The sequence below is a fragment of the Niallia endozanthoxylica genome (genome assembly GCF_008710145.1).
Taxonomy (GTDB): domain Bacteria; phylum Bacillota; class Bacilli; order Bacillales; family Cytobacillaceae; genus Bacillus_BD; species Bacillus_BD endozanthoxylica.
This window is the reverse complement of sequence record NZ_VYKL01000059.1, coordinates 1-57671: the sequence shown is the minus strand read 5'-3', so window position 1 is coordinate 57671 and position 57671 is coordinate 1. Positions and strand designations below refer to the sequence as shown.

Here is a 57671-nt window from a genome sequence, read left to right as displayed (position 1 = left end):
AAAAACAATAGATTTGCTCCTCATCCTCGTCATCAGGCATTGCTGCAATATTATATTTAATATCCACTAATTTCCTTTCATCCAAGCCTTTTAAAAAACGATTCATCTCGGACTCTAAATTCTTCTCGTACTCCTCATCAAATAATTTAACCTGAATCAATTCTCTCGCTCGCTTTCCTTCTATATAATTATTCATTATTTTTTCCTTTTTTTTAATTTTTTAACCTTTCTGCTATTTAAAATATTGTAACTTTATGTAGAACATCTCAGACTAATTTACTAAATATTCAGTTTGTTCTGATAATTAAATAGACTTATTAAGGCATATCTTGTACAATATCTTCAGAATAATAGAAGTCTCCTATGTTTATCTTCTCATGACCAAGAACAAACCAGTACAAAAGTCAAAACCACTTTTTATGAGGGGGAGAAGTATGAGAAAAAGAAAGTTAAATGCTCTTTTCATGTCACTTATGCTTTCGGCTGGAGTTTTGGCAGCTTGCTCTGGAAATGATGAACAAACTTCTGGTACTGAATCAAATGGCAGCGGAGACAAGATTAGAATCGGTGCCAACCTGGAGTTATCAGGTAATGTGGCTTCTTATGGTCAGGGAATTGCTGAAGGGTTAGATTTAGCAATCGAAGAAATTAATAAGGAAGGCATCGATGGAAAGAAAATTGAACTTGTTAAGGTCGATAACAAATCAGAGGCTGCCGAAGCAACAAGCGGCACTCTCAAACTGATTAACCAGGATAAGGTATCAGCGATTGTCGGCGCTGCAACTAGCACCAATACTCTTGCACAAGTACAAATCGCTCAGGACAATCAGATTCCAATAATCACCCCATCAGGAACAAACCCGGATATTACATTTAAAGATGATAAACTGAATGATTTTATTTTTAGAACATGCTTCATTGATCCATTCCAAGGTGAGATTGCGGCTAACTTTGCTGCAAAAGATTTAGGTGTTAATAGCGCAGCCATTCTAATTGATAGCTCTAATGACTATGCAAAAGGATTAGCAAGCGCTTTTAAAGAAGCCTTTGAAGAAAACGGCGGTAAAGTCATTGGCGAAGAAGCCTATGTGGCAAAGGATACTGATTTCCGTGCTACATTAACAAGACTAAAATCAAAAAATCCTGAATTTGTCTATGTTCCTGGTTATTACGAAGAGGTTGGTTTAATTCTAAAGCAAGCGAAGGAATTAGGCTTTGACGTACCGTTCATGGGCGGTGATGGCTGGGATTCACCGACACTTGTTGAAATTGCCGGTGCAGAAGCCTTAACAAATACCTATATTACCAATCATTATTCATCAGGAGACACAGATGAGAAAATCCAAAACTTCGTAAAAGCTTATGAAGCAAAATATAAAGAAACCCCGGACGCCTTTAATGCTCTAGGCTATGATACTGCTTATTTACTAGCGGACGCTATTAAACGTGCAGGCAGTGCAGATCCTGTAAAGATTAAAGAAGCATTGGAGGAAACAAAGGATTTACTACTTATCACTGGTAACTTTACCTATGATGAAAAGCATAATCCTGTAAAATCCGCAACTATTCTCACCTTTAAAAATGGAGAGCAGGTTTTTGAAACAAAGGTGAATCCTTAATCCTGCAGCTCCTTCGTTATCGTTGATGAACAACTAAATCCATTCTGAAATAGGGGGCTATGCCCCCTATTTCTTAATCCAAATTTGTTTTTCAAGGAGTGTGAGCTTAGATGGAACTTCTCCAACAATTCGTTAACGGAATATCGCTTGGCAGTATCTATGCACTCATTGCGCTGGGATACACTATGGTGTATGGAATCGTGAAGTTAATTAACTTTGCACATGGCGATGTGTTTATGATTGGGTCATTTATAGGCTTCTATTCCATCACTGTCCTTGGCCTCAGCTTTTTCCCTGCCTTACTGATTTCAATGGCCGCCTGCGCGATATTTGGCGTCCTAATTGAGAGAATCGCCTATAAACCTCTTCGAAACGCAACAAGAATCGCTGCACTCATAACAGCAATCGGTGTGTCTCTCTTAATCGAATATGGCTTCATCTATTTTCGCGGTGCGCAGCCGGTAGCATATCCCGGTGATGTCCTGCCTGCCAAAAACATTGATTTCCTCGGCATCACAATAAGCGGCCAATCCTTATTCATCCTTGCCATTTCAGTGGCTCTTATGATTATCCTCCAGTTTATCGTTCATAAAACAAAAATCGGTAAAGCTATGCGGGCGGTATCCTATGATGCTGATGCAGCCAAATTGATGGGGGTAAATGTAAATAACACGATTTCTGCCACATTTGCTATCGGCTCGGCATTGGCAGGTGCTGCAGGCGTTATTTTTGGAACCTATTATGTAAAAATTGAACCGCTAATGGGCATTATTCCCGGTTTAAAGGCATTTATCGCCGCAGTACTAGGAGGTATAGGAATTATACCTGGAGCGATGGTCGGAGGACTTCTCTTAGGCGTCATTGAATCCTTTGTCAGTGCCTCCGGATTCTCCCTGTGGCGTGATGGAGTTGCCTTTATCGTATTAATCCTTATTTTAATTTTTCGTCCATCCGGTTTATTCGGAAAAAATGTCAAAGAAAAAGTATAAAGGAGGCTGGACACCATGTCTATACTAAAACAATCAAAAGGATTTTGGCTTTCGATTGGATTGGCTTTTATCGTATTTTTCAGCATCCAATTCCTGATTGTCGGTGGTCAGTTAAATCCTTTTTACGTCAATATGATTCTCCTAATCTCAATCAACATCATTCTGACGGTCAGCTTACATCTTATTATTGGCATAACAGGACAATTCTCGATTGGCCATGCCGGATTTCTTGCTGTCGGTGCCTACGCATCCGCGATTATCACTATGAAATTAGGTCTCCCCTTTTGGCTAGCAATCATAACTGGAGGGATAGCGGCCGCTCTTTCAGGTCTCGTAATCGGGACTCCGACCCTGAGGCTCCGAGGGGATTATTTGGCCATTGCCACTTTGGGCTTCGGGGAGATAGTCCGTATCATTCTATTAAATGTTGACTATGTCGGCGGGGCAAGCGGTATGCAGGTCTCTCATATGGCTACCTGGCCTTGGGTATTTTTTTCGATGCTGCTCACGATTTTAGCCATCCGAAATTTTACTCACTCAAGACATGGACGAGCCTGTTTATCGGTAAGAGAAGACGAAATTGCTGCAGATGCTATGGGGATAAACACAACCTATTATAAAGTGGCTGCTTTTATTATCGGTGCTTTTTTTGCAGGTGTTGCCGGCTCTTTATATGCTCATAATTTTTATATTATCCAGCCCTCAAACTTTGGTTTCTTAAAGTCTATTGATATTTTAATCTATGTTGTGCTTGGTGGTCTTGGCAGTTTATCAGGTTCCATCATATCCGCTATTTTTCTTACCATCGTTTCTACGTTCCTCCAGGACTATCCTGAAACAAGAATGATTATTTATAGTCTCGTTTTAATTATCATGATGATTTATCGCCCACAAGGGTTAATGGGAACGAAAGAGCTGACAGCATTTTTTAAAAAGAAACCAGTAATTAAGGAGGAGTCTCAGGATGATAACAAACACACCATTGCTTAAGGTAGACCATGCCGGTATCCAGTTTGGCGGCTTAAAGGCTGTTTCTAACATCCTGATGGAAATCCATAAAGGCGAGCTAGTCGGATTAATCGGACCAAACGGGGCTGGAAAAACAACCTTATTTAACCTCCTTACCGGTGTTTATGTACCGACAGAAGGCAGCATTCTCCTGAATGAAAAAAAACTTAATGGGTTCCCTCCCTATAAAATCACACAAAAGGGGATTAGCAGAACTTTCCAGAATATTCGTTTATTCAACGACTTAACTGTTCTTGATAATGTAATGATTGCCTATCACACCTTGGCTAAGCATTCCATTTTGTCATCTATCTTCCGCCTTCCCTTTCACTTTTCAGGTGAAAAAGAAATGGAAGAAAAGGCTATTGAATGTTTAAAAATTTTTCATTTAGATGTTTATAAGGATGAAAAAGCAAAAAATCTTCCCTACGGTCAGCAGCGCCGGCTGGAAATTGCCCGTGCTCTCGCTGCTTCACCACAGCTGCTGCTCTTAGATGAGCCTGCTGCCGGGATGAACCCTCAAGAAACAAAAGAACTGATGGATTTAATCAGCTTTATTCGCGAGCAATTTGATTTAACCGTCATTCTGATTGAGCATGATATGCAGTTGGTTATGGGGGTTTGTGAACGAATTTATGTACTTGACCACGGAAAATTAATTGCGGAGGGGATTCCTGAAGAAATTAGGAATAATCCAAAGGTAATTGAAGCCTATCTGGGCGAGGAGGTGTCCTAATGCTGCGAATTGACGGATTAAATGTCTATTATGGTCATATTCATGCCCTAAAGGATGTTGCCCTAGAGGTAAAGCAGGGAGAAATTGTTACTTTAATCGGGGCAAACGGAGCCGGAAAAAGCACACTGCTCAAAACCATTTCCGGTTTATTAAAGCCGAAACAAGGCAGTATTATTTTTGAAAGTGAAGACATTACAGGTAGACAGGCACAACTGATTGTTAAAAAGGGTATTTCCCATGTCCCAGAAGGCCGCCGCGTGTTTGCCAATATGAGTGTAGAGGAAAATCTTGAAATGGGTGCTTATCTTCGTCGGGATAAAAAAGAAATAAAAGAAGATTTTCAAAAAGTATATGATTTATTTCCACGTCTCTATGAAAGACGCAAGCAGCAATCTGGTACTCTTTCTGGAGGCGAACAGCAAATGCTGGCCATGGGGAGAGCGTTAATGGCCAGACCACGGCTGCTGTTATTAGATGAACCTTCGATGGGACTTGCACCATTATTAGTCAAAACCATCTTTCGAATGATTACAGAAATCAAGGCTACGGGCACAACCATTATGCTGGTTGAGCAGAATGCCAATATGGCTCTTACTATTGCCAATCAGGCCTATGTCATTGAAACTGGCCGTGTTGTATTACAGGGTTCTGCTGAAGAACTGCGGGCAAGCGATCAAATTAAAATGGCCTATCTTGGTGGCCATTAACCACAAAAAAGCATGAGGAGCGCCCCCATGCTTCTTTGCGTTACTCTGTTTTACCTCTCCACTCTAGCATCCCGCCAGTCATATTGCGGACTTTATAGCCTTGTGCTTGTAAAAACTCACAAACATATGCACTTCTGGAGCCAGAACGGCAAATCATAATATATTCTTTGTCTTTGTCAAAATGGGCTAAGTTTGCCGGGATTTCTCCCATTGGGATATGCTTTGCACCTGGAATCATGCCCATTGCCACTTCATCGTGTTCTCTCACATCTACAAGCTCCAGCTTTTCCCCTGCCTCGAGCTTTTCATTTAATTCATATGTGTTAATGACAGCCATTTGACTCATGTATTACACCCCTAATGTTCGTTTATCTTTTTTAACATAACGGCATTCCTTTCTATAGTAAGAAATGCCGTTCATTTATTTATTCTACTTTACTTCTTAGTTTGCGACAATATTAACGAGTTTTCCAGGAACGGCAATGACTTTTCGAACGGTTTTCCCATCAATTTGTGCCTTCACTTTGTCATCGTCCATTGCAATTTGCTCCAGTGCATCTTTATTTGTATTAGCTGGAACTACAAGTTTCGCTTTAACTTTGCCGTTTATTTGAATGACAATCTCAATTTCATCATCCTTTAACTTTGCTTCGTCATATGCAGGCCATGCCTCATAAGCAATGCTGGCATCTGTATGACCAAGCTTCTCCCATAGCTCTTCGGAAATATGAGGTGCGATTGGGGACAGTAATTTCACAAAGCCCTCCATATAATGAATCGGCAAAACCTCTGCTTTATAAGCTTCATTAATAAACACCATTAACTGTGAAATAGCTGTGTTAAAACGTAAGCCTTCATAATCTTCTGTGACTTTTTTAACCGTTTGATGATAGATTTTCTCAAGATTGCTTTCCTTTTCATTCTCTTTAATCTTAGAATTCAAACTGCCATTGTCTTCAATGAATAAACGCCAAATTCTGTCTAAGAAACGTCTAGATCCATCCACACCGTTTGCAGACCAGGCAATAGATCCATCAAGCGGTCCCATGAACATTTCATATAATCGCAAAGTATCCGCACCATGACTATCTACAATCTCATCAGGATTTACTACATTCCCCTTAGATTTACTCATTTTTTCATTGTTTTCCCCTAAGATCATTCCTTGGTTAAATAACTTTTGGAACGGTTCTTTTGTTGGAACCACGCCGATATCATATAAAAATTTATGCCAGAAACGAGCATATAATAAGTGTAATACCGCATGCTCTGCTCCGCCGATATAGATGTCAACTGGAAGCCACTCTTTTAATTTCTCCGGGTCTGCTAACACTTTATCATTATGCGGGTCGATGAAGCGAAGGAAATACCAGCAGCTTCCGCCCCATTGCGGCATTGTATTTGTTTCACGGCGTCCCTTTTTACCGTTAATAGGATCAACTACATTCACCCAATCCTCGATATTGGCCAATGGGGATTCTCCCGTACCAGATGGTTTAATTTCTGTCGTAACCGGCAGAATAAGCGGCAGCTCCTCTTCCGGTACTGCTGTCATCGTACCGTCTTCCCAATGGATAACTGGAATTGGCTCACCCCAATAACGCTGACGGCTGAACAGCCAATCACGAAGGCGGTATGTTACTTTTTTCGTCCCAATTCCCTTTTCTTCAAGCCAAGCAATCATTTTACTAATCGCTTCTTCTTTGTTTAATCCATTTAGAAAATCAGAATTCACATGCGGTCCATCGCCTGCATACGCTTCTCTTTCAATGTCTCCGCCTGCTACAACCTCTTTAATTTCTAAATTAAACTTCTTAGCAAATTCATAGTCGCGCTCATCATGACCCGGAACAGCCATAATCGCACCAGTACCGTAGCTAGCCAATACATAATCAGCAATCCAAATCGGAATTCTTACATCATTTACTGGATTAATAGCATAAGCCCCCGTGAAAACTCCTGTCTTTTCCTTTGCCAAATCTGTTCTTTCTAAATCACTTTTACTTTTAATTTGCTCTAAATAATCTTCAACTGCCTGACGCTGCTGGTCAGTCGTAATTTTCGCAACTAAATCATGTTCAGGTGCAAGCACCGCATAAGTTGCTCCAAATAGTGTATCAGGACGCGTAGTGAAAACAGTAAAACTGTCATCATGTCCATCAATTTGGAAGTTAACCTCTGCTCCTTCTGATCGGCCGATCCAATTTCTCTGCATATCTTTAATGCTTTCAGGCCAATCTAATTCTTCAAGGTCCTCGAGTAAACGGTCAGCATAAGCCGTAATTCTCAAATTCCACTGCTTCATCGGACGGCGCTCTACCGGGTGTCCTCCGCGCTCACTCTTTCCATCTATAACCTCTTCGTTTGCAAGCACAGTTCCTAAAGCAGGGCACCAGTTAACAGGCACCTCATCAATATAGGCAAGGCCCTTTTCATAAAGCTTTAGAAAGATCCATTGCGTCCATTTATAATAGTTTGGATCCGTCGTATTAATTTCACGGTCCCAATCATAGGAGAAACCTAAAGATTTAATTTGCCGGCGGAAATTATTAATATTCTGCTCTGTAAATTCTGCAGGGTCATTTCCTGTATCTAAAGCATATTGCTCTGCTGGAAGTCCGAAAGCATCCCAGCCCATTGGGTGAAGGACATTATATCCCTGCATTCTTTTCATTCTTGAAAGAATATCAGTTGCTGTATAGCCTTCTGGATGTCCTACATGGAGACCGGCACCAGATGGGTAAGGAAACATATCAAGCGCATAAAATTTACGCTTTCCTTTATCTTCGCTTGTTTTAAAGGTTTTATTTTCTTCCCAATGTTTTTGCCACTTTTTCTCAATTTCATGATGATTGAAACTCATCTTATTCTCCTCCTACCTTAATTAAATAGTCAGGTTTTCCAGCCTTTGTATTCAAATTAGTTCTTAAGCATTTTCTATAACTTAGAAAAGAATATAAAAAACCCCTCATCCCAAAACTGGGACGAGAGGATTATGTATTAAAACTCCCGCGGTACCACCCACATTAGTGAAAAAGTCACTCGCTTCATTTATCCTTAACGCGGAAAACGACAGATATTACTATACTTTCACATCTGCAACTCCAAGGCGAGTTCATGATGATCCCGGCTGACTTCCACCAAACGCCAGCTCTCTATAACGGGTTATCATATCATTACTATTCCTTGTCAATGTTGTTCTAATTTATAGAAAAATTTATAGTGATATTGTATATAATTTTGCTTCAAGATGCAAGTCAACAAAAAAGGTACTAATTAATATATTACAAGATATAAACAATTGTTAACCATCCACGTAAAAAATATACATAATCTTTTAATAAAACGCCTAATAAAATAAGATAAGCCACCACGGGGAAAATGTGATGGCTTTTTACATGGATTATTTAACACCCGTATTCGCTTTTACCATCACTTCAGCATATTTCTTTTCATCATGTCTATTGGCAACGACTGTACCAATATACGCACCAATGAAACCAGCTGGTATGGATACAATGGCCGGATTTGTTAATGGGAAAATAGGGTCTCCGACAAGGATAGCTGCACCTGCAACAGGGTTTAAAACATTTGGACTAATTGCAACTAGTACAAGTGCTGTAATTAACCCAGTCAGCATACCTGTAACAGCCCCGGCAGTATTAAACTTTTTCCAGTAGATTGTAAATAGGATTACCGGTAAGTTAGCACTTGCTGCTACACAGAATGCTAGTGATACAAGGAACGCAACATTCATTTTTTGTGCAAAAAGTGCAAGAATAATAGAAAGGACTGAAACGCTGATAGAAGCATATCTTGCAGCAAGCATCTGCTGTTTTTCTGTGATTTGACCTTTTTTAATAATTTGTCCATAAATATCATGCGCAAAAGCAGATGCACCTGATAATACAAGACCAGCAACTACAGCAAGGATTGTCGCGAACGCTACTGCTGATACAAAGGACATGAGAAAATCTCCGCCAAGCGCTTTTGCCAATAACGGTGCAGCCATATTACCTGCAGCATTGGCCGCAATAATATCTGTAGAGCCTACAAAAGCAGCTGCTCCAAAGCCAAGGAAAATCGTTAAAATATAGAAAATACCAACAACCCATGTAGCCGTAACAACTGAACTACGTGCTGTTTTCGCATCCTTAACGGTAAAGAAACGCATTAAAATATGCGGCAGACCAGCGGTACCAAGAACAAGGGCTGCCATCATAGAAATCGTATCAAGTGGAACTTTATATTTCACACCAGGGTTTAAATAATCTTCACCAAGCGGTGTTAACGTTTTCATTTCACTGAACATAGTAAAAATGTTGAAATTAAATTTTGCTAACACTAAAAATGAGATGACGACAGTTCCAATCATTAATAATACTGCCTTTGTAATTTGAACCCAGCTTGTCGCGGTCATACCGCCGAATAGTACATAAGTAGTCATCATCACACCAACAAGAAGAACTGCCACCCAATAATCAATACCTAATAAAAGCTGAATAAGAGCGCCTGCACCCACTAACTGGGCAATCATATAAAAGATAACAATGGTAATCGTACTTAACGCCGCAACAGCTCGTACCTTCTTTTGATTAAAACGTGCTGTAATCATATCTGCAATCGTGTATTTACCAAGATTTCTTAACGGCTCAGCCACAATATACAAAACAACAAGATAGGCAACTAGGTATCCAATTGAATAAAAAAATCCATCAAAGCCATTAAGGGCAATGGCTCCAGCTATTCCTAAAAAAGATGCTGCCGATAAATAATCTCCAGCGATAGCCAGTCCATTTTGCCAGCCAGTTAATCCTCCGCCGGCTGTGTAAAATTCACTTGCTGTTTTCGTACGTTTTGCTGCCCAATACGTAATCACAAGTGTTAGTCCAACAATTAGGACAAATAATAATAATCCTACTCCGCTCATAGGCTTTTATCTCCTTGGTTATATTTTTCAATGAGTGCTTCAGCCATTTTGTCATAACGTGCTGCTCTTTTTACGTATACCATACATAGAACCCATGTCATAATAAATAAACAAAATGAATATACCCATGTCCATGAGATTGCACCAATCGCAGGGGTATTTAAGATTGTTGAATAAGAGGTAAGAATCGGTAATAAAAAGTACAAAACCAAAAAGACAGCAGATACAGGAACAAGGAATTTTTTCTTGGCTTTCATTAACTGTTTAAATTCTGGGGTACTTGCAATTTTTTCAAAATCATACTTACTTTGCTGTGATACGCCTTCTTTCGCTAAATTATCCACCATTATTCCTCCCTTTTTAAAATATTCAGAAATATATGTATATTCTAAAAATTTATAAGGGAAATATCAATCATTTTTTGTAAAAATAGGAAGCTTTTACTAAAAAAATTATTCGACAAAAAGAGCTGATTTCTGGAAATCAGCTCTTTTATACACTTTATATTATTCAGGATGAAATTTTGATTTTACAGGCTGACCGCCGCTTTGTTCATATTTCTTCTTGGCTTGCTTGACTAAATCATAATCTTGGCCAAGCTCGAGGTCATTATTGTTTGCACCATTGCGGGTTTTCTGCTCTGGATTTTGTTGTTTTGAACGTTTTTTCACTTCAGTTCCCCCTAGTGATCATGTAACATCATTTGATTTTGTGCTTGCTGCAGCTGCAGCCGCATACGATGGAGCTGCTCACGCTGCTGCCCATTTGCACTTTGAGCCATTTTTGCCAGTTCATTATAGGCACTTTCTAATTGCTGTAAGGCCTGTGTATAATTTTCACCATTGTAATGTTCCTGGAGGCTGCTTTCCTGATATTGATCTGAGGCAAACCTCAGTGCGTCTTCACAATTTGCTAGCAGTGTTTCAATCGATGCTCGAGTCGCCATAAAACCCCTCCTTTTAAATCACTGCAAAGCTCAAATTTGTTTATGCATACGTGAATGATTTCTAGAGCTTTACGTACTTATCTTGCTCAAATCTCTTTTTTCTACACACTCACAGGCTGCCATTTCTAGACAGAAACAGACAACCAATTGGAAAGCTGCATTCTTCGTGGTAAAATAAACAAATTCGCCCCGATAAATTTCCTAAAAAAATCGCAAGGCTCGCCGGAGGCTGACTCTATTCGCAGAATAAAGTTATATTTGAGTTTTGAGGAGGTTTTTTTCGCTATGCAACCAAATAATCCTTTTCCTTATGCAAGTGATTATAAGCGTTATCATACATGGAATTACCATTTACGTAATAAATTTGGCCATAAAGTGTTTAAAGTAGCATTAGATGGCGGTTTTGACTGTCCAAACCGTGACGGAACAGTTGCACACGGTGGCTGTACGTTTTGCAGTGCCTCAGGTTCTGGGGATTATGCAGGGAACCGCAGCGATGATCTTATTAAACAATTTAATGATATTAAAGGAAAAATGCATACAAAATGGAAAGACGGCAAGTACATGGCCTACTTTCAGGCATTTACCAATACACATGCTCCCCTTCCCGAACTAAAAGAAAAATATGAAACGGTATTAAAGCTAGATGGTGTTGTCGGTCTGTCCATTGCAACAAGACCGGATTGTCTTCCCGATGATGTTGTGGAATATCTAGCAGAGCTGCATGAACGAACCTATTTATGGGTAGAACTTGGACTGCAAACCGTTCATGAACAAACTGCCAACCTCATTAACAGGGCACATGATTTTTCCACTTATGTTGAAGGGGTTGAAAAACTCCGTAAGCATGGTATTCGTGTTTGTTCTCATATTATTAACGGTTTACCAATGGAAACGACAGACATGATGGTGGAAACCGCACATGAAGTGGCAAAGCTTGACGTACAGGGGATTAAAATCCATCTTCTTCATTTATTGAAGGGTACACCTATGGTTAAGCAATATGAAAAAGGGATGCTTGAATTTTTATCACTAGATGACTATGTACAATTAGTATGCGATCAATTAGAAATATTACCACCAGAAATGATTGTTCACCGCATCACAGGAGACGGACCAATTGATTTAATGATTGGACCGATGTGGAGTGTTAATAAGTGGGAAGTTCTAAACAGTATTGATGAAGAGCTCGTCCGTCGAAACAGCTGGCAGGGAAAGAAATGGAGTGTAGTAAAAGCATGAAGTTAATACAAATTTTACCCTTTGCAAGAACATTGCTTGAAACAGCTATACTCCCTGGAGATGTTGCCGTCGATGCCACACTTGGAAACGGTCATGATACTCTCTATCTCGCCAAATTAGTTGGGGAACATGGTCATGTCTACGGCTTTGATATTCAAGACGAAGCAGTCCTTAACAGCAGAAAGCGTTTAGTGGAACAAGATTTGCTGAACAGGACGACCCTATTTACAAAAGGACACGAGCATATTAGTGAGTGTATACCGAAGGAACACCATGGAAAGGTTTCGGCTGCTATCTTTAATCTTGGTTATTTACCAGGAGGAGATAAATCAATCGTGACAAAACCAAACACAACGATTTTAGCTATTGAACAACTGCTTACTATTATGAAAACGGAAGCCATCATCGTGTTAGTCATTTATCATGGCCATCCGGAGGGAGCTGTTGAACGTGACAGACTCCTTGAATTTGTAAGGTCAATTGATCAGAAAAAAGCACATGTATTGCAATATGGTTATATAAATCAGGCTAACAATCCGCCATTTATTATCGCAATTGAAAAACGATAATAAAAGCGCCTTCTCTAAATTTTATGAGGAGGCGCGCAATTTTTTTCTATACATAGCGTTCATATCTCCGTTTTTCTTGTTTTATTCCTCTGCTGAGTTTTTGCAGATTCCGATAAATCACCGCATTGATAAAAAAGAAAAAACTTACTGAACCACCTGTTTTCATAATCCCTTTTGCCAACCTTCGGACTTCACGCTGTTTTCTAACTTTTTCGTCTGATAAATAAAGGCCTAAGAGACCCCGATTTATTAAACGATGAAATCGTCTGTGCGGAAGGTTGTTTGTATGACGGTCTGCTTCTTTAATAAAATGCTTTAAACGAGCAAACAGTTGTTCTTCACTTTCATAATAAAAACAAAAATTTAAATCCCCTCCCAGTTTATCCTCTTCCTGATCAATTAAATAATCCAACAAAATATGTAAACCTTGAATATAAGGAAAATATCCCTTGCGAATATCATTAGCATAACGTTCCTGAAAATCTGTACTAAAAGCATAGGCTATAAGACAAAATACGCCTAAAGTTGACCCGGAACAAGCAGAGAACTCGTACCATTCCATTTTTGGAATGGACTCTTTATTTTCATGAAACCACCTTTTTAATCGAGGCACCCGTTCATCCGGGATCACATGTTTATGTACTTGTAAATCACAATAGTATCCGCAAAGTTCAAGTAAATAACCTTTTATTTTTTCATAATGAACACATTTTGATAGAACTTGCCTGCATGTTGCAACAAGGTCGGACAGGTAGTTTCCATCATCCTGTTCCGAACGAAAACGATAATAACCTGCTTCAGTCTTGTCTAATGACAGCGCATCCCTCATCGCTTCATGCAATGCCCTAAAATCAGCTGGGTCCATTGAAGTACTTCGATCACAAAGATTATCCAAGTAATCGCTTATCGTTTGATAGGCAACAATAAAACGGATTACTTCAGCATAATGTTCCTTTGCCATGAGCGCCATAATCGCACCGCCCTCGCAATGAAACATTTTATGATCAATGCTCGCCAATGCTTGTTTTCGAAGTTCCAAATCCGGAATATTCCGAGCCCGCTCCTTCCAATAAGAAAGCTCCTTATTGACACATGGAAATATCTTTCTGTATGTTTTAGACATTAAACTTAACGGCATACTTGGAACTGACATCGTTTATTCCCTCACTTATACAATATAGCCTAATGATTTTAACTGACTGTTAAAGAAATCCTTTGCATATTCAAACACTTGCTCACGTTCCGGTTCATTAAAAATTTCGTGATAACAACTTGGCCATTCCTTATACCTTTTTTCTGATAAAGGCACTAGATTAAACCAATTTCTTACCGTATGTTTATTTACGATTTTGTCATCTCCACCTTGCATAAGAAATAAGGGAACATCCTGTATTTGATTTATCTTTTCAAATGCCTCTTTTATCCCATAAATTAATTCACGGTACCACCTTACAGACACCTTAGTGATATAGAGAGTATCATTCATGTCTGCTTCCCTTACATCCTCGTTTCGAGTAGCCATATCAATGGTTAAGCCGGAATTCAACCTTAATTGCGGAGCTACAATATTTAGAACGTATGACAGTAAATTCAACAACTTTGATGGGGGTTTGACTAATCCTAAACATGGCGAGGATAGAACAACACCCGCTATATTCAATCGTTCCTCCTGCAGCAAACGAACAGAGATGAGTCCACCTAAACTATGCCCAATGAGAAAAACCGGTAAATTAAATTGATAGGCTGCCTGTATCCAATCCTTCACTTCAAAAATATAGTCATCAAAGGAATCAATATGGCCTCTGTCGGTTCTAGTCGTCATTCCTTGACCCGGCAAATCTCCCATAACTACATGAAAACCTGATAATCGCCACATTTCAATTAACCAGCCATAACGGCGATGATGCTCCATGGCCCCATGGACAATCACCACTACCGCTTTTGCTTCCCCTTCCGCTTCCCATTTCCACATGATACCTTCCTCCTGAAAATCAAAAGTGACCGACTCATTATAATATTTATAATGATTACGCAAAATCCTATATATATGTATATACCTTATCTGTTCCGCGAAAACCATCTGTTCATACTACTATTATGACTTATATACAAATCCTTTGACAAATCTATTCACTTATCAGATAGAATTAGTAGAATAGATATGACTTGGTTAAAATATTATCACCATGATTTCATACATATATAAATAACAGCTATCCCTAAGTCAAACAATAAAAAAGTTTCTAAAGGAGTGTATAAAATGATCTATCCTTACAAAGGTAAAAACCCAAAAATTTCTGATTCTGCTTTTATCGCTGATTATGTTACGATTACCGGCGATGTTGAAATTGGTGATGAATCAAACATTTGGTTTAACACTTCCATACGCGGAGATGTAGCACCAACGATAATTGGAAAAAGGGTCAGCGTCCAAGATAATTCTGTCTTACACCAAAGTCCTAATAACCCGCTTATTATTGAGGACGGTGTAACAGTTGGACACCAAGTGATTCTTCACAGCTGCACACTAAGAAAGAATGCTTTAATCGGCATGGGTTCAATCGTACTTGATCAAGCCGAAGTGGGGGAAGGTGCTTTTATTGGTGCCGGAAGTCTCGTACCTCAAGGAAAGAAAATCCCGCCGGGCACACTTGCCTTTGGCCGGCCTGCCAAAGTAATTCGCGAATTAACAGCAGAAGATATAGCCGATATGGATCGCATCCGAAGAGAATATGTTGAAAAAGGCATATACTATAAATCATTACAAAAGAAATCAAATTGATAGTAGTAGTATTTTCTACATTGCCAATATTAACCGTATAAGTAGTTACTAAAATTAATTTATACTAGTATTATCAACTAAAACATCAGGGTGGGGCTCATGATTTTATTATACTTAGTTATTGTCGTTTTATCTTTATTACTCATTTTCCTAATAGCTAAATTAGTTGACCGAAAACGTTTATTTACTTCTTTCATTATGGTCTCCGTAATTATTCTTGTAATAGCAGCTAGTTTTGTTCTTGATTCAATAAAAACGAGAAATGTAGCAAATGCTGTTGAGCAAATGAAATACTGGTTTCAATCGCCCATTGTCAAAACCAATACATTATTACAGGATACGTTTGACTTATCAGTAATCAAAATGAAAGACAGCGTCCTTATCGATGCTCCTGTCATTAATCAGCTTCCCGAGCTTCCGCGCGGCTGTGAGGTAACCAGTCTTGCTATGCTGCTTCAATATGCAGGAGTAGAAGTAGACAAAATGACGCTCGCTGAAAGAGTTAAAAAGGAGCCTTCGACCTATCGTAAGGAAAACAATGTCATCTATTTCGGGCATCCAAACGACGGCTTTGTCGGTGATATGTACTCCTATCATAATCCCGGTCTTGGCGTCTATCATAAACCGATAAAAGAACTTGCAGATCAGTATTTACCGGGCAGGATGGTTGATTTAACCGGGTCAGATTTTCAAGAATTAAAAATTCATTTATCTGATAACCGCCCTGTTTGGGTGATAATAAATACAACCTACAGCAGGCTTCCTGACAGCAGGTTTCAAACATGGCAGACACCAAGCGGACCTGTCAATATTACCTATAAGGAGCACTCCGTCCTGGTAACTGGCTATGATGCTCAGTATATTTACTTTAATGATCCTTTAACTGGTAAAAAAAATAGAAAAGCACCCATAATGGAATTCGAAGATTCCTGGGTGCAAATGGGAAGTCAAGCTATTACGTACCTTCATTAACCTCTGACCGCTTGGCTCAATGGCTCTAAAGTCTCTTGTTCAAAGGAGTATTTCTTTTCCACATAGATTTGATGCCAAACCATAAACATAAGTACTGTCCAGACTTTACGGCTATGGTCCGCTTTTCCTTGGCAATGTTCTTCTAAGAGATTCAAAATATACGTTTTATTGAGTAAATGATCCGTGTCACTTTCACGGATTATTTTTTTTGCCCAATCATTCATTTCATCCTTCAACCAGTGGCGAATTGGAACAGGAAAACCTAATTTTTTACGATTCAACACGTGATCTGGAACAATGCCTTCAGCCGCCTTACGAAGGACGTACTTTGTTGTACCGTCTGCTGTTTTTAAGCTTGTTGGAATATTCGAAGCAACACGGAATACTTCTTTGTCCAAAAATGGAACTCGCAGCTCCAATGAATGGGCCATCGTTACACGGTCTGCTTTTAGTAAAATATCACCGCGCATCCACGTATGGATATCAATATACTGCATTTGATCAACCGGGTCATAGCCGCGGCTTTCCATGTAAAGAGGCTTAGTAATATCTGTATAGTGAAGATTTGGATTAAATACATTCAACAGCTGTTTCTTCTCTATCTCCGTGAACATTTTTGCATTTCCTATATAGCGTTCTTCCATCGGTGTGACACCGCGCTCAATGAAGCTTTTTCCCTTCATTCCTTCAGGCATTAGTCTCGCAATCCACTTTAAAAATACTTTACCGAACTGTGGCATTTTATTAAACATCTTTAGAGATTCCGGTTCCCGATAAATATTGTAGCCTCCAAATAGTTCATCGGCTCCCTCACCAGATAAAACAACCGTAACATGCTTTCTTGCTTCACGGGCCACAAAATAAAGAGGCACACATGCAGGGTCTGCAAGAGGGTCGTCCATATGCCACATAATTTTCGGTACTTCGTTCATATATTCTTCAGGTGAAATGACATAGCTGATATTTTCCACACCCAGCTTGTCTGCTGTTTCCTTTGCTACATCAATTTCACTAAACCCATTATGTTCAAATCCAACAGAGAAGGTTTTAATTGCCGGATGAAACTCCTTCGCGATTGATGCAATAATTGAAGAGTCAATCCCGCCTGATAAGAATGACCCGACAGGCACATCACTTCGCATATGAATGTTAACAGAATCAAATAATACATCTTTAATTTCTTTAATATAATCACTTTCTGATTTTTGCACCGGCTGGAAATGTGCTTTCCAATATCGTTTAATTTCCATTGCTGAACCAATTTTCTTAGTAAAATAGTGTCCTGGTTCAAGCTTATGAATACCCTGTGATAATGTTTCTGGCTCAGGAACAAATTGATACGTTAAATAATGCTGCAAAGATTCATAATTTAATACATCATTTTTCATAGCCAACAAAATACTTTTTTTCTCAGAAGCAAAAAACGTCCGATCATCATTTTCGGAATAAAAGAATGGCTTGATGCCGAAAGGATCTCTAGCTCCATACAGAGTTTGTTCTTGCTTATCCCAGATGACAAAAGCAAACATACCGCGTAAACGCTCAACTGCTTTCTCTTTTATATGACTATAAAGCGCAATGATGACCTCTGTATCAGAACTTGTTTCAAATGACAAACCTTCTTTGATAAGTTCTTCACGTAACTCAACATAGTTATAGACTTCGCCATTAAAAATAATCCAATAGCGTTCATTTTCATATGTCAAGGGCTGATGGCCGCTCTCAATATCAATAATACTTAATCGACGAAATCCAAATTGAATATGGTTATCCATATAATATCCATCATCATCAGGTCCACGATGAGTAATAAGATTATTCATCTGTTTGAATAAGTGCTTATCGCTTTCGTTATAATTTTGTGCCTTTTCATGTACACAACCAATAAAACCACACATTATGTACGTCACTCCAATCTTTATTTAAAAAGCAAGTAATCTTCCTTGTCTAAAAATACGTTAAAAAACATACTCTCTTATACTACCACTAATTTTTTTATAATGGCATGAAGTTATAAAAAAAACAATGGGAAAATCATGCTATTATATGCAGTTTATACTTTTTCATATAGTCTAAAACGTTTGGTTGTTTTAGCTGGACTATGTTAACAAATCATATTAATAAGTCGGATTTTTGACTCATCCGTGAGAAATGTCCATTTCTCCCGCCTTTCAGCTGTGCTGAAAGGTTGCTGTATGGTTAGGAAGTGACAGGAGAAAATTCATTTTCTCCTGTCACTTCCTAACCATACAGCTTTAGATGAGTCAAAAATCAACCATGTTAATAAACAAGGCTTTTAGATAAGAAATTATGTGAAATCATATGTATATAAGGTACCAGAGCCATTTAAAACAAAAGGAAGCGGGAGCTGCATCATCCTTGCAGCTCCCGCTAATCATTACGATCAGTATGTTTACATATGACTCTTTAATGCTTGTTCTCGTAAGACATCTGCCTTATCAGTACGTTCCCATGGAAGGTCAACATCCAAACGGCCGAAATGACCATATGCAGCCGTTTGTTTATAGATAGGACGACGAAGATCGAGCATTTTAATAATACCTGCCGGACGAAGATCAAAGTTATTATTTACTACATCTACTAACACATCTTCATCCACTTTACCTGTTCCAAAAGTATCAACTGAAATGGATACCGGACGGGCTACGCCAATGGCATAGGCAAATTGAACTTCCACTTTATCGGCCAATCCAGCAGCAACAATATTTTTCGCAACATAACGAGCAGCATAAGCTGCTGAGCGGTCTACTTTTGTCGGATCCTTACCAGAGAAAGCGCCGCCTCCATGACGTGCATAACCACCATATGTATCAACGATAATTTTTCTTCCTGTTAGACCGGCATCCCCTTGCGGCCCTCCGATCACAAAACGGCCAGTTGGATTAATAAAATATTTTGTTTGATCGTCAATCAATTCTTTTGGCACAACAGGAGAAATGACAAATTCCTTTATGTCACGCTGTATCTGTTCAAGACCGATTTCAGGATCATGCTGTGTTGAAATAACGATGGTATCAACTCGAACAGGCTTATCATGTTCATCATATTCTACTGTTACCTGTGTTTTTCCATCCGGACGGAGATAAGCAATGGTATTACTTTTGCGTACCTCTGTTAAACGGCGAGAAAGCTTATGGGCTAATGAAATCGGTAATGGCATCAGCTCACTTGTTTCATTGCAGGCAAAACCGAACATGAGACCTTGGTCTCCTGCACCAATTGCCTCAATTTGTTCATCAGTCATTGTTCCTTCACGGGCCTCTAATGCTTGATCAACCCCCATTGCAATATCTGGAGACTGCTCATCAATTGACGTTAATACGGCACATGTTTCAGAGTCAAATCCATATTTAGCTCTTGTATAGCCAATTTCCTTTACGGTACTACGAACAATTTTTGGAATATCAACATATGTTGATGTAGTTATTTCACCTGCCACTAATACTAATCCGGTATTAACCGATGTTTCAGCAGCTACACGTGCATTAGGATCCTTTTCAAGGATTGCATCTAATATAGCATCAGAAATTTGATCACAAATCTTATCTGGATGGCCCTCAGTAACTGACTCCGAAGTAAACAAGCGACGTTTTGACAATCTGATTTCCTCCTTATATATAATGAGATTGCTAAAAGCGACGTTCGAGCAACCTCTCATGATACGGAACTCATTCCCTATTAGTTTGGAAAAAACAAGGAGTATTTATCCTTTGTATTTAATAAAAAACCAAGTAAATAATTCCTTATTTATTCAAGACGCATAAAAAAAGCCTTTTCATTATGTGAAAAGGTTGAAAACAAAAAGATTCGCGCCTTTCACTCTTATCGTTCAAGGAAAAAAATCCTTGCCACAGATTAGCACCTTTGCTAATGATTTTGCATACGTATAATCATTTCTAGTATACGCTTCTTTCATTAACAGGTTGCTGGGTTTCATAGGGTCTGTCCCTCCACCAGCTCGGGATAAGAGAGTATCCGTTCAAGGTAAAATCATATCGTACCTCTAGAATGACTGTCAATGAATTTACTAAAAATAATTTCCTATTAATATATATACTACTATTCTAACCATTTTTTTCAATCTGTATATTTAACCATTCAAATTTTTGGGAAAAGACTAAAAACTTTCATTATTAGTATAGACTATTCATATAATTGTGTTATACTAATCATGAAATAAATTACTCTGAAATATACGATAACTAAATTGATTAAAGGAAGGTATTCGTCGGATGAATTTTGTAAGTTTGAAACAAGAAATAAATGAATTTCTTAATGGCACTAATATTCTTACTCAATTATCTGTTCCACAACTTGTTGAAAAAGTATTATCTCGAAAGGAAGCGCTACTAACATCAACCGGCGCTGTAGCAGCTACAACAGGAAAATACACTGGAAGATCTCCTAAGGATAAATATATTGTCGAAGAAGAGTCTGTAAAAGACAAAATTGATTGGGGTTCCGTTAACCAGCCAATCTCCAAAGAAGTATTCTCAAGTCTTTACAACAAAGTGTTGGAATATTTAAAAGAAAAAGACGAGGTTTTTGTATTTAAAGGCTTTGCAGGAGCTGATGAAAAACATCGACTTCCTATCCAGGTTATTAATGAATATGCATGGCATAACTTGTTTGCCCATCAATTATTTATTCGTCCAACTGAGGAAGAATTAGCAGCACATGATGCTGGTTTTACTGTTATAGCAGCACCTAATTTTAAAGCTGACCCTGCCATTGATGGAACAAAGTCAGAAACATTTATTATCATTTCCTTTGAACAGCGGACTGTACTTATCGGCGGAACAGAATATGCCGGTGAAATTAAGAAATCTGTCTTCTCGATTATGAATTATCTATTACCTGAAAACGGTATCATGCCAATGCATTGTTCTTCTAACGTTGGCAATGAAGGCGATGTAGCCCTTTTCTTTGGTCTTTCAGGAACAGGAAAAACAACTCTTTCTGCAGACCCAAACCGTCGTTTGATCGGTGATGATGAACATGGTTGGTCAAGTAATGGAGTCTTTAATATTGAAGGCGGCTGCTATGCAAAATGTATCAATCTATCTAGAGAAAAAGAACCGCAAATTTTTGATGCAATTCGATTTGGATCTGTACTAGAAAACGTTATCATTGACCAAAATTCACGTATTGCAGACTACGATGACGGCACACTGACTGAAAATACACGTGCTGCCTATCAGTTGCAGGCAATTGACAATATTGTAGACCCTAGCGTTGCTGGTCACCCAAATACAATTATTTTCTTAACTGCTGATGCTTTTGGTGTATTACCTCCAATTGCAAAGCTTTCAAAAGAACAAGCCATGTACCACTTTTTAAGCGGATACACTTCCAAACTTGCTGGAACTGAACGAGGTGTTACTTCACCTGAAGCAACTTTCTCTACATGCTTTGGATCACCATTCCTGCCGCTTCCAGCTACACGCTATGCTGAAATGCTTGGAGAAAAAATCAGCCAGCACAATTCAAATGTATTCCTTGTCAATACAGGCTGGACTGGCGGCGAATATGGCGTTGGATCCCGTATGAAGTTAAGCTATACTCGTGCAATGGTGCAGGCAGCACTTGAAGGTGAGCTTACAAATGTAGAAACGAAAAAAGATGATATTTTCGGTTTAGAAATTCCTTTACATGTACCAGGTGTTCCGGATGAGGTCTTGCAACCTAATCGTACTTGGTCTAATCAAGCTGAATATGAAGCAAAAGCGAAAGAATTAGCGGAAAAATTCCGTGAGAACTTCAAAAAGTTCCAAAATGTTTCTTCTGACATTATTGAAAAAGGCGGCCCAACCGCTTAAAATGCCAACAAAAAACAGCAACGTTTAAGTTGCTGTTTTTTTATTAGTTCGTACTATTAAGTGAAATAAGCTGATATGTAATCGTCGTTTGGTTATTTTCCCATTCTAGTCTTTTTATTACAGCGTATCCACCTGGATCACTTTCTTTCGTTTTTCTTACTTCGACTGGGATTTCAATCGGATACAGGCGATAATCATCCTTTACTAAAGTAAAATTATTCTCATCTATTCTTTTTTCCTTACCCTTTGTCACAATCATCGTATTTAATTCTAAAGGCATTCCCATCTATTTCCTCTCCTTATAAAAAAGAATTTTGATATCAGACGAAAACCTATTCTTCTATATGCTATATTACCATTAGTCAGCTTGTTTTTTCATCCACAAGGTTAAATCAGAAACAATTTGTCTGTTCACAGCAGGGGGAAAATAATGAGTATAAGGCTCAAAATACCAACATTCTACACTTTTATTAAGCTCTTTTAATCTGTTTTCCAACCGATGAGCGTGTTCAACAGAAACATTTGTATCCTTTCGGCCATGAATAATTAAGACCGGCGGTTTGAGCTCTTCAAGAAGATAAAGTGGTGTACGGTATTGATACTGTTCTGGAACCTTTGTTGGAGTTCCACCAATCACCCGTTTCATCATTCTGCGTAAATCCTTTCTTTCCATATATGTTAGTAACATATCACTAACCCCTCCCCATGTAACAACAGATGCCGCCTCTGGGAACTTGATTCCGGTTAAAAGGGACATTACACCACCGCGTGAAAAACCGAAAATATGGATTTTCCTTACTCTATTATGATTTGATAAAAGCTGGAAGGCTGAAAAAGCATCTTCTCTGTCATCACCAGCGAAATCTTCATTCCCTTCCCCACCTTGATTTCCGCGGTAAAAAGGAGCAAATACGATAAACCCTTCCGAGGCAAATTGGATAATTCGTGCTGGCCTTACCTTCCCGACATTTTTGATTCCCCCTCTTAAATAAAGAAATCCATCATATATTTCATCATTTTTGGGTTCAGCTAGCAGTCCCTTTACCTTCAAACCATCTACTAGATAGGTTATCAGCGATAATTCAATTTCCGGATGAGGGGAAGGAAATTTTAGTTTATCGATAATAGTAGTCGTCATCCTCTTCTCCTTTAACTGTTTAATATGATTATTATTCTCATGATTAATTCGAAAAAATTCCTGACAGAGTAACCATCAGGAATTCTAACGTCAGATATTTGATTAGTTCGTAATAATCACTGGACCTTCTTTTGTAACAATAACTGTATGCTCAATTTGAGCCACAAAGCTTTTCTCCTCAGTCACATAAGTCCAGCCATCATCTAATTGATATACTTCTTCAGCACCAGTAGAGACGAATGGTTCAAAAGCGATAACCATTCCATCACGGAGAATTTCTTTATCCCATGCATCATAATAATTCAAGATATGATCCGGAGCTTCGTGCAAGGATAAACCAACCCCATGTCCGGTAAGGTTTTTTATCACAGTAAAACCATTTTGTCTTGCTGTTTGATAGACTACTTTACCGATAGCATTTTTTCTAGCTCCAACCTTAAATTTCGTTAACCCAGCTTCAAATGCTTTTTTCGCTGCATCACAAAGCTTATATAACTCTGGTTTTCCATTACCAACAACAAAGGATAAACCGGTATCAGCATAATAACCATTTTTCGAACCGGAAACATCAATATTCACTAAATCTCCGTCTTGGATAACCCGGCTTCCTGGTATTCCATGTGCTACTTCTTCTTGAACACTAATACATGTATACCCTGGAAAATCATACTCACCTTTTGGTGCTGAAAGTGCACCATATTTTTCAAACAACTCACCGGCAAAATCATCGAGTTCCTTTGTTGTAATACCCGGCTTTGTTTTCTTTATCATTTCATCACGAATGGTTCCAACAATTTTTCCAATCTCTTTGAGACCTTTTAAATCTTCGTCTGACCTAATAATCACTTTTATTCCTTCTTTCTAAAAAAGCAAATACACTTTATATTCAATTTGTCTTTTGTATCAACCAATTTTACCATAGTCTTCAAGAAATTCTCAAACGACTTTTTATTTGATAAAGGCCTATAGATTCGTTTTTGTAGTAATATATACTATATGATTATCTATTTAAAAATAATTACTTTATCAAAAAAAATTTAATGTAAATTATAAAATGAAAAAATATTTTTCCTCTTTCAATTGTGTTATACTATTTCAAAGGAACCATTTAAGAGAGGAACATTCGTGATGTCACAGAATTGCATTGGAAAAATACGTTCAAATTATGCCCGTCTTAGCGAAAAAGAAAAGAAAATAGCCGACTATATTTTAAATGATCCAGACCAAATTATTCACGGTACAATCAATGAAGTTGCCGAGGATTTAAATGTTGCTGATGCAACGGTGTTTCGTTTTTGCAAACGGATTGGATTTAAAGGATACCAGGCAATGAAAATTGCTCTTGCCTCTGAAATTGTCACTTCTAACCAACAAGTCGATGAAGATGTTGGAATCCTAAAAGATGATGATGAAAAGACCATTGCAGATAAAATCTTCCGATCAAATATCAGAACATTAGAAAACACACTTGAGATTTTAGACAAAGCAGCCATTCAAAAGGCAGTAGATATCCTGCTGCATGCAAACAGAGTGGAATTATATGGAACGGGCGGATCTGCAGTTATAGCTATGGATGGATTTCATAAATTTGTGCGGACAGGAGTTAAAGCGTTTGCATTTATTGATTCCCACTTTCAATTAATGGCTGCCTCTCAGCTGACAGAAAAAGATGCAGCTGTTGTCATTTCTCATTCAGGAACCAACAAGGATACCTTAGCGATTTTAAAAACAGCTAAGAACAATGGAGCTAAAACGATTGCCATTACTGGCTATCCTAAATCACCTATTGCCCAGCATGCTGATGTATCACTCTATACAAGTTCAGAAGATACTGAATACCGCTCTGAATCCTTATCATCAAGGATTGGACAGCTTAGTCTAATAGATGCATTATATGTTAATTTGAGGGTATTAAATAAAGAAAACGCCAAGGTTTCCCTCCAAAAAATTAGAAATACCATTTCTGAAACAAGAATGTAGTATCAACTTCATACAAAAATCAAACTCCTTTAATACATCACTTAAGGGAGTTTTTTATTTCATCAATATAACTCCCAAAATAGACGGTTATTCCCATCAATACTTTTTCACGAGAGCAAGCAAAATAAGAGAGTAGTCCATCTATTCAAAGGAGGAAGTTCAATTGAGAAAACGAAAATTCAGTATTTTTGTGACCCCTATGCTTATTTTAGGCTTAGCAGCTTGTAATAATGACACAAATGGAGCGATGGATACACAAAATGGCAATCAGCTAAATACATCGAATCGAACAGGCACGAATGTATATCAAGTCAATAACAGAAATCGTGAGATTGATGACCGCACTGCCTATGGATTTGATCACCGCGGTCCGCTTACTGAAGATTACTTAGATAACGATAATAATGCAAATAGAACAGCAAACAACAATCGACCGACGTATTGGACTGTTCAAAATAACAATGACGATAATCGTAATAATGGTCGTAATGCCGCTAGGGTAAACAATAATAATAATCGAAATGCAACAAATGTGAACTGGAACAGAAATAACCATGGAGACTGGGGAACTGGATATTTGGGAGCAGGAACCGCCAATCCTTGGACACTTCGAAATGTCAATGATGCGAACGACGCTAATTGGACAGGACAGAATAACAGAAACAATTCCAAAGCAACTAATAACCAAACAAACAAAACAGCTCGAAATCAAAATTATGATAACACCGGCGATAATCCAAATCTATCTAGCCTTAATACGTCTCAATCTAGCAACAAATACCCGCATACAAGGGCCGTTCTAGTTCAAGAGGCTAGATATCAATTTATTCCTGTCAACCCAAATCAAGATAACCGTTTACAGGCAATGCTTAGAAAACAACGGGAATTGGCACAAGCACCAGAGACACAAACACAGCAGCAGCAGGCACCAGCACAACAGCAACAACAAGCTCCTGCAGGGCAGCAGGCACCAACACAGCAGCAACAACAAGCTCCTGCAAGGCAGCAGGCACCAACACAGCAGCAACAGCAAGCTCCTGCAGGGCAGCAGACTCCTGCTAATGTTAGTCAAGCTGTTCAGCAGGTAATTGATTTGACAAATGAACAACGCCGAAAAAATGGGCTTCCTGCTTTACAAGCAGATACTAAATTAAACAGTGTTGCCCAAATGAAGTCTGTTGACATGCAGCAGAAAGGATACTTTTCACACACAAGCCCTACCTATGGCTCTCCATTCGACATGATGAGAGACCAAGGTGTATCCTATCGAACAGCAGGTGAAAACATTGCGCAAGGACAAAGAACACCGCAGGAAGTTGTTAATGCTTGGATGAACAGTGAAGGACACCGAAAAAACATTCTAAGCCGTAACTTTACACATATCGGTGTAGGTTACGAAACAAATGGAAATCACTGGACACAAATGTTTATTGGAAAATAAATAAAAAATCGTGAACTTTTTACTCTGAAATCAAATCTGATTTCAGAGTTTTTTTGTGGCAAGAAAATGGGCACTCACACATTTTTCCGAATTTCATACGATATTTTAGGCATCGAAAATTTATATATATTAGAGGGAGGTCCCTATCATGAAAAAATGGTGGAAGGCTGGTTTTTTACTTCTTGTTATTACTATATTAATGACCAGCCTTGTTGCTTGTAATTTTGGAAAATCAAATGATAACGAGAAAAAGCTGGAAAAGGTTCGAATAGCAGAAGTCACACGTTCTATTTTCTACGCCCCCCAATATGTCGCAATTGAAAAAGGCTTTTTTGAGGAAGAAGGTCTTGATATTGAATTAATGACCACGTTTGGCGGAGATAAAACGATGACAACCCTCGTTTCAGGAGGTGCTGATATCGCACTAGTCGGATCAGAGACCTCCATTTATGTATCAGCACAAGGCTCAACAGACCCGGTTATTAATTTCGCCCAGCTTACCCAGACAGATGGTACCTTTCTCGTTTCCCGAGAAAAAATTGAAGACTTTGACTGGTCAATGCTAAAAGACAGCACTTTCCTTGGTCAACGAAAAGGCGGAATGCCACAGATGGTTGGTGAATTTGTACTGAAAAATCACGGAATTGATCCGCATAATGACTTGAACTTAATCCAAAATATTGATTTTGCAAATATTGCTAATGCCTTTATCTCGGGCACGGGAGAATTTGTCCAATTGTTTGAACCACAGGCAAGTATGTTTGAAAAAGAAGGCAGAGGATATATTGTTGCGTCATTCGGAACGGAGTCAGGACATGTACCATATACTACCTTTATGACAAAGGAAAGTTATATTGAAGAGAATCAAGAAATCGTAGAGAAGTTTACTCGCGCAATATATAAAGCCCAGCAGTGGGTATATGAAAACAGTTCAGCAGAAACTGCAAAACTCATCCAAAAATACTTTGAGAATACGGAACTGGAAATTATTGAATCCTCTATTGAGCGTTATAAAAATCAAACCTCCTTTGCAACGGATCCAATTTTAGATGAAGAAGAATGGGATAATTTACAAAACATTATGGATGAAGCCGGCGAACTGCCAAAACGAATTGAATATGAAACATTAGTCAATACGGAATTTGCTGAGAAAGTCATGAAATAACGAAAAATGGAAGCGCCTGTTCACCTTCGGACATAGCACAAGACGAACCGGTTGTTCTTTAACCTTCCAATCGGATTGGCTTATGACCTCAAGGGGGGAGGTGCTAGAGCCAATAACACTTTCCCGCTTTCACTATATAGAATGACTCGCGGAAAGAGTATTACTTTTTCCGTGAGTACCCATAAAAAACCCCCTTGCCAGTATGGATAGAGAATTTTCGTAAGGAGGGCCATACATGAATTTTTTAAAGGTAAAAAATATTAGTCATACTTATTTTACAAAAACATCTGCTACTACCGCCCTCTCTGACATTTCCCTTGATATTGCAGAAGGAGAATTCGTATCGTTGCTTGGACCGAGCGGATGCGGAAAAACCACCCTCCTTTCGATTATTGCAGGCTTAATCAAGCCAACTGAAGGGTTAGTCACGTTAGAGGGAAAAAGAATTGGCAATAAATCAAACGATATTGGATATATGCTTCAGCAAGATTATTTATTTCCATGGAAAACCATTGAACAAAATATTCAAATTGGTCTAAAACTAAACAAACTACTTCAGAAAGATAGAATAAAATATACCCTTCAGTTGCTTGAAAAAATGGGCTTAAAAGGAGTCGAAAAACAATTCCCAAAGGAGCTTTCAGGAGGAATGAGGCAGCGTGTTGCACTAGTCAGGACATTAGCCACCGAGCCAAAGGTTCTCATGCTTGATGAACCCTTTTCCGCGCTTGATTTTCAAACAAAACTTCATTTAGAGGATCACATCTTCGAAACACTTAAGTCTTTTAATAAAACAGCTATTCTTGTTACACACGATATCGGTGAAGCTATTGCCATGAGCGACCGAATCTTTCTATTATCCTCCCGACCTGGCCAAATCTATAAGACCTTTATCATTCCTGATGAACTGCGAAATCTAGTCCCCTTTCATGCAAGAAATCATGAATTATTTCAAAGCTTATTCCAAACCATTTGGAAGGAGTTGGAATCCCTTGAAGTCATCAGATGAGATTCAACAACTTCACCAAAAATTTCTGGCTTCCTTAAAAAGGGAAAAGAGATGGGTTCGGTTTTATCAGTTAATTATTTTCCTGGTTTTTTTCGGCAGCTGGGAGCTAGCTAGTCAATTAAGATGGATTGACCCGCTAATTTTTAGTTCTCCTTCAAAAGTATGGAAGTTACTGATTGAAAATGTTCAAAACGGTTCATTGTTCATGCATATAGGTGTGACACTCGGTGAAACCATTCTTGGCTTCCTTCTCGGCACCCTGCTTGGAACTTTGTTAGCTGCTCTACTATGGTGGTCACCTATCCTTTCAAAAATCTTTGATCCCTATTTGGTTATTTTAAATGCCATGCCAAAAATCGCATTAGGGCCCATACTAATCGTTGCACTCGGTCCAAACTTTACATCTATTATGGCCATGGGAGCCTTAATCTCCGTCATTATTACGACCATTGTAGTTTATACAGCTTTTCGTGGAGTTGACCCGAACTATTTAAAGGTTTTATATATATTTGGCGCGACTAGAGCACAATCATTCAAGGAAGCTGTCCTGCCAGCTTCATTTCCGACTATCATTTCTACCTTAAAGGTCAATGTCGGCCTTTCTTGGGTTGGCGTTATTGTAGGCGAATTTCTCGTGTCCTCCAAAGGACTTGGCTATATGATCATCTACGGCTTCCAAGTATTTAATTTTACACTTGTATTCTTATCTCTATTCGTTATTGCCATATTCGCCACTATCATGTACCAGCTTGTCGAACTACTTGAGAAAAAGTTAATAAAAAACAATTAAAAAGTGTCAGGCACCACAAAAAGACAAAATAAGATAGACTGTCCATTTGCAATGCCTGACACCTTTATGATTACACCGTTTGTAATAAAGATATTTTTTCTAGAGCCAACTCAACAATCTTGTCTTTCATAATAAAACTGTAGGAGTCCTGAAAGCGGAGGGCTAACAAATCCCCACCGACTAGAACGGGGCCGTTTGTTTCGAAGTAGTCCTCCTTTGGCTCCAAGTATGCTGCTTCAGCATAGAAAATGGCTTTAACAAAAGAATCCTCGCCGGTATTCACTTCATATTCTCCTATATACTGCAGCGATGTTAGGAGGGCACCGGTTTCCTCCTCAACCTCTCTTCTCGCTGCTTCTTCCAACGTTTCATTTTCTTCCTTTTTGCCGCCGGGAAATTCCCAGCCCCTTTCTTTATGTTTGGTTAACAGCCATTGATCATAAAAACGGCATATAACCAGCACATGACTTGCTTTTTTAACAAAAAAATCTTTTTGAAAGGAAACCGTGACTCTTCCGCCGTTATCATCGATAAAAGTATCCATATGTTAATGCACCTCTGTTATTTTCCACTAACCTATTTTAATGGAAAATGACTCGTTCAGCACTAAATATGGTCTAAAAACCCCATACTTTCAATATGCTGTTTTGCCTCATCGTCACCCAGCTCGTGAATTAACTGGTAAACCGCTTTAAGTTTCTCATCTTGAAGATCATTTTCAGGATCGTTATGATATTCACGGAACGGAATATGTGCTCGAATAAAGTTTCCTATTGATGCTGATGCATTTTCATCAAAGTGTTCCCTTAACTGGCGAATCTCTTCCTCAGTTGCTTCAATTTTGAAGTTCCATGGTGAATCAGTTGCGCTCTGAGAAATAGATCCTGAAGCAATTTCAATATAATAGGTTTTTTTTTCGTTCATAATCATTCATTCCTTTTTACCTTTATCATCCCCATGGTATAATGAATACTATACGAAAAACTTCCTAATCTAACGGGAAGGAATTTTTCACATATTAATGGGTAAAATTAAATATAATGTAAAAATTGCTAAGTCATTATATACTAAAGATGGAGGTGATAATTATGAAACTTGTAGATGAACTTTATGAAATGTATCGAAACAAGTTAACCGGGGATGAAGAAGACATTGATATGTTAGCGTTTGCATTTCTTGAAGAAATGTCAAAGGAAGACATTTTGCATCTAATTCAAGAAATGGATGAGCAAGAGCTGTATACACTTATGGGGCTCTATTTAATTGAAAGTTTAAAAGGAAAATTTGCCAAAGAAGATTATGGTCAACAGCAAAGCCCAATATTAAATCAGCGGAACCTTCATTAAACATACATACATATTTGAAATTTATTTTCAAAAGGCTGCTTCATCATGAGGGAGTCTCTTCTTTTTGCATTACAGCTCAATCAAAATAAAAATAGAATGAATACTCAGCCACTTCGGACTGCATTCATTCTATATTTGTAAGTATCTTTAGGAACCTAGGTAAGACTTAAGCATCCACACATGTTTTTGCAGACTTCCATGAATCGAAAGAAGAACATCACCTGTTCCCTCATCACCCGCTTCATCTGCAAGCTTCATTGCAGCCTGCAGCTCCTGAATTAATTTCTCAAAATCATTGCAGGTATCTTGGACCATCTCTGCTTCGTTTTCGCCTCCGTTCGCTTCCTGAACGGATGTCAGCTCGAGACAAGCTTTCATGGTCGATACAGGTGTTCCGCCTATTGAAAGAAGTCTTTCAGCTAATACATCAATATGTGCATTTGCTTCATTATAGAATTCCTCAAATTTTTCATGTAATGTAAAGAAGTGTTGTCCTTTAACAAACCAATGATAATGGTGCAGCTTTACATATAGAACCGTCCAATTGGCGACCTGCTTATTTACAGCTTGAATTAATTCCTGTGTCATTATTCATCTACCTCCCTTCCTTAACATAACCAATTAATCATGCTTCATACCTAAATAAAAATTGGTTTAAAAGGTCATTCAAGGATTCTTTCCCGTTTCATGTTAAAATACTATTGAATAAAGGAGATGATAAAATGGTAACTGTACTAATAATTTCTATTATTATTGTACTTCTAGTATTAATCGTAAGTCTAAAGGTAACCAATAAAGCATACCAATATAAGCATACAATCGACCCTCCTGCCGAGGATTTGAATCACTCCAAGCATGAGCGAAAAACAGATGCATAAATGAAGCTCAGAAAGGCATATAACCTATGGATTTGGATTTATATTCGTTAATATTCAGCTCAATTTTATTTTTAAATATGATTTTAGCAATCATCGTTATCTTTATGGAAAATAAAGATGCCGGTCCTACATGGGCATGGCTGATGGTTCTATTCTTTATCCCAATTTTAGGCTTTATCCTCTATTTACTATTCGGTCAAAATTTGACCCGAAGCAAATTGTTCGAATGGGAAGATCGAAAAAAGATTGGCATTGAGGAAATGATTGCTGAGCAGACATCCAGCTTCCATGCAGGAAAATTTCCCCGTCATAACGGGATAACGGAGAATAATCAAGGTCTGATTTATATGCTGCTCGCTAATAATGATGCCATATTAACAACAGATAATACGGTAAAAGTGTTCACAGATGGAAAAGAAAAGTTTGATGCTTTATTCGAGGATATTAAAAATGCACATGATTTTATTCACCTTCAATACTATATTTTCAAAAATGATCATATAGGATCAAAACTGATTCTATTACTAATCGATAAAGCAAAACAAGGAGTAAAAGTACGTATTCTATATGATGATCTTGGTTCCCGTTCGTTAAGGAGGAAGGCTTTTAAAAAGCTTATTGAAGCAGGCGGTGAGGTTGAAGCCTTTTTTCCATCTAAATTCCCGCTTATTAATTTTCGATTGAATTACCGAAATCATCGAAAGCTTGTGATTATAGATGGAGAGATTGGTTATATTGGTGGATTTAATGTCGGGGACGAATATTTAGGCTTAAATAAAAGATTCGGCTATTGGCGGGACACTCATCTTCGAATTACAGGCAGTTCGGTCCATGCGATTCAAACAAGATTTATTTTAGATTGGAATCAGGCTTCACATCGGAATGACATATCTTATTTACCAAGTCTTTTTCCAGATACTGCACCTCAGGGAAATATTTCTATGCAAATTGTCTCAAGCGGACCTGATTCTGAATGGGAACAAATTAAATACGGTTATATCAAAATGATTTCATCTGCCAGGAAATCCATTTGGATTCAAACACCTTATTTTATTCCAGATGAAAGTCTTCTTGATTCTTTAAAAATCGCCGCTCTAACAGGTAAAGATGTGAGAATTATGATTCCTAATAAACCTGATCATCCTTTTGTTTATTGGGCCACTTATTACCATATCGGAAAAATTCTTAAAGCCGGCGCAAAGGTATATATTTATGATAATGGCTTTATTCATGCGAAGACAATTATTGTAGATCATTCTCTTTCATCAGTTGGTACAGCCAATATTGATGTGAGAAGCTTTCGGCTTAACTTTGAAGTAAATGCCTTTCTATATGATAAAGGTATTGCAGCTGCCTTATCAGAAAGCTTTCACGCGGACTTAAAGGTATCAAAGGAATTAACTCTTCAAGAATATAATCGGAGAAGTTTAATTATCCGTTTTAAAGAATCCATTTCAAGGCTGTTATCGCCAATTCTCTAGAGAAAACTCTCTTAAATAAATTATGCTGCATAATCCATTTATAAAGAAGGATCAAAAATGCTAAAAGCAGTTTTCATTTCAATCATCCGTTTTTATCAATTGGTGATTTCACCGTTAAAGCCCCCAACATGCCGTTTTTATCCGACTTGCTCCCATTATGGACTGGAGTCGGTTAAACAATTTGGTGCCTTAAAGGGAGGTTATTTAACTCTTAAGCGGATATTAAAATGCCACCCTTTTCACCCGGGAGGGATTGACGAGGTACCAGAGGAATGGCCCGGAATGGTGGGCGGAAAAAGAAGCAAAAAATGAAATAATAAAAAAGATGCTGTACCATGAACAAAACAATGATTCAGCATCTTTTTTATTTACTTCTCGTACCCTTTTATAACCAAATCCAATTTTCCTGTTGCAGGATCAATCACTAATCCATGAACAGGCGTATTTTCAGGCAGAAGCGGGTGATTTTTAATAACATCTACACTATGCGCAACATTTTCCTCGACGCTGTTGAATCCTTTTAACCATTTTTGTACATCTATTCCAGAGTATTCTAATGTATCAAGTGTTTTTTGAGACACTCCCCGCTTAAGCATATTGGGAATGATATCATCTGCTTTTAATCCGCCCATGCCGCAATCATGATGGCCGATGACAAGGACTTCATCTGCTTTCAATTGATAAACGGCTACTAAAATACTTCTCATTACGCTTCCAAATGGGTGCTTTAGAACTGCTCCAGCATTTTTAATCATTTTTACATCCCCATTTTTTACATTCAATGCATGTGGAAGTAATTCAAGTAAACGTGTATCCATACATGTCAGAATAACCATTTTTTTATCCGGTATTTTGCTTGTTGCAAACTCTTCATACTTCTTATCTTCTACAAATCTTTCATTGTAGGCAAGTACTTCATCAAGAATTCTCATTATTATAACTCCTTTATAAAAGTTTTCTCTCTTAGCATACAAAAATTCGTCAAAATAAAACAATCTTTTTGCCTTGCTTTTTATGGATAGATTTTGTAAGATTGAAATCGTAATGATTACGTATTATTAAATAGCGTAGATATAGGGGATACTTTTATATTTTGGCTTTTTTATTAACATAGTTGATTTCCTAACCATACAGCAACCTTTCAGCATAGCTGAAAGGCGTGAGAAATGTCCATTTCTCACGGATGAGTCAAAAATTAGGTCTATCAATATTGTTTGCTAACAAAGCTTATATTTTAAATCGTAACTAATACGTTTTATAGGTGATGAGAGGGGAAATAAAATGAAAAAATGGTTATTATTTTTAACAGTATTTCTTACCGTTAGCTTGGTATTAGCCGGCTGTGGTGAGACAGAAAAAGAAAAGGCTGAGACTGATTCAAATCAGCATTTAACGGCATATACAACAGTCTATCCTTTGCAATTTTTCACTGAGGAAATTGGCGGTGATTTGGTAAATGTCGAAACCATTTATCCGCCTGGTGCAGATGAGCATACATTTGAGCCGTCCCAAAAAGATATGATAAAACTAGCTGAATCGGACCTTTTTATTTATGTTGGCCTAGGCCTTGAAGGCTTTGTCGAAAAAGCAAAAGACTCCTTAAAAAATGAAAAGGTGACAATGGTTGCTGCTGGAGAATCCATCCATTTTGATGAAGACAATCATTCTGAAGAAGAAGGGCACGAAGAAGAACATGCGGATGAGCATCATCATGGAGATAGGGACCCGCATGTCTGGCTCGATCCAATTTTTTCAAAGGAATTAGCTGAATCCATTAAAGATGCCTTAATCGAAAAAGACCCGGAAAATGAAGCGACTTATGCGCAGAATTATAATGCATTAATACAAAGACTCGATGAACTAGACACCCAATTCTTAGAAATGGCTGAACAGGCAGAGCATAAAGAATTTATTGTGTCTCATGCCGCTTATGGATATTGGGAGCACCGTTATGGCCTAGAGCAAATCAGTATTTCTGGCTTATCCACTTCCAGTGAGCCGTCTCAAAAAGATCTTGAATCCATTGTAAAAACGGCCAAAGAAATAAATAGCAACTATATCTTTTTTGAACAAAATGTCAGTTCAAAATTAACGGAAATTGTTCAAGAAGAAATTGGAGCCGAAGCACTTACCCTTCACAACCTATCGGTAAGAACGGAAGAAGATATGAAAAAGAATCGTGACTATTTTTCTATTATGAACGATAATCTGCAAGCATTAAAAAAAGCTTTACACTGATACTGAAACATAAGGCAAAAGAGAGTCCCAAGTTTATTAAGGAACTCTCTTTTCTTTTTCATTAATCCTCATCATCATATTCTATTTCAATGATTTTCCCAGTATGTGCATCTATATCCACTTCTGCTTCACCGCGGTCAGTGCGCAATTCCAACTGATACTTGAGAATTCCGTCATCATGTTCCTTTTCAATCTCAACCATTTTTCCATTTACTGCTTTTTCCGCAATGGCAACTGCCTCTGTCTCCGAGATAGCTGTACCAGCTGAGTTTGTACTCTTTCCTTGATCAACAAACTTATCATCGTCAAAACCTTTATCATCCTGCTTTATCGAGTAAGGCTCACCAGTTACAGCATCAATATAGATATCATAGTCCATATGGTCTTTCTCAATTTCCACTTCATAATAGGATTTACCGACCTTTGTTTCCAAATCAATACTTTCAACTGTCCCATTCACTTCTTTAAGTGCGATTGTTTCTGCATCCTGAAGTGTAATAAACTCCTTTTTATTCTGGTCTTCCAAAGTATTATCTTGATTTTTGGCAGCTACTGCTGCAAATGAACCACCTAAAACAACCGCCGTACATACAAATCCAATCAAAATTTTCCCTTTCATCATCATTTCCTCCTTATTCTTATTTCCTGTTCCTTACACTATCAATATAACCTCGTAAAATGAGAACAAGGAGAAAGAAAGATTAAAATTCGATTAGAAATATCTTAGAATAAAACTCTTCTTTAAGCAGTTGAGATTCGGAACTGAATAGCTCCTCTATTAATCATCATCATCATGACCTTCATCATCCCAGGTTAATGATTTAACCTCACCTGTAATCGCATTAATCTCCACTTTCGCTTCCCGGCCGTCTTCGGTTTCAACATCAACCAAATAATAAGCAATGCCATTGACATTCTCCAGGTCAATATCATCGACTATACCTGCTACTTGTTCTAGCGCAAGTGCTGCTGCTTCCTGCTCTGTCAAACTTTTTGACACGTTCCCCTCATCCTGTACAATGGGTTCACTTGATTCCGGTTGCTCAGTCGGTTCAATAGGGTTAGACGGCTCTTCCGTTTTTTTTACTTCCTCCTTTTGCCCAATTCTTTTTAAAGAAGCTACTTCACCTGTTTCTTTATTGATGACAAGCTCATAAATTCCTGAACTTCTTTCTAATTCCATTACAAATTGGTTACTTTTCTGATTAATCCAATTAACCTTTCCTGTATAGCGTTCTTCCGCAATCGCCTGTGCTTCCTGCTCTGTTAACACGTCTGCACTAGTAAAAATAGAGCCCGCTATTTGATTAAATAAGAAGAAGAGGACAATTACAGCAGCGGCTCCGCCCAAAGCCCAAAGGAGTACCTTTCTTTTCATTTTCTCACCTCAAATCATTTACCTCTATTATGCATGTAAAAAATGAGAAAACCATGAGAAACATTACTTTTCTTTACCTACGGGCAGCACAATTTTGACAGTTGTGCCAATTCCCTCAACACTGTCTATTGTTAGCCTGACATTCATGGCATCAGCAATTTCTTTCGCAAGGGAAAGACCTAGACCTGTTCCACCCATTTTTCTGCTACGTGCCTTATCCACACGATAGAAGCGATCAAATACTTTATTCAAATCCTCTTTGGGAATCCCTACGCCTTTATCAGCAATTTGAATAAATGGAACACCCTCTTTTTGTCCAACTTCAACAGTTATCACATCCTCACTGTACTTTTTAGCATTATCTAAAATAATATAGATTAGCTGTTTTAACTTTTGTTGATCAGAAAAAGCGTTAATTCCATCTTGCTGCTGATGAAATTGAATTTCCCGACGATAGGCACTTTCAAACGCCTTAGTCGTTTGCCTGACATGCTCACCAAGGTCAATCCTTTCAAATTGGATAGTCCATTCTTCGTTATGCTTAGCTAATAGCAATAATTGCTCGACCATATCCTTCATACGGACAGCCTCTGAATGGATTGCTTCAATGGATTCATGGAAAATATCAGGTTCCTGAAGCCCCCTTCTTTTCATGAGACTTGCATAGCTTTCAATAACGGTTAAAGGAGTTCTAAGCTCATGTGAAGCATTGGCGACAAATTGGTCCTGTTTTTCAAAATTAGCTTCTAATAAATCCATCATATGGTTAAATGTCTCACCCATTTCATACAACTCATCCCTTGAACGTGATTCAAGCTGTATCCGTTTAAAACGGCCCTTCTTTCGAATCTCTGTCATCGTTTCAATCAGAGAGGTAATTGGGTTTGTAATCACATTACTAAGCAGACGGCTGGAAATGACAAGTGGAATCATCGCAATAATGGTGACAGATAACAAGACAATTCTTAAAATAGCAAGGTTATTAACAGCGTTTTGAATATTTTTCATGATTTGCAGATTAACAATTTGTCCATCTGTCCCAATTGTAGGAATGGATTGAAATAAATAGGTGTTATTTTTATAGGTGATTTTCTGTCGTATTTCTTTTTCAAAAAATTGTACTTCTCTATTGATTAGCTCTTTTTCTGAAGGAGTGATTACAAGCGAAAGAGGTTTATGATCTGAAGATACAATTTGGATCATTCCATCAATGGGAACGTAGGCACGAAGAAGTTCGTCTGTCTTTATCGCACCCAAGGATTCATTTATTCCATCGACAATTTTTTCTGCTTCAGCTTCAGCCTGTTCCTGTTCTCCTTCTAATATTAAATAGCTAAAAACAAAATAAATAGATAAATTAATTAGGACAAATAAACCAATAAAGAGAAACGTAGTTGAAAAATTGATTTTTTGACGAAGCTTCATTTTCCTTTCCTCAACACATACCCAACTCCGCGAACGGTATGAATTAATGGATCCTTATCGGGGAAGTCAACCTTTTTACGAATATAGCGGATATATACATCAACAACATTTGTATCTCCGTAGTAATCGTAGCCCCAAACCGTCTCAATAATTTGTTCTCTACTAAGTACCTGCTGTTTATTTTTTAATAAATAAATCAGAAGATCAAACTCACGGGGTGTCAGCTCAATTTGAGTGTCACCTCTCATGACAATCCTTGTTTTTTCATTTACAGTTAAATCTTCTAATTGAAGAAATTCTTCGTTAGTGACTTGCTCTTGCACCGACGGCTTTAGCCTTAAGGCTGCCCGAATCCTTGCCAGCAACTCTTCAATTTGAAAGGGCTTTGTAATATAGTCATTTGCCCCTAAATCTAGTCCTGATACTTTATCTTCAACAGAACTTTTAGCTGTCAGAAGGATGACTGGCGTATAAGTATCCTGTGTCCGAATCCGGCGCAGCAGCTCAATTCCGCTAATTCCAGGAAGCATCACGTCTAAAAGAATTAAATCCCATTTTCGACTTTGATATAATTCAAACCCTTTCAAACCGTCATTTGCTTTTCCTACTTCATATCCTTCATAGACGAGCTCAAGCTCCAACAAACGCAAAATCTTTTCCTCATCTTCAACAACTAATATAGAATTTTTCGTCACATGTATACCTCCCTGTTTTCCCATATCATTAGTTTATCATATCTAATTTGTATGTCCTTTTCATCCATAAGGGCTTTGATTTTTACAGCACAAAGAGGCCAGCCTCCTGAACCTGCCAGCCTCCTTGAAAATAGAACCTTTACTCATTTATTAGCTTTCGCAGCTCTCTCCGTAAAATTTTCTTCGATGCATTTCGGGGTATCTCATCAATGAAATAGATTTTCTTTGGTATTTTATACTTTGCAAGCTTTTCCTTACAAAAATCCATAATATCAGTTTCAGATACCGGTGCTTTTTTGACTAAAAACGCCACTGGAATTTCTCCCCATTTATCATCCTGTCTGCCGATAACACCGGCATCTTTAATAGCAGAATGTGAAGTAAGCACCCCTTCAATTTCTGCGGGATAAATATTTTCCCCTCCAGAAATAATCAAATCAGATCGCCTATCAAGTACAAATAAAAAGTCATCCTCATCTACATAGCCAATATCACCCGTGTGAAGCCAGCCATCTTGAAAGTCCTTACGATTATCCTTTTCCCTATTAAGATACCCTGGTGTAACATTCGGTCCTTTCACGACAATTTCACCTGGCTCATTTGCCATAGCTTCACGGCCATCCTGCATAATTTTTAACTGGGAAGGAAAAAGTGGTTTTCCCGCTGAACCTAGTTTTCGAAAACTATCCTCCGGAGACAAGGTGACAATTTGTGATGATGTTTCTGTCATCCCATAGGTTTGAAAGACAGGTATATCTTTTTTAACACATCTCTCTAAAAGTGGAAGTGAGGCAGGGCCACCCCCTAGCAGCATACAGCGAAAGCTTTTCGGAAGACGCTCCTCCTGTAAATAATCTAGAATCATCGTAAGTGTTGTACTTACAACAGACATGATCGTCACTTGTTCTTTACGAATGTCATTGAGAGTCTCATTCACATCAAATCTCTCATGAAGAACGATTTTCATACCATAGATAATACTTTTCATAAGAATAGAATATCCGCTGATATGAAAAAGTGGAACCGTACAGAGCCAGCAGTCATTTTCATGCAAGCCCAAATTTAGTGCAGAGCCTGTCGCACTCCACCAGTGATTCCCGTAGGTTTGAATCACACCTTTTGGGTAACCGGTTGTTCCGGATGTATACATAATCGTACAAATATCGTCTAGTTCTATTTCATCTATGATTAACGGCCCTTCAATAGGTGTCTCTGCCAATTCTTCCTTCTTAAAAATAGGTAAATCCGGCAGACTGTCGCTTATATTGCTCAGCTTTTCTAAAAATCTTTCCTCGCTAAGTAAAAAGACAGAATTAGAGTCTCTAATCTGCCAAATAAGCTCATCTGCTGTCAGGCGGTTATTTAATATAACAGCCCGTACTCCAAGCAGCTGAAGTGCCAAGAGAATGACAGCAGAATCTAAGTGATTCTGTAATAGAACGGCGGTAAACTGTTTGTTCTTTACCCCTTTTGAAGTCAGCTTTCCAGCCATTTCATAGGCAGCTTGGTACAGCTGTGTAAAAGTAATTGTTTCCCCTTTATAAATAATGGCTTGTCGATTAGGGGTTAAAAGTGCCCGCTTTTTCAGCCAATTCGGCATTGTTTGCGTCAAGTTCTTCACCTACTTAAGAAAAACAGCCTGACGGAGTTACCATCAAGCTGCAGTGTTTTTGTCAAAATTGAAAAGTATGATTGAGGCTGCCGCCTCCGCATTTTGATTTGTCCAGCTGCGGCGGCTAGACCCTCGAGGTCATAAGCTGTGACGATGAGAAGGTTAAAGAACAACCTTCTCCCCGTCCCAGCTTATGCTTGTCGGGTCTGGACAAGCCGCCTCCGCATTTCTATTAAGGGAATCTAGGGAATTTATCAAAGTCTGGCTGACGTTTTTCTTTGAAAGCGTCACGACCTTCTTTTGCTTCGTCTGTTGTGTAATAAAGAAGTGTCGCATCGCCGGCAAACTGTTGAATACCAGCTAATCCGTCTGTATCTGCATTAAAAGCAGCTTTTAAGAAACGAATGGCAGTTGGGCTCTTTTCAAGAATCTCTTCACACCATTTAATGGTTTCTTCTTCGACTTGCTCAAGCGGTACAACTGTATTGACAAGTCCCATATCCAAAGCTTCCTGTGCATTATACTGACGACATAAGTACCAAATTTCACGGGCTTTTTTATGGCCGACAATTCTAGCTAAATAACCTGAACCATAGCCTGCATCAAAGCTTCCTACCTTTGGACCCGTTTGGCCAAAGATCGCGTTATCTGCTGCAATCGTTAGGTCACAAACAATATGTAATACATGTCCTCCGCCAATTGCATAACCCTTTACCATGGCAATGACCGGTTTCGGAATCACACGAATTAAACGCTGAAGATCAAGCACATTTAAACGTGGAATTTGATCATCGCCTACGTAGCCACCATGGCCGCGTACGGATTGATCTCCGCCAGAACAAAAGGCCTTATCTCCTGCACCTGTTAAAATAATCACACCTACACTTGAATCATCACGTGCATAAGCAAAAGCATCGATTAGCTCCATAACTGTTCTTGGCGTAAATGCGTTATGAACCTGCGGACGGTTAATCGTAATCTTGGCCATTCCATTATACGTTTCATAAAGAATTTCTTCATATTTACGTCCAGCAACCCATTCTACTGTCATACTCAATTCCTCCTTTTTACTTTCTATCGGGACAAAAACCCATTTACTATTGTACCAAATTTTTCAGGTTGTTCCACATGAATAGCATGTCCACAGTCTTCAATGTTTTTCCATTTGACATGCTTCATCTTTTTTACCATTTTTTCAGCAATTAAGCAAAACTTTTGATCGTGTTTACCTGTGAGCAGAAGGGTTTCTGTTTCCAACTCCTGAATCCTATCCCACCAGGAAGGCTGTGCCCCAGTTCCCATTCCTAGTAAACTATTGCTCAGCCCGGTAATTGAGTTCTGCAGACGCTGCTGCTTTATTTCATGCTGTTTATGTATAGGAAGCTTCTTTTGCGTAGAAAAAAGCGGGATATTCTCCCAATAGTCAATAAATCGCTCCAATCCCTGATTCAGGATGAAACAACTGAGCTTTTCATCTTGAATCCGGCGATTTTCTCGCTCTTGATCTGTAGCCAACCCAGGTGATGCACTCTCTAAAATAAGCTTATGTAAGAATTCTGGATAAAGAATTGAGAAGCTTAAGGCAAGTCTTCCGCCCATAGAGTACCCTAACACATTTGTTTTATTAATATTTAAATGCTCAAGAATCTTTTTAATGTCCTTTGAAACGGACACAATATCATATCTCTGTACATCTGTTGGTGAAGCTGACTTTCCATGGCCGACAATATCAAGTGCGATTACCTTATGGTTCTTACTCCATGATGATAAAAAGGGCTTCCAGGTCGTTGAATCACCTGTAAAACCATGCAGTAACAGCAATGGGAACCCTTCACCAATAATGTCAGCATGATAGAGAATGCCATCAATGGTTATTTCCATCAGGCATCCTCCTTTTCCATCCAGGAGTCTATTTCCTGGGAAACAAATTCCCACAATTTTTTGTGTTCTTCTGCATTCTTTTCACGATTTGTTACGATTTCAATCACGCGAATCCCTTCTTTACCTCTATCCTGTAAGAGTGTCTGTGAAAACTGCTCCCAGTTAGAGATAGAAGTGAACTGTCCTCCGAACATCTCTACTGCTTTACTAAAGTCTAAATCAAGCGGTGTCCCGAATAGGAGTTCAAAATGCTTAGGATGGGAAGACTGCGGTAAAAATGAGAAAATACCCCCACCATTATTATTTATTAATATAATTGTGATGTTGACTTCTTGAAGTTTCGCAGCCACAAGGCCATTTAAATCATGGAAAAAGGTTAAATCACCGAGAAATAAATACAATGGCTGATGAATAGTTCCTACACCTAATGCAGTTGAAACCGTACCATCAATTCCATTTGCCCCTCGATTCGCCACTACTTTCATACTTTTTTGATTAAAATGATAGAAGGAATCTAAATCACGAATCGGCATACTATTTCCTACAAAGATAGCCGCCTCCTCAGGAAGCAGTTCTGCTAGCTGATGAAAAAGCTTCCCTTCATTTAACTCTTCTGCTTCATCAATGGTATTGATTAATTCTTTTGTATAGGTATTGATTTTCTGCCACTTCAAAAAGTAACAGGATTCCTGCTTCGTTTCCGCTCTTTTTGCCACTTCTTCGCAGAAAAGAGTTTCCTGACAATACACCATCTCTGTAGACACTAGCGCCGGGTCTCTCCAGCCCATTCCGCCATCAATAACCAATTGCCTTGCTGAGTGATTTTCTTTCAAAAAAATAGTCAAGGCTTTCGAGACAGGCATCGAACCGAAACGAATGATTAAATCCGGCTTCAACATATGTTTTACCCGCTCATTTCGTAAAAATCCATCATACGTGTCAATAATAGCTTTGCCGCTGTGCACCCCACTTCGTAACTGTGAAAGAGGATCAGCTAAAATTGGAAACTGATATTTTTCTGCAAATGCTGTAACTGCTTCTGAAAAGCCATCTTCTTCTATCTGTCCACAAATAATGATGCCCCGTTCTGCGGATTCGATTAATTCAGCATAGATATCCCATTCATCCTTCATTAATGACACAGTTGGCTGCTGAATTTTCACATATCCATTCAACCGCTCTTTTTGAAGGAATAGCTGGTTATTCTCAAGAAGAGGGATAAGTGGTTCACGTAATGGAAAATTTAAATGTACCGGTCCGGATGGTGCCAGAGCGGCCGTTGCCACGGCTCTAGCACAAACCATGCGCGCATAACGAACCATTTCATCTGATGCCTCCGGCGGTGCCATCTCAACAAACCATTTCACATGGCCGCCATATAGATGAATTTGATCAATAGATTGAGGAGCTCCCACATCACGCAACTCATGCGGCCGATCAGCTGTTAAAACAACAAGTGGAACACGGGAAATGTTCGCTTCCACAATAGCCGGAAAATAATTAGCCGCAGCTGTTCCTGATGTACATAAAAGAGCAGTCGGCCTTTTTGTTGCTTTTGCAATTCCTAACGCAAAAAAGCCTGCTGACCTTTCATCCACATGAATATGAAGCTTTAAATTTGGATGTTCAGCCATGACCATGGCAATAGGAGTTGACCGTGAGCCAGGGCTGACAACAACATCCGTAACACCTGATTGTACAAGTTCAGATACAAAAGATGCTATATAGACTGTTAATGCTTCCTGATGATTCATTATTAAATTCCTCCAAGTGCTGATAGCATCGGTTTAAATTTCATATTGGTTTCTTCATACTCTGACTCGGCCCTCGAATCCCCAACCAAACCACAGCCTGCAAAAATGGAAGCTTCATTCCCTTGGATGAGTCCGGAACGGATGGCAACAGCAAACTCTCCATTTCCTTGATAATCCATCCAGCCGATTGGTCCTGCAAAGAAGCCGCGGTCTAAATCTTCTACTTCTCTAATTTTTGCAACAGCAGGCTCTTTTGGCAACCCTCCAAGAGCTGGTGTTGGATGAAGCTTTTCAACTAAGGCAAGAAGAGAAGTATGCTCATCCGCTTTTCCAATAACAGGTGTATATAAGTGTTGAATATGCTTTAATTTAAGCAATTGAGGATGTGAAGGAATGGTTACTTTCGTGCACGTATCCTCTATTGCTTCTTTAATCATATCGACAACATATTGATGCTCTATTAAATTTTTATCATCTTTGAGCAGCGAATTTCCCAACAGCTCATCTTCAGCTTCGCTTTTGCCTCGGGCAATCGATCCAGCCAAGCAGGTTGAAAAAACTTGGTCATGATTTTTTTTCACTAAACGTTCTGGAGATGCACCAATGAAACAATCTCCATGTGATTCAAATGCAAATACATAGCTGTCCTTCTGCTCTTCAAGCAAACGGTTCAAAACAGTTTCACTTTGTATCTCCCCATTAAATATGAGCCTTAACTCTCTTGCCAATACCACTTTTTTTAACGGGCCTTGCTTCAAACCTTCAACAACCTGTGTAACAGACTGTTTCCATGCCTCCGGCTTTACTTCTAATCGATCAACCAGTGAAACCAACTCAAGCTTTACATGCTCCCTAGTTTGAGCCAAAAGCTCCTGCCGCTCATTTTCAATCTCCATATAATAGGAAGAATCACATTCATTTGTACAAACCACATTTGTTGTCAAATAGGTATGACCATCAGTTATACTTAACATAAAACGAGGAATATGAAATAAGGAGGAAGCATAATTAGACCAAAGCATTGTTTTTTCTTTATGTGGATCAAAAGAAAAACCACCAAAAGCAGTCGGGCCTGTTCCCTGTACATGCTCATCATCATAAATGATTGCTTGACTAATAAAACTTCCCCATTCTTTTTCCACATGAAAAAAGCGGTCAGTTGCCTGATCCGATGCGATTTCCTTACATATTCCTAAACCTATCATATATCTTTCTTCTGAAGGGTGTTTCCAAAAAAATCTTTCACCGCCATATTTCTCTTTTCCGGCTGCAAAAAATGAAAGAGGTAAACATGAGTCAATTTTTTGTACCTCACTCACTAATACGGAGGCAGAATTTTTTTTCGCCTTTTCTATTGCTGCTTGGATCCCTTCTTTTAGTTCCGTCCGTTGAATGGTAACCAAAAAAATCCCCTCCAATAACAGTCGATCTATTTTAATTAAGATCAAGAATTACATAGCAAATATACTCAAATATCATAACATAATAACTTACTTATGACTATTATCTCAAGTATTGATAGACATACGTTATTTATAAGATTTGCCTGTATGTTTAAATTAGGTCACACTATCTATATGATAATACTATATAATAATTAATTTTGTATGTGTAAAAATTTACCTCTTATTTTCTCCACAAAAATACGGGTTATAATAAAAGTAAAGTGGTTGACACAAACTGGCTCTTTCCATAAACTAAAATTGTAACTAAATGTTCAAATTCAGAACTATTTAGAAAAAAATCTTTTCTATGCTAAATAGAGAAAGTTACTAATCTATACTATGTCACGATATGTATTCTTAGCAAAAGCTTTGTTTATTAACATCGTTAATTTTTAACTCATTCGTGAGAAATGGACATATCTCACGAATGAGTTAAAAATCTGATTGATTAACATAATTCGCTAACATAGCCTTAGCAAAAAATATTAGGAGGAATTTTGATGGATTCGCAGGTACAATCTGCTACTTCTCCACTTTCCAAACAAAAAAATTGGAAGGTGTGGTGGAGATTAACTAGACCCCATACATTAACAGCTGCATTTGTTCCTGTTACTCTCGGAACCGTACTAGCTATGAATGATTCTAAGATTAATATACCCCTTTTCCTCGCCATGATGCTGGCAAGTATATTAATTCAAATCGCGACAAACTTATTTAATGAATACTATGACTATAAGCGCGGTCTTGATAATGAAGAATCAGTGGGAATTGGCGGAGGAATCGTAAGAGACGGTATAAAACCTAAAACAATTATGAAACTGGCTCTAAGTTTATACGGTGTTTCACTTTTAATTGGGGTTTATATTTGCATGAACTCCAGCTGGTGGCTGGCATTAATCGGTTTAGGCTGCATGCTAGCTGGTTATTTATACACAGGAGGCCCAGTACCGATTGCGTATACACCTTTTGGCGAGCTTGCTTCAGGCTTCTTAATGGGTATGGTAATCGTGTTAATTTCCTTCTTTATTCAAACTGGCACCGTTTCATCTGAAAGCATATTAACTGCTTCTCCTATCATGATTTTAGTTGGTGCAATTAACTTAGCAAACAATATTCGTGATTTGGATGGAGATAAAGAAAACGGACGCAAAACACTAGCTATTCTGCTTGGCAAAAAATACGCCATTGCCTTTTTAGCCTCTATGTTTATTATCTCGTATGTCTGGGTATTTATGTTATCTGGCTTCGGCATCATTTCACCGTGGATCCTGTTAGTTGTGCTGAGTATACCAAAAGCAGTAACTGCCATAAAAGGATTCATTCATAATACGGCTCCCATTCATATGATGCCTGCAATGAAAGCAACTTCACAAACAAATACCATCTTCGGGCTTTTATTATCTATTGGTATTTTTCTTGGAAATTTAATTTAATAAGAATCAGCTTCTGCTTTTATGCAGAAGCTTTTTTGTTAGCTACTAATCTCTCATTCTGCTAATGATAAAGCCTTGTATAATCAGCCTGATCAATTTTCCAAATATCGTCTACATATTCTTTAATGGTACGGTCACTCGAGAAATAACCTGACTGGGCAATATTCATTAAGCTCATTTTTAACCATTTTTCTTTATTAACATAGGTTTGACCGACCTTTTTTTGAATATTGACATATGAATCAAAATCCCGCAGAACAAAATACTGATCATTTTGCATAAGCAGAGAATCATAGATTGCCTCAAATTCATCATCTACATCGGCAAAAAAACCATTTGTCAGCTGCTCGACTACTTTTCGAATCCTTTTATCATAATGAAAAAATTCTACAGAACGGTAGCCTTGATAATTTAAGACTTCATCAGCCTTCAGACCAAAGATAAAAATATTATTTTCTCCCACCCTTTCTTTAATTTCAACATTCGCACCATCTAAAGTACCGACTGTCAAAGCGCCATTCATCATGAACTTCATATTTCCAGTTCCGGATGCTTCTTTACTGGCTGTTGAGATTTGTTCACTGACATCCGCTGCTGGAAAAATTTCTTCCGCCAGTGAGACACGGTAATTTTCTAGGAATATAACCTTTAATCGATCATGAACAGCTGGGTCATTATTGACCTTTTCTGCAACTGTATTGATTAGCTTAATAATTTTTTTCGCATAATAGTAACCCGGTGAGGCTTTTGCACCAAATATAAAGGTTCGTGGATAAAATAAATATTGTGGATCTTCTTTTATACGGTTATAGATATGCATAATATGAAGAACATTTAAAAGCTGCCGTTTATAAGCGTGAAGTCGTTTTACCTGAACATCAAAAATCGTCGAAGAATCAATCGAAATCCCTGTTTGAGCTTGAATTCGGTCTGCCAGCTTTTGTTTATTACGCTTCTTAATATCATCTAATTGGGTAAGAAAAACTGAATCGTTTTGATACTCGAGAAGCCTGCTGAGCTCCTCCGGCTGTCTAATCCAAGACGGACCAATTGCTTCCGTTACTAAGTCTGCCAGCATGGGATTTGACTTTAACAGCCATCTCCTATGCGTAATACCATTCGTTTTATTATTAAATTTCTCCGGGAAAATCTGATAAAAGTCATTCATTTCCCGTTTCTTTAAAATTTCTGTATGAAGAGCTGCTACCCCATTCACACTGTAGCTGCCAACTAAGGCAAGATGGGCCATTTTTACTTGGTCATGGGCAATGATGGCCATTCGTTCTATCCGTTTCCAATCACCCGGGAACAGCTGCCACAGTTTCTGACAGAAGCGCTCGTTTATTTCATTCACTATCATGTATATTCTCGGCAGCAATGGCTGAAAAATTCGAATCGGCCATGTCTCCAATGCCTCTGACAATGTTGTATGATTCGTATAGGAAATGGTTTGCGTCGTAATATCCCATGCCTCATCCCAGCCTAAACCGCCGACATCCATTAGAATCCTCATCAGCTCCGGAATGGCTAATACAGGATGGGTATCATTGATATGAATGCAGACATGGCGGTGAAAATCATGGAGACTATCATGCTTTTTTAGATAGCCCCTGACGATGGAACTGATACTGGCACAGACAAGAAAGTATTGCTGCTTTAAGCGAAGAATTTTTCCTTCATCATGCGTGTCATCAGGATACAAAAATTCTGAAACACTTTCTGTTTCCCGCTTGTATTTTAGAATGTCTTTATGAAAAGGAAATGGCGACGGCTCCGCATTCCAAAGCCTGAGTGTATTGACTGTTTGATTCTTAAAGCCTGCAACAGGAATGTCATAGGGAACTGCAGAAATCTTTTCCGCATTCGTGTGTTGAAAAACAAGCCTGCCATTTTCCTCGAGTACCTTTACATTTCCCCAAAAAGGAACTTCAATAGCCAAATCGGCTTTGCGAACTTCCCAAACTTGTCCATGACGGAGCCAAAGTTCCGGCAACTCTACCTGAAACCCCTCAATAATTTTCTGCTCAAATAGACCATGCTTATAACGAATCCCGCAGCCATGTCCTGGAAAATTCAACGATGCAAGAGAGTCAAGAAAACATGCCGCCAGACGTCCAAGTCCGCCATTTCCTAATCCTGCGTCTGATTCAACATCCTCAATTTGTTTTAGGTCAATTCCTAGGTCATGAAGTCCTTCCTCTACCAGCTCCTCAATCCCGAGATTCATTAAATTATGACGGAGCAGCCGGCCAAGCAAAAACTCGATGGAAAGATAATACACTTGTCTCTCATCTGCTGCTCGATAGCGTTCATTCGTATTAATCCAATCCTTGCTGACATATTCACGTATCATATGACCAAGCGTATCAAACTGGTCATCCTTTGTACTTTCAGCAAAGCTTTTGCCACACATCATTTCCAGTCTCTGCAGGAAATGTCTTTTAAAGGCCTCTTTATTGGAGAACATACATTTCACTCCTTGAGACAAGATTCTCATAAAGCTGAAGGTATTTTATGGCAGATTTTGACCAACTATAATTCATTATAATGGCCGTTTCTGTTAAGTGGCTCCAGACAGCCTTTTCATTATAATAACGAACAGCTCTTCTAACTGTATATAACATGTCATGGGCGTTAAAATTACTAAAACTGAAGCCGTTGCCCTCCCAAGTATACTCATCAAAGGAATGTACCGTATCGTTTAATCCGCCTGTTTCCCTTACAATCGGAAGTGTTCCATACTTTAAAGCGATTAACTGTCCAAGACCGCAGGGCTCAAATTTTGACGGCATAAGAAATAAATCTGCACCTGCATACAGCTGGTGCGCTAAACTTTCATCAAAACCAATATACGCCTTAAATTTATCTCCATACCGGTATTCCATTTCACGGAAAAAATGCTCAAATTCTGAGTCACCTGTCCCTAGAACGATCATTTGAATATTTTCCATCATGATGTCATGGAATACCTCTCTAACTAATTCCAAGCCTTTTTGTTTTGTTAACCTTGTTATCATCGTAATGAGTGGAACATCCTTTACCTCTAGTGCGAATTGCTGCTGAATATGTACCTTATTCGCTTTTTTATATTGAAACAAGGATGACTGATATGGTTGGACAAGATTTGGGTCCTTTACTGGATTATAAACTTCCTCATCAATCCCATTTAATATTCCGCTTAAATCATTCCTTCTTGCCGCTAACAACCCATTCAGTTTTTCTCCATAATACTCCGTCTGAATCTCATTCATATAGGTTGGGCTTACGGTTGTAATCTTGTTTGCTGCAACAAGTGCCCCTTTCATAAAGTTGATATTCCCATAAAACTCAAGCGCATCTATATGAAAATGTCTGTCATCTAAATCAAATAGGTCTTTTAATGCACTCCTCGGCATAATTCCTTGAAATTGCAAATTATGAATGGTAAATACCGTTTTTATCCCTGCATATCTCTCTCTACCCTGATACTTGCTTGTTAAAAGAAATGGAATCATTCCTGTATGCCAATCATGACAATGTATAATATCAGGATAAAAGTCAAGCTGCGAGAGACTTTCTAAAACCGCCTGGTTAAAGTAAGCAAATCTTTCACCATCATCATCATAGCCATAAAGACGGTCACGTTTAAAATATTGCTCATTATCAATAAAATAAAAAGTAATGTTTTCATAGGTGTATTCTTCAATTCCACAATACTGCTTCCGCCATCCTACCGTAACGCAGAACTCGGATTTTTTTTTCATTTTCTGTTTATAAGGATCTGGAATGGTTCCATATTTCGGCATCATGACACGCACATCGGTCCCCATTTTCTTTAGTTCCTTTGGCAAGGAACCTGCTACATCAGCAAGTCCCCCAGATTTAATAAATGGAACACATTCACTTACAGCAAATAATACTTTCACGAGTTCATCAACGCTCCCTGTACTGTACCTTTTCGAATAACCAACGGTTTTTTAGCAGTCCCGTTCATAACGGTTCCTGATTCTACCTTAACATCTTTATCAAGGATAGCCGAATCTATTACGCAATTTTCACCAATTTGGCATTTTTGCATAATAATGCTGTTTCTAATCACAGTTCCCTTGCCAATTTTGACCCCACGAGAAATAATACTGTTTTCAACGGTCCCATTGATAATGCTGCCATTAGCAACCATCGCATTTTTTATAACTGCTCCTTTTTGATAACGAGTTGGAGGCTCATCCTTTACCTTTGTAAAAATAGGCTGGGTTTGAATAAATAATTTATCCAGAATATATGGATGAAGGATTTTCAAAGACGTTTGGTAATAGGCTGGGATGGAATCAATTTTATAGGCTAATCCAAGATATTCATACGTACATATCGTATACGGGGCTAAGCTATTTACGACATCCTTCATACAGGTGTATCCTGTTTGATTTCTCGTCTCAATTAATTCAATCAGAAGACTCGTTTTGATAAGATACATATCGAGCGATTGCCCGTTTTGGCAAACTTCAGTAATATCACAGCCCATATCTAAATGTCTTTGGAGTACAGGCTGGAAATCCATATTAAAAATCGTATAACAATTCGCGATAATAGCATATTCCTGTGTGCTTTTGTATAAATAATCAAGGTTGGCAGCAAAATGTGTAAAAGATCCTATCCCTGCACTTGGAGTATCTAAATTAGGCGATGGGAAAAAGAACAAACCATCCCTTTTCCTATCTAATCCCCAATTCTTCCCGGATCCTAAATGATCCATTAAAGAACGATAATGATACTTTGGAAATATAGCGACACTTTGAATATTAGAATGAACCATCGAGGATAAGACGAAATCGATTAATCGGTATCTTCCTGCAAAAGGAAGAGCAGCTAATGACCGATGCGTAGTTAAATCTTTAAGATTATCATAATAGGTTGTCGCATCAATAACACCTAATAACTTTTTATTCATGCAGTTTCCTCTCCTTTGTGATTGAAAGATGATATCCCCCCATTTCAGACTGCTATTATTTATTTGCTAGCATTTCATCGGTTACCAAAATAATTTTTTCACGATGTATATCTGCTTTAATAACAGTATTATCAGGAATACAAATATGCGAAGGAACAATGGCTTTCTCAATATATACATTTTCTCCAATCACAGCATCAGGCATAATAACAGATTCCTTTACCATCGCTCCTTTTTTTACAGTAACCCCTTGGAACAAGACAGATTTTTTAACGATTCCTTCAATCGTGCAGCCTTCATTCAGCAGTGATTCACTTACTTCCGCTTCAGGTGAAATATATTGCGGCTTTTGATTGGGATTTACCGAGTAAATCCGCCAATCATAATCAAATAAATCTAATTCGCATGTATCATCTAATAAGTCCATATTGGCTTCCCAAAGGCTTTTGACTGTCCCAACATCCTTCCAGTATCCTTTAAATGGATAAGCAAACAGCTTTCGCTTATTTTGAAGAAGCATTGGTATAATATCCTTACCAAAATCGTGTGAAGATTCAGTATTTTCATCATCCAAAAATAGATATTCCTTTAAAACTTCCCATTTAAAAATATAAATGCCCATGGAAGCTAAATTGCTTTGCGGTACCTCTGGCTTTTCAGCAAAATCGGTGACAGCAAGTTCATCATTTGTATTCATAATCCCAAATCGATTCGCTTCATCCATTGGAACCTCGATGACTGATATCGTTCCATCCGCTTGTTTTGAAATATGGTAATCCAGCATTTCCTCATAGTTCATTTTATAGATGTGATCACCGGATAAAATCAGAACATGATCTGGGTTATATTGTTCCATATAATTTAAGTTTTGGTAAACCGCACTGGCTGTACCTGTGTACCATTTTACTTCTGAAGAAGCACTGTACGGAGGCAAGACAGTGACACCACCATCTTTAAGATCCAAGTCCCAAGTACTTCCAATTCCGATATAGGTGTTTAAAACAAGCGGTTGATATTGGGTTAGAACTCCAACTGTATCAATACCGGAATTAGAACAATTACTTAAGGCGAAATCAATAATTCTATATTTCCCCCCGAACGGGATAGCAGGTTTCGCAATATCCTTCGTTAAAGAATTTAATCTACTTCCTTTTCCTCCTGCCAATAGCATAGCTATGCATTTTTTCTTTTTCATCACCCTTACGCTCCTTCCGATGTTTTACCAATCTTAGTACAGAAACCCCAAATGGCGGGATTGACAGCTTAATTGAGTACGGCTTACCATGAAAAGCTTCTTCTTTCGCTTGCAGGACTTTATTATTCACGATGCCAGATCCACCAAAACTTTCTTGATCACTATTTAAAATTTCCCGATAAGAACCTTTATTAGGGACACCTATTCGATAGTCATGATAGACGACAGACGTGAAATTGCATACAAATACGAGCAAGTCATTTTCCTTTTTACTTTTTCTAACAAAAGAAAAAATAGATTGCTCCGCATTATTCACATCAATCCATTCAAATCCATCACGAAGATGGTCCACTTCATATAAAGGTTTTGAACGTTTATACAATTTTAGTAAATCTTTAGCATATACATATATTTTCTTATGCATGTCATATTCAAGCAGATGCCAATCTAACTGTTCTTGATCTCTCCATTCTGAAAAGTGGCCTAACTCAAATCCCATGAATAATAATTTTTTTCCAGGGTGACCCATCATAAACCCGAGTAAAAGTCTTAATTGGGCAAATTTTTGCCAGTAATCTCCTGGCATTTTATCAAGGAGGGATTTTTTCCCATGAACGACTTCATCATGAGAAAAGGGAAGAACAAAATTTTCATTGAAGGCATATAGCAAGGAGAAGGTCATTTTCTCATGTATCTTCCTTCTAGATTCCGATGAAGTTTCCATGTAAGAAAGAACATCATTCATCCAACCCATATTCCACTTATAGTTAAACCCCAATCCATTGTAATGAACGGGTGATGTCACATTAGGCCAATCTGTTGAATCCTCAGCAATCATAAGAATAGTAGGATCATACTGGAAAACTACCGTATTTAATTTTTTTAAAAAAGCAGCTCCATCGTTGTTTTCGACTCTCCCTGTTTGATTTGGCCAATAGATCAAATTAGACACAGCATCTAGCCGAAAGCCATCAACGTGAAAATATCGAATCCAAAAAAGGGCACTAGAGATAAGAAAACTTTGGACTTCATTCTTGCCTAAATTGAAATTGGCTGTTCCCCAAACAGAATTTTCCCGATCGTGTTCATTAGGATAATCGTAGAGAAAGCTTCCATCGAATTGGTATAACCCATGTGCATCCTTACAAAAGTGCCCAGGTACCCAGTCCAATATTACGCCCAAACCATTTTTATGGCATTCATTGATAAAATACATAAAATCATGTGGAGTTCCATACCTGCTTGTTGCTGAAAAATAACCTGTTCCCTGATAGCCCCAAGAAATATCTAGCGGATGTTCGATGATAGGCAGCAATTCAATATGTGTAAATCCTAATTCAAGTACATAGGGAATCAGCTCCGCTGCCAGCTCCCGATAAGAAAAAAAACCGCCATCCTCTTTTTTTTTCCAAGATCCAAGATGAACCTCGTATATGGAAATGGGATCGGCCAAATGATTCCGTTTGCTCTTATAATTCAACCATCTGCTGTCGTCCCACTTGAAACCTTCAAGAGAATATACGATTGAAGCCGTATTAGGCCTTAGCTCTGAATAAAATGCATAAGGATCAGCTTTTAAAAGAACCTCACCATTTTTTGTTATAATCTCATATTTATATAAGCATCCTTCTAGATTTTCATTCAAACTAATCGTCCATATACCCTGTTTATTTACTTTATGTAACGAGTAGCCTTTTCCATTCCAATTATTAAAATCTCCTACCACTCTCACTTCTGATGCATTGGGTGCCCAAACAGAAAACTTCGTCCACTTTTCATTAGCTTCCTCAATCATTTGGGATCCAAGGAGTTTATAGCTTTCATATAAGGTTCCCTCATGAAAAAGATGGACTTGATAATCTGATGGATATAATGTAGTACTAGCCAAATTGTTCGCCACCTATCTAGAGTAATTTACAGCATATACCCATAATAAGTTATATATTCTTTGAAAAAGTAAAAAACCCTTGAAATTGTTTTTTACTAATTTCGACAATAAAATAAAATTTATTTCATAATAACCTGCATTTTACATCCGCAGTCTGTATTTGACATACTTTGTTCTTCTTTTTGAAATACTATGAAGGAATCGAATATGTAATGGAGGATTTTAGATGAGTACTTCAGAGGAAGAATTTTTATTAAAAAACAATAAAACAAAAGTACCATTTTTTGATGCGCCCGATGGGAAAATATTAGCCTTTGATATGTTTCGCGGTCCATCTCCCGGTTTTTTTTCTGATATGGACTTAAATAATCCCGGGGAAAAAATAATAGATAAAGAAGAATTAACAGATTGAATTAAATGTATCAAAAAAGCATAATAATATACTAAAAAAGCTGTTGACATTTAATGTCAACAGCTTTTTTAGTATGACCCCTACGGGATTCGAACCCGTGTTACCGCCGTGAAAGGGCGGTGTCTTAACCGCTTGACCAAGGGGCCAAATGGCGGAGAAGGAGGGATTTGAACCCTCGCGCCGGTTACCCGACCTACACCCTTAGCAGGGGCGCCTCTTCAGCCACTTGAGTACTTCCCCGTAATATAAATGGCTCCGCAGGTAGGATTCGAACCTACGACCGATCGGTTAACAGCCGATAGCTCTACCACTGAGCTACTGCGGAATAATAAAATTCTGTCTAGCTTCGGCTCCTAGCTTTTCGGCCGCTTCAATCCGTTCCAGCAAATCCAAAACCGGGATTTGCAAGACCGGCTCTCCACCGACTCTCAGCTTTAGCAGTCGCCTCCGCATTTCATTTAATGGTGGGCCTAAATGGACTCGAACCATCGACCTCACGCTTATCAGGCGTGCGCTCTAACCAGCTGAGCTATAGGCCCATTATGCATGGAGCGGGTGAAGGGAATCGAACCCTCGACAACAGCTTGGAAGGCTGTGGTTTTACCACTAAACTACACCCGCAAAAGTTTCCAATGGGGCGGCTGATGGGAATCGAACCCACGAATGTCGGAACCACAATCCGATGCGTTAACCACTTCGCCACAGCCGCCATAATGGTGGCTCAGGACGGAATCGAACCGCCGACACATGGATTTTCAGTCCATTGCTCTACCGACTGAGCTACTGAGCCAATAAAAGTATATTGATAAATATGGCGGTCCGGACGGGACTCGAACCCGCGACCTCCTGCGTGACAGGCAGGCATTCTAACCAACTGAACTACCGGACCAGATTGCGGGGACAGGATTTGAACCTGCGACCTTCGGGTTATGAGCCCGACGAGCTACCGGACTGCTCCACCCCGCGATAATAGAATTGTTTCTTATTAGAATTAAATGGAGGAGTAAGAGGGATTCGAACCCCCGCGCGGTTTGACCCGCCTGTCGGTTTTCAAGACCGATCCCTTCAGCCAGACTTGGGTATTACTCCATAGTATACATTTAAAATAACTAAGAAATAAACAAATATGGTGGATCTTGTAGGACTCGAACCTACGACCGGACGGTTATGAGCCGTCTGCTCTAACCAACTGAGCTAAAGATCCAAATTTCTATATGAATAATTAGTGGCGGCAGAGGGGATCGAACCCCCGACCTTTCGGGTATGAACCGAACGCTCTAGCCAGCTGAGCTACGCCGCCTAATTCATCATTTATTTGAGTAAAGTGGAGCCTAGCGGGATCGAACCGCTGACCTCCTGCGTGCAAAGCAGGCGCTCTCCCAGCTGAGCTAAGGCCCCATTTTAATCTTAAGTTAAATGGTCGGGAAGACAGGATTCGAACCTGCGACCCCTTGGTCCCAAACCAAGTGCTCTACCAAGCTGAGCTACTTCCCGTAAATAAACGCGCCCGAAAGGAGTCGAACCCATAACCTTCTGATCCGTAGTCAGACGCTCTATCCAATTGAGCTACGGGCGCTTATTACATTAGATGGTGCCGAGGACCGGAATCGAACCGGTACGGTAGTCACCTACCGCAGGATTTTAAGTCCTGTGCGTCTGCCAGTTCCGCCACCCCGGCAAATATGTTCTGGAGCGGAAGACGGGATTCGAACCCGCGACCCCCACCTTGGCAAGGTGGTGTTCTACCACTGAACTACTTCCGCAAATGAACTATAATATAACAGTGCGGGTGAAGGGAGTCGAACCCCCACGCCTTGCGG

At 38.6% G+C, this 57671-nt stretch carries 55 protein-coding genes, 17 tRNA genes, 1 riboswitch and 1 other annotated feature (1 of these 74 running past the window's edge); of the genes, 22 read left to right on the top strand and 50 right to left on the bottom strand.

Annotated elements, in window-relative coordinates:
• Positions 1–160, bottom strand: partial view of a sporulation protein Cse60 gene (locus F4V44_RS25495; RefSeq protein ID WP_150442795.1) — the 5' portion only. The gene continues 26 nt to the left of window position 1, outside the view; 160 of the gene's 186 nt are visible here — the first part of the coding sequence; its start codon is at positions 158–160; its stop codon lies off the left edge, out of view.
• 274 nt (positions 161–434) lie between these two features.
• Here F4V44_RS25495 and F4V44_RS25490 point away from each other — a divergent pair, with 274 nt between their 5' ends.
• The 5 genes from F4V44_RS25490 (at position 435) to F4V44_RS25470 (ending at position 5059) form a co-directional block, all read left to right on the top strand.
• Positions 435–1619, top strand: coding sequence for an ABC transporter substrate-binding protein (locus F4V44_RS25490; protein WP_150442787.1), 1185 nt, complete (start codon positions 435–437; stop codon positions 1617–1619).
• A gap of 110 nt (positions 1620–1729) precedes the next feature.
• Entirely contained in the window at positions 1730–2608 is an 879-nt protein-coding gene (locus F4V44_RS25485; RefSeq protein ID WP_150442786.1) for a branched-chain amino acid ABC transporter permease, read from the top strand.
• 15 nt (positions 2609–2623) lie between these two features.
• Complete coding sequence (locus F4V44_RS25480; protein ID WP_150442785.1) at positions 2624–3598, top strand: branched-chain amino acid ABC transporter permease; 975 nt, start codon at positions 2624–2626, stop codon at positions 3596–3598.
• On the top strand, positions 3573–4352 hold the full coding sequence (locus F4V44_RS25475) for an ABC transporter ATP-binding protein (protein WP_150442784.1): 780 nt from the start codon (positions 3573–3575) through the stop codon (positions 4350–4352). Before F4V44_RS25480 ends, F4V44_RS25475 begins: the two co-directional genes overlap by 26 nt.
• A complete protein-coding gene (locus tag F4V44_RS25470) occupies positions 4352–5059 on the top strand; it encodes an ABC transporter ATP-binding protein (RefSeq protein WP_150442783.1) in 708 nt (235 codons plus the stop codon). Before F4V44_RS25475 ends, F4V44_RS25470 begins: the two co-directional genes overlap by 1 nt.
• Positions 5060–5099: 40 nt before the next feature.
• Here the strand turns inward: F4V44_RS25470 and F4V44_RS25465 are convergent, their stop codons facing one another.
• From F4V44_RS25465 to F4V44_RS25440, 6 genes are all read right to left on the bottom strand, one after another.
• Entirely contained in the window at positions 5100–5405 is a 306-nt protein-coding gene (locus tag F4V44_RS25465) for a rhodanese-like domain-containing protein (RefSeq protein WP_150442782.1), read from the bottom strand.
• A 96-nt stretch (positions 5406–5501) separates the two neighbouring features.
• Positions 5502–7922 (bottom strand): leucine--tRNA ligase, encoded by a 2421-nt coding sequence (leuS, locus tag F4V44_RS25460; protein ID WP_150442781.1) that lies wholly within the window; start codon positions 7920–7922, stop codon positions 5502–5504.
• A gap of 114 nt (positions 7923–8036) precedes the next feature.
• Positions 8037–8261: a binding site (T-box leader), on the bottom strand.
• A 201-nt stretch (positions 8262–8462) separates the two neighbouring features.
• Positions 8463–9989 (bottom strand): solute symporter family protein, encoded by a 1527-nt coding sequence (locus F4V44_RS25455; RefSeq protein WP_150442780.1) that lies wholly within the window; start codon positions 9987–9989, stop codon positions 8463–8465.
• The gene (locus F4V44_RS25450; protein ID WP_150442779.1) at positions 9986–10336 is read right to left on the bottom strand and encodes a DUF485 domain-containing protein; all 351 of its coding nucleotides are present in this window, start codon (positions 10334–10336) and stop codon (positions 9986–9988) included. The genes F4V44_RS25455 and F4V44_RS25450 overlap by 4 nt, the downstream gene beginning before the upstream one ends.
• 159 nt (positions 10337–10495) lie before the next feature.
• Positions 10496–10660: a glycogen biosynthesis protein GlgD gene (locus tag F4V44_RS25445; RefSeq protein ID WP_150442778.1), complete on the bottom strand. Its 165-nt coding sequence runs from the start codon at positions 10658–10660 to the stop codon at positions 10496–10498.
• An 11-nt stretch (positions 10661–10671) separates the two neighbouring features.
• Entirely contained in the window at positions 10672–10935 is a 264-nt protein-coding gene (locus F4V44_RS25440) for a YtzC family protein (protein ID WP_150442777.1), read from the bottom strand.
• Positions 10936–11220: 285 nt separating this feature from the next.
• On the opposite strand from F4V44_RS25440, the gene F4V44_RS25435 reads away from it, so the two are divergent.
• Positions 11221–12177, top strand: coding sequence for a TIGR01212 family radical SAM protein (locus tag F4V44_RS25435; RefSeq protein WP_150442776.1), 957 nt, complete (start codon positions 11221–11223; stop codon positions 12175–12177).
• Positions 12174–12746: a class I SAM-dependent methyltransferase gene (locus F4V44_RS25430; RefSeq protein ID WP_150442775.1), complete on the top strand. Its 573-nt coding sequence runs from the start codon at positions 12174–12176 to the stop codon at positions 12744–12746. The genes F4V44_RS25435 and F4V44_RS25430 overlap by 4 nt, the downstream gene beginning before the upstream one ends.
• Positions 12747–12792: 46 nt before the next feature.
• Here F4V44_RS25430 and F4V44_RS25425 read toward each other — a convergent pair whose 3' ends face one another.
• Both F4V44_RS25425 and F4V44_RS25420 read right to left on the bottom strand, forming a co-directional pair.
• Entirely contained in the window at positions 12793–13899 is a 1107-nt protein-coding gene (locus F4V44_RS25425; protein WP_150442774.1) for a tetraprenyl-beta-curcumene synthase family protein, read from the bottom strand.
• A 15-nt stretch (positions 13900–13914) separates the two neighbouring features.
• Positions 13915–14718 (bottom strand): alpha/beta hydrolase, encoded by an 804-nt coding sequence (locus tag F4V44_RS25420; protein WP_150442773.1) that lies wholly within the window; start codon positions 14716–14718, stop codon positions 13915–13917.
• A gap of 288 nt (positions 14719–15006) precedes the next feature.
• On the opposite strand from F4V44_RS25420, the gene F4V44_RS25415 reads away from it, so the two are divergent.
• Both F4V44_RS25415 and F4V44_RS25410 read left to right on the top strand, forming a co-directional pair.
• Positions 15007–15528 carry a gamma carbonic anhydrase gene (locus F4V44_RS25415; RefSeq protein WP_150442772.1) on the top strand — a complete coding sequence of 174 codons (522 nt, stop codon included), beginning with the start codon at positions 15007–15009 and terminating at the stop codon, positions 15526–15528.
• A 99-nt stretch (positions 15529–15627) separates the two neighbouring features.
• On the top strand, positions 15628–16500 hold the full coding sequence (locus tag F4V44_RS25410) for a C39 family peptidase (RefSeq protein WP_150442771.1): 873 nt from the start codon (positions 15628–15630) through the stop codon (positions 16498–16500).
• On the opposite strand, the gene asnB is transcribed toward F4V44_RS25410, so the two are convergent.
• Both asnB and metK read right to left on the bottom strand, forming a co-directional pair.
• A complete protein-coding gene (gene asnB, locus F4V44_RS25405; RefSeq protein WP_150442770.1) occupies positions 16497–18398 on the bottom strand; it encodes an asparagine synthase (glutamine-hydrolyzing) in 1902 nt (633 codons plus the stop codon). The genes F4V44_RS25410 and asnB overlap by 4 nt on opposite strands.
• A 515-nt stretch (positions 18399–18913) precedes the next feature.
• Complete coding sequence (gene metK / locus F4V44_RS25400; protein ID WP_191090867.1) at positions 18914–20119, bottom strand: methionine adenosyltransferase; 1206 nt, start codon at positions 20117–20119, stop codon at positions 18914–18916.
• A 221-nt stretch (positions 20120–20340) separates the two neighbouring features.
• Positions 20341–20491: riboswitch (SAM riboswitch) on the bottom strand.
• 262 nt (positions 20492–20753) lie between these two features.
• Between metK and pckA the strand changes: the two genes are divergently transcribed.
• On the top strand, positions 20754–22340 hold the full coding sequence (gene pckA, locus F4V44_RS25395) for a phosphoenolpyruvate carboxykinase (ATP) (protein ID WP_150442768.1): 1587 nt from the start codon (positions 20754–20756) through the stop codon (positions 22338–22340).
• Between the two features lie 43 nt (positions 22341–22383).
• Here pckA and F4V44_RS25390 read toward each other — a convergent pair whose 3' ends face one another.
• The 3 genes from F4V44_RS25390 to map form a co-directional block, all read right to left on the bottom strand.
• Complete coding sequence (locus tag F4V44_RS25390) at positions 22384–22626, bottom strand: DUF2584 domain-containing protein (RefSeq protein WP_150442767.1); 243 nt, start codon at positions 22624–22626, stop codon at positions 22384–22386.
• A gap of 72 nt (positions 22627–22698) precedes the next feature.
• Positions 22699–23478: an alpha/beta hydrolase family protein gene (locus F4V44_RS25385; protein WP_150442766.1), complete on the bottom strand. Its 780-nt coding sequence runs from the start codon at positions 23476–23478 to the stop codon at positions 22699–22701.
• Between the two features lie 102 nt (positions 23479–23580).
• Positions 23581–24324, bottom strand: coding sequence for a type I methionyl aminopeptidase (map, locus tag F4V44_RS25380; protein ID WP_150442765.1), 744 nt, complete (start codon positions 24322–24324; stop codon positions 23581–23583).
• 282 nt (positions 24325–24606) lie between these two features.
• Between map and F4V44_RS25375 the strand changes: the two genes are divergently transcribed.
• The 5 genes from F4V44_RS25375 to F4V44_RS25355 all read left to right on the top strand — a co-directional run bounded on the left by F4V44_RS25375 (position 24607) and on the right by F4V44_RS25355 (position 29863).
• Positions 24607–25458 carry a MurR/RpiR family transcriptional regulator gene (locus tag F4V44_RS25375; RefSeq protein WP_150442794.1) on the top strand — a complete coding sequence of 284 codons (852 nt, stop codon included), beginning with the start codon at positions 24607–24609 and terminating at the stop codon, positions 25456–25458.
• Between the two features lie 163 nt (positions 25459–25621).
• The gene (locus F4V44_RS28330) at positions 25622–26899 is read left to right on the top strand and encodes a CAP domain-containing protein (RefSeq protein WP_317978371.1); all 1278 of its coding nucleotides are present in this window, start codon (positions 25622–25624) and stop codon (positions 26897–26899) included.
• A gap of 148 nt (positions 26900–27047) precedes the next feature.
• Positions 27048–28064, top strand: a complete 1017-nt coding sequence (locus F4V44_RS25365; protein WP_150442764.1) for an ABC transporter substrate-binding protein — start codon at positions 27048–27050, stop codon at positions 28062–28064.
• Between the two features lie 235 nt (positions 28065–28299).
• Complete coding sequence (locus F4V44_RS25360; protein ID WP_150442763.1) at positions 28300–29073, top strand: ABC transporter ATP-binding protein; 774 nt, start codon at positions 28300–28302, stop codon at positions 29071–29073.
• Positions 29057–29863 (top strand): ABC transporter permease, encoded by an 807-nt coding sequence (locus F4V44_RS25355; protein ID WP_150442762.1) that lies wholly within the window; start codon positions 29057–29059, stop codon positions 29861–29863. Before F4V44_RS25360 ends, F4V44_RS25355 begins: the two co-directional genes overlap by 17 nt.
• Positions 29864–29933: 70 nt before the next feature.
• Here the strand turns inward: F4V44_RS25355 and ytkD are convergent, their stop codons facing one another.
• Positions 29934–30407: an RNA deprotection pyrophosphohydrolase gene (gene ytkD, locus F4V44_RS25350; RefSeq protein WP_150442761.1), complete on the bottom strand. Its 474-nt coding sequence runs from the start codon at positions 30405–30407 to the stop codon at positions 29934–29936.
• Positions 30408–30469: 62 nt separating this feature from the next.
• On the bottom strand, positions 30470–30793 hold the full coding sequence (locus tag F4V44_RS25345) for a hydrolase (RefSeq protein WP_150442760.1): 324 nt from the start codon (positions 30791–30793) through the stop codon (positions 30470–30472).
• Positions 30794–30951: 158 nt separating this feature from the next.
• On the opposite strand from F4V44_RS25345, the gene F4V44_RS25340 reads away from it, so the two are divergent.
• The gene (locus F4V44_RS25340; RefSeq protein ID WP_150442759.1) at positions 30952–31209 is read left to right on the top strand and encodes a DUF6154 family protein; all 258 of its coding nucleotides are present in this window, start codon (positions 30952–30954) and stop codon (positions 31207–31209) included.
• Between the two features lie 147 nt (positions 31210–31356).
• On the opposite strand, the gene F4V44_RS25335 is transcribed toward F4V44_RS25340, so the two are convergent.
• Positions 31357–31797 carry a Dps family protein gene (locus tag F4V44_RS25335; protein WP_150442758.1) on the bottom strand — a complete coding sequence of 147 codons (441 nt, stop codon included), beginning with the start codon at positions 31795–31797 and terminating at the stop codon, positions 31357–31359.
• 134 nt (positions 31798–31931) lie between these two features.
• On the opposite strand from F4V44_RS25335, the gene ytzI reads away from it, so the two are divergent.
• From ytzI to yidD, 3 genes are read left to right on the top strand one after another with little or no spacing between them, the layout of a single operon-like run.
• The gene (ytzI, locus tag F4V44_RS25330) at positions 31932–32087 is read left to right on the top strand and encodes a YtzI protein (RefSeq protein ID WP_150442757.1); all 156 of its coding nucleotides are present in this window, start codon (positions 31932–31934) and stop codon (positions 32085–32087) included.
• Positions 32088–32113: 26 nt separating this feature from the next.
• Complete coding sequence (gene cls / locus F4V44_RS25325; protein ID WP_150442756.1) at positions 32114–33568, top strand: cardiolipin synthase; 1455 nt, start codon at positions 32114–32116, stop codon at positions 33566–33568.
• A gap of 57 nt (positions 33569–33625) precedes the next feature.
• On the top strand, positions 33626–33880 hold the full coding sequence (gene yidD, locus F4V44_RS25320; RefSeq protein WP_150442755.1) for a membrane protein insertion efficiency factor YidD: 255 nt from the start codon (positions 33626–33628) through the stop codon (positions 33878–33880).
• Between the two features lie 56 nt (positions 33881–33936).
• Here yidD and F4V44_RS25315 read toward each other — a convergent pair whose 3' ends face one another.
• On the bottom strand, positions 33937–34500 hold the full coding sequence (locus F4V44_RS25315) for a beta-class carbonic anhydrase (RefSeq protein ID WP_150442754.1): 564 nt from the start codon (positions 34498–34500) through the stop codon (positions 33937–33939).
• Between the two features lie 349 nt (positions 34501–34849).
• On the opposite strand from F4V44_RS25315, the gene F4V44_RS25310 reads away from it, so the two are divergent.
• On the top strand, positions 34850–35806 hold the full coding sequence (locus tag F4V44_RS25310) for a metal ABC transporter solute-binding protein, Zn/Mn family (protein WP_150442753.1): 957 nt from the start codon (positions 34850–34852) through the stop codon (positions 35804–35806).
• Positions 35807–35867: 61 nt separating this feature from the next.
• On the opposite strand, the gene F4V44_RS25305 is transcribed toward F4V44_RS25310, so the two are convergent.
• The 9 genes from F4V44_RS25305 to F4V44_RS25265 form a co-directional block, all read right to left on the bottom strand.
• On the bottom strand, positions 35868–36425 hold the full coding sequence (locus tag F4V44_RS25305; protein ID WP_191090865.1) for a PepSY domain-containing protein: 558 nt from the start codon (positions 36423–36425) through the stop codon (positions 35868–35870).
• A 159-nt stretch (positions 36426–36584) separates the two neighbouring features.
• On the bottom strand, positions 36585–37184 hold the full coding sequence (locus tag F4V44_RS25300) for a PepSY domain-containing protein (RefSeq protein WP_150442751.1): 600 nt from the start codon (positions 37182–37184) through the stop codon (positions 36585–36587).
• A gap of 63 nt (positions 37185–37247) precedes the next feature.
• A complete protein-coding gene (locus F4V44_RS25295; protein WP_150442750.1) occupies positions 37248–38609 on the bottom strand; it encodes a sensor histidine kinase in 1362 nt (453 codons plus the stop codon).
• On the bottom strand, positions 38606–39304 hold the full coding sequence (locus tag F4V44_RS25290) for a response regulator transcription factor (RefSeq protein ID WP_191090864.1): 699 nt from the start codon (positions 39302–39304) through the stop codon (positions 38606–38608). Before F4V44_RS25290 ends, F4V44_RS25295 begins: the two co-directional genes overlap by 4 nt.
• Positions 39305–39443: 139 nt before the next feature.
• On the bottom strand, positions 39444–40904 hold the full coding sequence (locus F4V44_RS25285; RefSeq protein ID WP_150442792.1) for an o-succinylbenzoate--CoA ligase: 1461 nt from the start codon (positions 40902–40904) through the stop codon (positions 39444–39446).
• 244 nt (positions 40905–41148) lie between these two features.
• On the bottom strand, positions 41149–41967 hold the full coding sequence (gene menB, locus F4V44_RS25280) for a 1,4-dihydroxy-2-naphthoyl-CoA synthase (protein ID WP_150442748.1): 819 nt from the start codon (positions 41965–41967) through the stop codon (positions 41149–41151).
• A gap of 23 nt (positions 41968–41990) precedes the next feature.
• Positions 41991–42797, bottom strand: a complete 807-nt coding sequence (menH, locus tag F4V44_RS25275) for a 2-succinyl-6-hydroxy-2,4-cyclohexadiene-1-carboxylate synthase (protein ID WP_150442747.1) — start codon at positions 42795–42797, stop codon at positions 41991–41993.
• Complete coding sequence (gene menD, locus F4V44_RS25270; protein ID WP_150442746.1) at positions 42797–44551, bottom strand: 2-succinyl-5-enolpyruvyl-6-hydroxy-3-cyclohexene-1-carboxylic-acid synthase; 1755 nt, start codon at positions 44549–44551, stop codon at positions 42797–42799. The genes menH and menD overlap by 1 nt, the downstream gene beginning before the upstream one ends.
• 2 nt (positions 44552–44553) lie before the next feature.
• Complete coding sequence (locus F4V44_RS25265; RefSeq protein WP_150442745.1) at positions 44554–45954, bottom strand: isochorismate synthase; 1401 nt, start codon at positions 45952–45954, stop codon at positions 44554–44556.
• A gap of 542 nt (positions 45955–46496) precedes the next feature.
• On the opposite strand from F4V44_RS25265, the gene F4V44_RS25260 reads away from it, so the two are divergent.
• Complete coding sequence (locus tag F4V44_RS25260; protein WP_150442744.1) at positions 46497–47429, top strand: 1,4-dihydroxy-2-naphthoate polyprenyltransferase; 933 nt, start codon at positions 46497–46499, stop codon at positions 47427–47429.
• A gap of 61 nt (positions 47430–47490) precedes the next feature.
• Here the strand turns inward: F4V44_RS25260 and F4V44_RS25255 are convergent, their stop codons facing one another.
• From F4V44_RS25255 to glgB, 5 genes are read right to left on the bottom strand one after another with little or no spacing between them, the layout of a single operon-like run.
• On the bottom strand, positions 47491–49896 hold the full coding sequence (locus tag F4V44_RS25255) for a glycogen/starch/alpha-glucan phosphorylase (protein ID WP_150442743.1): 2406 nt from the start codon (positions 49894–49896) through the stop codon (positions 47491–47493).
• Complete coding sequence (glgA, locus tag F4V44_RS25250) at positions 49883–51334, bottom strand: glycogen synthase GlgA (RefSeq protein WP_150442742.1); 1452 nt, start codon at positions 51332–51334, stop codon at positions 49883–49885. The genes F4V44_RS25255 and glgA overlap by 14 nt, the downstream gene beginning before the upstream one ends.
• The gene (locus F4V44_RS25245) at positions 51331–52356 is read right to left on the bottom strand and encodes a GlgC family sugar phosphate nucleotidyltransferase (protein ID WP_150442741.1); all 1026 of its coding nucleotides are present in this window, start codon (positions 52354–52356) and stop codon (positions 51331–51333) included. Before F4V44_RS25245 ends, glgA begins: the two co-directional genes overlap by 4 nt.
• A 55-nt stretch (positions 52357–52411) precedes the next feature.
• Positions 52412–53551, bottom strand: coding sequence for a glucose-1-phosphate adenylyltransferase (locus tag F4V44_RS25240; protein ID WP_150442740.1), 1140 nt, complete (start codon positions 53549–53551; stop codon positions 52412–52414).
• A complete protein-coding gene (gene glgB, locus F4V44_RS25235; RefSeq protein ID WP_150442739.1) occupies positions 53499–55439 on the bottom strand; it encodes a 1,4-alpha-glucan branching protein GlgB in 1941 nt (646 codons plus the stop codon). Before glgB ends, F4V44_RS25240 begins: the two co-directional genes overlap by 53 nt.
• A 226-nt stretch (positions 55440–55665) precedes the next feature.
• Here glgB and F4V44_RS25230 point away from each other — a divergent pair, with 226 nt between their 5' ends.
• On the top strand, positions 55666–55851 hold the full coding sequence (locus tag F4V44_RS25230; protein ID WP_150442738.1) for a hypothetical protein: 186 nt from the start codon (positions 55666–55668) through the stop codon (positions 55849–55851).
• A 74-nt stretch (positions 55852–55925) separates the two neighbouring features.
• On the opposite strand, the gene F4V44_RS25225 is transcribed toward F4V44_RS25230, so the two are convergent.
• The 18 genes from F4V44_RS25225 to F4V44_RS25145 form a co-directional block, all read right to left on the bottom strand.
• Positions 55926–55997: transfer RNA gene (locus F4V44_RS25225), tRNA-Glu, on the bottom strand.
• A gap of 3 nt (positions 55998–56000) precedes the next feature.
• Positions 56001–56091, bottom strand: a tRNA-Ser gene (locus F4V44_RS25220).
• A 10-nt stretch (positions 56092–56101) separates the two neighbouring features.
• Positions 56102–56176: transfer RNA gene (locus tag F4V44_RS25215), tRNA-Asn, on the bottom strand.
• Entirely contained in the window at positions 56167–56340 is a 174-nt protein-coding gene (locus tag F4V44_RS27685; RefSeq protein WP_191090862.1) for a hypothetical protein, read from the bottom strand. The genes F4V44_RS25215 and F4V44_RS27685 overlap by 10 nt, the downstream gene beginning before the upstream one ends.
• A tRNA-Ile gene (locus F4V44_RS25210) sits at positions 56314–56390 on the bottom strand. The genes F4V44_RS27685 and F4V44_RS25210 overlap by 27 nt, the downstream gene beginning before the upstream one ends.
• An 8-nt stretch (positions 56391–56398) precedes the next feature.
• Positions 56399–56472, bottom strand: a tRNA-Gly gene (locus tag F4V44_RS25205).
• Positions 56473–56484: 12 nt separating this feature from the next.
• A tRNA-His gene (locus tag F4V44_RS25200) sits at positions 56485–56560 on the bottom strand.
• 5 nt (positions 56561–56565) lie between these two features.
• A tRNA-Phe gene (locus F4V44_RS25195) sits at positions 56566–56641 on the bottom strand.
• Between the two features lie 22 nt (positions 56642–56663).
• Positions 56664–56740, bottom strand: a tRNA-Asp gene (locus F4V44_RS25190).
• A 3-nt stretch (positions 56741–56743) separates the two neighbouring features.
• A tRNA-Met gene (locus F4V44_RS25185) sits at positions 56744–56817 on the bottom strand.
• Positions 56818–56847: 30 nt separating this feature from the next.
• Positions 56848–56940: transfer RNA gene (locus F4V44_RS25180), tRNA-Ser, on the bottom strand.
• Between the two features lie 38 nt (positions 56941–56978).
• Positions 56979–57055: transfer RNA gene (locus F4V44_RS25175), tRNA-Ile, on the bottom strand.
• Between the two features lie 22 nt (positions 57056–57077).
• Positions 57078–57151: transfer RNA gene (locus tag F4V44_RS25170), tRNA-Met, on the bottom strand.
• A 25-nt stretch (positions 57152–57176) separates the two neighbouring features.
• Positions 57177–57249, bottom strand: a tRNA-Ala gene (locus F4V44_RS25165).
• A gap of 19 nt (positions 57250–57268) precedes the next feature.
• A tRNA-Pro gene (locus F4V44_RS25160) sits at positions 57269–57345 on the bottom strand.
• An 8-nt stretch (positions 57346–57353) separates the two neighbouring features.
• A tRNA-Arg gene (locus F4V44_RS25155) sits at positions 57354–57427 on the bottom strand.
• 13 nt (positions 57428–57440) lie between these two features.
• Positions 57441–57529, bottom strand: a tRNA-Leu gene (locus tag F4V44_RS25150).
• A gap of 10 nt (positions 57530–57539) precedes the next feature.
• Positions 57540–57614, bottom strand: a tRNA-Gly gene (locus F4V44_RS25145).
• Positions 57615–57671 lie beyond the last annotated feature (57 nt).

What these genes read in the sequence shown, in the direction of transcription:
- pckA (WP_150442768.1), top strand. Translation starts at nt 20,754, where the DNA reads ATGAATTTTGTAAGTTTGAAACAAGAAATAAATGAATTTCTTAATGGC.
- menD (WP_150442746.1), bottom strand. Translation starts at nt 44,551, where the DNA reads ATGAATCATCAGGAAGCATTAACAGTCTATATAGCATCTTTTGTATCT.
- F4V44_RS25470 (WP_150442783.1), top strand. Translation starts at nt 4,352, where the DNA reads ATGCTGCGAATTGACGGATTAAATGTCTATTATGGTCATATTCATGCC.
- F4V44_RS25485 (WP_150442786.1), top strand. Translation starts at nt 1,730, where the DNA reads ATGGAACTTCTCCAACAATTCGTTAACGGAATATCGCTTGGCAGTATC.
- F4V44_RS25335 (WP_150442758.1), bottom strand. Translation starts at nt 31,797, where the DNA reads ATGACACAGGAATTAATTCAAGCTGTAAATAAGCAGGTCGCCAATTGG.
- F4V44_RS25480 (WP_150442785.1), top strand. Translation starts at nt 2,624, where the DNA reads ATGTCTATACTAAAACAATCAAAAGGATTTTGGCTTTCGATTGGATTG.
- menB (WP_150442748.1), bottom strand. Translation starts at nt 41,967, where the DNA reads ATGACAGTAGAATGGGTTGCTGGACGTAAATATGAAGAAATTCTTTAT.
- F4V44_RS25310 (WP_150442753.1), top strand. Translation starts at nt 34,850, where the DNA reads ATGAAAAAATGGTTATTATTTTTAACAGTATTTCTTACCGTTAGCTTG.
- F4V44_RS25415 (WP_150442772.1), top strand. Translation starts at nt 15,007, where the DNA reads ATGATCTATCCTTACAAAGGTAAAAACCCAAAAATTTCTGATTCTGCT.
- F4V44_RS25420 (WP_150442773.1), bottom strand. Translation starts at nt 14,718, where the DNA reads ATGTGGAAATGGGAAGCGGAAGGGGAAGCAAAAGCGGTAGTGGTGATT.
- asnB (WP_150442770.1), bottom strand. Translation starts at nt 18,398, where the DNA reads ATGTGTGGTTTTATTGGTTGTGTACATGAAAAGGCACAAAATTATAAC.
- F4V44_RS25490 (WP_150442787.1), top strand. Translation starts at nt 435, where the DNA reads ATGAGAAAAAGAAAGTTAAATGCTCTTTTCATGTCACTTATGCTTTCG.
- F4V44_RS25390 (WP_150442767.1), bottom strand. Translation starts at nt 22,626, where the DNA reads ATGGGAATGCCTTTAGAATTAAATACGATGATTGTGACAAAGGGTAAG.
- F4V44_RS27685 (WP_191090862.1), bottom strand. Translation starts at nt 56,340, where the DNA reads ATGGTTCGAGTCCATTTAGGCCCACCATTAAATGAAATGCGGAGGCGA.
- F4V44_RS25345 (WP_150442760.1), bottom strand. Translation starts at nt 30,793, where the DNA reads ATGATTATGAACGAAAAAAAAACCTATTATATTGAAATTGCTTCAGGA.
- F4V44_RS25300 (WP_150442751.1), bottom strand. Translation starts at nt 37,184, where the DNA reads ATGAAAAGAAAGGTACTCCTTTGGGCTTTGGGCGGAGCCGCTGCTGTA.
- F4V44_RS25230 (WP_150442738.1), top strand. Translation starts at nt 55,666, where the DNA reads ATGAGTACTTCAGAGGAAGAATTTTTATTAAAAAACAATAAAACAAAA.
- F4V44_RS25425 (WP_150442774.1), bottom strand. Translation starts at nt 13,899, where the DNA reads ATGTCAGTTCCAAGTATGCCGTTAAGTTTAATGTCTAAAACATACAGA.
- yidD (WP_150442755.1), top strand. Translation starts at nt 33,626, where the DNA reads ATGCTAAAAGCAGTTTTCATTTCAATCATCCGTTTTTATCAATTGGTG.
- F4V44_RS25360 (WP_150442763.1), top strand. Translation starts at nt 28,300, where the DNA reads ATGAATTTTTTAAAGGTAAAAAATATTAGTCATACTTATTTTACAAAA.
- F4V44_RS25340 (WP_150442759.1), top strand. Translation starts at nt 30,952, where the DNA reads ATGAAACTTGTAGATGAACTTTATGAAATGTATCGAAACAAGTTAACC.
- F4V44_RS25285 (WP_150442792.1), bottom strand. Translation starts at nt 40,904, where the DNA reads ATGCCGAATTGGCTGAAAAAGCGGGCACTTTTAACCCCTAATCGACAA.
- F4V44_RS25475 (WP_150442784.1), top strand. Translation starts at nt 3,573, where the DNA reads ATGATAACAAACACACCATTGCTTAAGGTAGACCATGCCGGTATCCAG.
- ytkD (WP_150442761.1), bottom strand. Translation starts at nt 30,407, where the DNA reads ATGGATACTTTTATCGATGATAACGGCGGAAGAGTCACGGTTTCCTTT.
- menH (WP_150442747.1), bottom strand. Translation starts at nt 42,797, where the DNA reads ATGGAAATAACCATTGATGGCATTCTCTATCATGCTGACATTATTGGT.
- cls (WP_150442756.1), top strand. Translation starts at nt 32,114, where the DNA reads ATGGATTTGGATTTATATTCGTTAATATTCAGCTCAATTTTATTTTTA.
- F4V44_RS25375 (WP_150442794.1), top strand. Translation starts at nt 24,607, where the DNA reads ATGTCACAGAATTGCATTGGAAAAATACGTTCAAATTATGCCCGTCTT.
- leuS (WP_150442781.1), bottom strand. Translation starts at nt 7,922, where the DNA reads ATGAGTTTCAATCATCATGAAATTGAGAAAAAGTGGCAAAAACATTGG.
- F4V44_RS25410 (WP_150442771.1), top strand. Translation starts at nt 15,628, where the DNA reads ATGATTTTATTATACTTAGTTATTGTCGTTTTATCTTTATTACTCATT.
- F4V44_RS25260 (WP_150442744.1), top strand. Translation starts at nt 46,497, where the DNA reads ATGGATTCGCAGGTACAATCTGCTACTTCTCCACTTTCCAAACAAAAA.
- F4V44_RS25365 (WP_150442764.1), top strand. Translation starts at nt 27,048, where the DNA reads ATGAAAAAATGGTGGAAGGCTGGTTTTTTACTTCTTGTTATTACTATA.
- F4V44_RS25255 (WP_150442743.1), bottom strand. Translation starts at nt 49,896, where the DNA reads ATGTTCTCCAATAAAGAGGCCTTTAAAAGACATTTCCTGCAGAGACTG.
- F4V44_RS25240 (WP_150442740.1), bottom strand. Translation starts at nt 53,551, where the DNA reads ATGAAAAAGAAAAAATGCATAGCTATGCTATTGGCAGGAGGAAAAGGA.
- F4V44_RS25455 (WP_150442780.1), bottom strand. Translation starts at nt 9,989, where the DNA reads ATGAGCGGAGTAGGATTATTATTATTTGTCCTAATTGTTGGACTAACA.
- F4V44_RS25435 (WP_150442776.1), top strand. Translation starts at nt 11,221, where the DNA reads ATGCAACCAAATAATCCTTTTCCTTATGCAAGTGATTATAAGCGTTAT.
- F4V44_RS25315 (WP_150442754.1), bottom strand. Translation starts at nt 34,500, where the DNA reads ATGAGAATTCTTGATGAAGTACTTGCCTACAATGAAAGATTTGTAGAA.
- F4V44_RS25245 (WP_150442741.1), bottom strand. Translation starts at nt 52,356, where the DNA reads ATGAATAAAAAGTTATTAGGTGTTATTGATGCGACAACCTATTATGAT.
- F4V44_RS25295 (WP_150442750.1), bottom strand. Translation starts at nt 38,609, where the DNA reads ATGAAGCTTCGTCAAAAAATCAATTTTTCAACTACGTTTCTCTTTATT.
- F4V44_RS25385 (WP_150442766.1), bottom strand. Translation starts at nt 23,478, where the DNA reads ATGACGACTACTATTATCGATAAACTAAAATTTCCTTCCCCTCATCCG.
- F4V44_RS25450 (WP_150442779.1), bottom strand. Translation starts at nt 10,336, where the DNA reads ATGGTGGATAATTTAGCGAAAGAAGGCGTATCACAGCAAAGTAAGTAT.
- F4V44_RS25305 (WP_191090865.1), bottom strand. Translation starts at nt 36,425, where the DNA reads ATGAAAGGGAAAATTTTGATTGGATTTGTATGTACGGCGGTTGTTTTA.
- F4V44_RS25430 (WP_150442775.1), top strand. Translation starts at nt 12,174, where the DNA reads ATGAAGTTAATACAAATTTTACCCTTTGCAAGAACATTGCTTGAAACA.
- F4V44_RS25440 (WP_150442777.1), bottom strand. Translation starts at nt 10,935, where the DNA reads ATGGCGACTCGAGCATCGATTGAAACACTGCTAGCAAATTGTGAAGAC.
- ytzI (WP_150442757.1), top strand. Translation starts at nt 31,932, where the DNA reads ATGGTAACTGTACTAATAATTTCTATTATTATTGTACTTCTAGTATTA.
- F4V44_RS25465 (WP_150442782.1), bottom strand. Translation starts at nt 5,405, where the DNA reads ATGAGTCAAATGGCTGTCATTAACACATATGAATTAAATGAAAAGCTC.